This window comes from Streptomyces coryli (genome assembly GCF_011044975.1).
Lineage (GTDB): Bacteria > Actinomycetota > Actinomycetes > Streptomycetales > Streptomycetaceae > Streptomyces > Streptomyces coryli.
The window spans coordinates 56,912-112,469 of sequence record NZ_JAAKZV010000002.1; the positions used below are offsets into that span (position 1 = coordinate 56,912).

At 69.4% G+C, this 55,558-nt stretch carries 55 protein-coding genes and 1 pseudogene (2 of these 56 cut by a window edge); 26 read left to right on the forward strand and 30 right to left on the reverse strand.

The window, feature by feature from the left end; translation table 11 throughout:
- Together G5C51_RS01035 and G5C51_RS01040 are read right to left on the reverse strand one after the other, a co-directional pair.
- Positions 1-19, reverse strand: the 5' portion of a protein-coding gene (locus tag G5C51_RS01035) for a universal stress protein (RefSeq protein ID WP_165229932.1). 815 nt of this gene lie to the left of the window's left edge; 19 of the gene's 834 nt are visible here — the first part of the coding sequence; the start codon lies at positions 17-19; its stop codon lies off the left edge, out of view.
- A 15-nt stretch (positions 20-34) separates the two neighbouring features.
- Entirely contained in the window at positions 35-2,596 is a 2,562-nt protein-coding gene (locus G5C51_RS01040) for a heavy metal translocating P-type ATPase (RefSeq protein WP_165229935.1), read from the reverse strand.
- Positions 2,597-2,825: 229 nt separating this feature from the next.
- Here G5C51_RS01040 and G5C51_RS01045 point away from each other — a divergent pair, with 229 nt between their 5' ends.
- Together G5C51_RS01045 and G5C51_RS01050 are read left to right on the forward strand one after the other, a co-directional pair.
- Positions 2,826-3,077 (forward strand): SHOCT domain-containing protein, encoded by a 252-nt coding sequence (locus tag G5C51_RS01045; protein ID WP_240929293.1) that lies wholly within the window; start codon positions 2,826-2,828, stop codon positions 3,075-3,077.
- A gap of 34 nt (positions 3,078-3,111) precedes the next feature.
- Positions 3,112-3,336 (forward strand): DUF2933 domain-containing protein, encoded by a 225-nt coding sequence (locus tag G5C51_RS01050; RefSeq protein ID WP_165229941.1) that lies wholly within the window; start codon positions 3,112-3,114, stop codon positions 3,334-3,336.
- A gap of 53 nt (positions 3,337-3,389) precedes the next feature.
- Here the strand turns inward: G5C51_RS01050 and G5C51_RS01055 are convergent, their stop codons facing one another.
- Complete coding sequence (locus G5C51_RS01055) at positions 3,390-4,340, reverse strand: glycine betaine ABC transporter substrate-binding protein (RefSeq protein ID WP_165229944.1); 951 nt, start codon at positions 4,338-4,340, stop codon at positions 3,390-3,392.
- 300 nt (positions 4,341-4,640) lie between these two features.
- On the opposite strand from G5C51_RS01055, the gene G5C51_RS01060 reads away from it, so the two are divergent.
- The 3 genes from G5C51_RS01060 to G5C51_RS01070 all read left to right on the forward strand — a co-directional run bounded on the left by G5C51_RS01060 (position 4,641) and on the right by G5C51_RS01070 (position 8,245).
- On the forward strand, positions 4,641-5,879 hold the full coding sequence (locus tag G5C51_RS01060) for a hypothetical protein (RefSeq protein WP_165229947.1): 1,239 nt from the start codon (positions 4,641-4,643) through the stop codon (positions 5,877-5,879).
- A gap of 38 nt (positions 5,880-5,917) precedes the next feature.
- Positions 5,918-6,970 (forward strand): transporter substrate-binding domain-containing protein, encoded by a 1,053-nt coding sequence (locus G5C51_RS42725; protein ID WP_165229950.1) that lies wholly within the window; start codon positions 5,918-5,920, stop codon positions 6,968-6,970.
- A 135-nt stretch (positions 6,971-7,105) separates the two neighbouring features.
- Complete coding sequence (locus G5C51_RS01070; protein WP_338117968.1) at positions 7,106-8,245, forward strand: family 43 glycosylhydrolase; 1,140 nt, start codon at positions 7,106-7,108, stop codon at positions 8,243-8,245.
- Between the two features lie 407 nt (positions 8,246-8,652).
- On the opposite strand, the gene G5C51_RS01075 is transcribed toward G5C51_RS01070, so the two are convergent.
- Positions 8,653-9,513: a sigma-70 family RNA polymerase sigma factor gene (locus G5C51_RS01075; RefSeq protein ID WP_165229953.1), complete on the reverse strand. Its 861-nt coding sequence runs from the start codon at positions 9,511-9,513 to the stop codon at positions 8,653-8,655.
- Positions 9,514-9,728: 215 nt separating this feature from the next.
- Here G5C51_RS01075 and G5C51_RS01080 point away from each other — a divergent pair, with 215 nt between their 5' ends.
- Positions 9,729-10,874, forward strand: coding sequence for an amidohydrolase family protein (locus tag G5C51_RS01080; protein WP_165229956.1), 1,146 nt, complete (start codon positions 9,729-9,731; stop codon positions 10,872-10,874).
- Between the two features lie 3 nt (positions 10,875-10,877).
- Here the strand turns inward: G5C51_RS01080 and G5C51_RS01085 are convergent, their stop codons facing one another.
- Both G5C51_RS01085 and G5C51_RS01090 read right to left on the reverse strand, forming a co-directional pair.
- Positions 10,878-11,372: a GNAT family N-acetyltransferase gene (locus tag G5C51_RS01085; RefSeq protein WP_165229959.1), complete on the reverse strand. Its 495-nt coding sequence runs from the start codon at positions 11,370-11,372 to the stop codon at positions 10,878-10,880.
- A gap of 22 nt (positions 11,373-11,394) precedes the next feature.
- Positions 11,395-12,327, reverse strand: a complete 933-nt coding sequence (locus tag G5C51_RS01090; protein WP_165229962.1) for an NAD-dependent epimerase/dehydratase family protein — start codon at positions 12,325-12,327, stop codon at positions 11,395-11,397.
- A 172-nt stretch (positions 12,328-12,499) separates the two neighbouring features.
- Between G5C51_RS01090 and G5C51_RS01095 the strand changes: the two genes are divergently transcribed.
- Positions 12,500-13,144 (forward strand): TetR/AcrR family transcriptional regulator, encoded by a 645-nt coding sequence (locus G5C51_RS01095; RefSeq protein WP_240929294.1) that lies wholly within the window; start codon positions 12,500-12,502, stop codon positions 13,142-13,144.
- A 30-nt stretch (positions 13,145-13,174) separates the two neighbouring features.
- Here G5C51_RS01095 and G5C51_RS01100 read toward each other — a convergent pair whose 3' ends face one another.
- Positions 13,175-13,945, reverse strand: a complete 771-nt coding sequence (locus G5C51_RS01100) for an SDR family NAD(P)-dependent oxidoreductase (RefSeq protein WP_165229965.1) — start codon at positions 13,943-13,945, stop codon at positions 13,175-13,177.
- Positions 13,946-13,992: 47 nt separating this feature from the next.
- Positions 13,993-14,544 carry a carboxymuconolactone decarboxylase family protein gene (locus G5C51_RS01105; protein ID WP_165229968.1) on the reverse strand — a complete coding sequence of 184 codons (552 nt, stop codon included), beginning with the start codon at positions 14,542-14,544 and terminating at the stop codon, positions 13,993-13,995.
- Positions 14,545-14,670: 126 nt separating this feature from the next.
- Between G5C51_RS01105 and G5C51_RS01110 the strand changes: the two genes are divergently transcribed.
- The 4 genes from G5C51_RS01110 to G5C51_RS01125 all read left to right on the forward strand — a co-directional run bounded on the left by G5C51_RS01110 (position 14,671) and on the right by G5C51_RS01125 (position 19,366).
- Positions 14,671-15,495 carry an MmyB family transcriptional regulator gene (locus tag G5C51_RS01110; protein WP_165229972.1) on the forward strand — a complete coding sequence of 275 codons (825 nt, stop codon included), beginning with the start codon at positions 14,671-14,673 and terminating at the stop codon, positions 15,493-15,495.
- A 330-nt stretch (positions 15,496-15,825) separates the two neighbouring features.
- Positions 15,826-18,372, forward strand: coding sequence for a S8 family serine peptidase (locus G5C51_RS01115; protein WP_165229975.1), 2,547 nt, complete (start codon positions 15,826-15,828; stop codon positions 18,370-18,372).
- Positions 18,373-18,548: 176 nt separating this feature from the next.
- Positions 18,549-18,842 carry a pyridoxamine 5'-phosphate oxidase family protein gene (locus G5C51_RS01120; protein WP_165229978.1) on the forward strand — a complete coding sequence of 98 codons (294 nt, stop codon included), beginning with the start codon at positions 18,549-18,551 and terminating at the stop codon, positions 18,840-18,842.
- Positions 18,843-19,033: 191 nt separating this feature from the next.
- Positions 19,034-19,366, forward strand: coding sequence for a zinc-ribbon domain-containing protein (locus G5C51_RS01125; RefSeq protein ID WP_165229981.1), 333 nt, complete (start codon positions 19,034-19,036; stop codon positions 19,364-19,366).
- A 10-nt stretch (positions 19,367-19,376) separates the two neighbouring features.
- Here G5C51_RS01125 and G5C51_RS01130 read toward each other — a convergent pair whose 3' ends face one another.
- Positions 19,377-21,278: a protein kinase domain-containing protein gene (locus tag G5C51_RS01130; RefSeq protein ID WP_165229985.1), complete on the reverse strand. Its 1,902-nt coding sequence runs from the start codon at positions 21,276-21,278 to the stop codon at positions 19,377-19,379.
- 885 nt (positions 21,279-22,163) lie between these two features.
- Between G5C51_RS01130 and G5C51_RS01135 the strand changes: the two genes are divergently transcribed.
- Positions 22,164-22,397: a DUF5133 domain-containing protein gene (locus tag G5C51_RS01135; protein ID WP_165229988.1), complete on the forward strand. Its 234-nt coding sequence runs from the start codon at positions 22,164-22,166 to the stop codon at positions 22,395-22,397.
- Positions 22,398-22,415: 18 nt separating this feature from the next.
- On the opposite strand, the gene proP is transcribed toward G5C51_RS01135, so the two are convergent.
- Entirely contained in the window at positions 22,416-23,894 is a 1,479-nt protein-coding gene (gene proP, locus G5C51_RS01140; protein WP_165229991.1) for a glycine betaine/L-proline transporter ProP, read from the reverse strand.
- 284 nt (positions 23,895-24,178) lie between these two features.
- Here proP and G5C51_RS01145 point away from each other — a divergent pair, with 284 nt between their 5' ends.
- A complete protein-coding gene (locus tag G5C51_RS01145) occupies positions 24,179-24,568 on the forward strand; it encodes a VOC family protein (RefSeq protein WP_165229994.1) in 390 nt (129 codons plus the stop codon).
- Positions 24,569-24,628: 60 nt separating this feature from the next.
- Here G5C51_RS01145 and G5C51_RS01150 read toward each other — a convergent pair whose 3' ends face one another.
- Entirely contained in the window at positions 24,629-25,282 is a 654-nt protein-coding gene (locus G5C51_RS01150; RefSeq protein WP_165229997.1) for a DUF11 domain-containing protein, read from the reverse strand.
- 733 nt (positions 25,283-26,015) lie between these two features.
- Here G5C51_RS01150 and G5C51_RS43630 point away from each other — a divergent pair.
- Both G5C51_RS43630 and G5C51_RS01155 read left to right on the forward strand, forming a co-directional pair.
- Positions 26,016-26,138: a hypothetical protein gene (locus G5C51_RS43630; RefSeq protein ID WP_276617572.1), complete on the forward strand. Its 123-nt coding sequence runs from the start codon at positions 26,016-26,018 to the stop codon at positions 26,136-26,138.
- Between the two features lie 145 nt (positions 26,139-26,283).
- Complete coding sequence (locus G5C51_RS01155) at positions 26,284-26,799, forward strand: hypothetical protein (protein ID WP_165229999.1); 516 nt, start codon at positions 26,284-26,286, stop codon at positions 26,797-26,799.
- Between the two features lie 190 nt (positions 26,800-26,989).
- Here G5C51_RS01155 and G5C51_RS01160 read toward each other — a convergent pair whose 3' ends face one another.
- From G5C51_RS01160 to G5C51_RS01200, 9 genes are all read right to left on the reverse strand, one after another.
- Positions 26,990-27,247: a hypothetical protein gene (locus G5C51_RS01160; protein WP_165230003.1), complete on the reverse strand. Its 258-nt coding sequence runs from the start codon at positions 27,245-27,247 to the stop codon at positions 26,990-26,992.
- Positions 27,248-27,390: 143 nt separating this feature from the next.
- Entirely contained in the window at positions 27,391-28,179 is a 789-nt protein-coding gene (locus tag G5C51_RS01165; protein WP_165230006.1) for an ABC transporter permease, read from the reverse strand.
- Positions 28,176-29,153 (reverse strand): ATP-binding cassette domain-containing protein, encoded by a 978-nt coding sequence (locus G5C51_RS01170; RefSeq protein WP_165230009.1) that lies wholly within the window; start codon positions 29,151-29,153, stop codon positions 28,176-28,178. Before G5C51_RS01170 ends, G5C51_RS01165 begins: the two co-directional genes overlap by 4 nt.
- Positions 29,154-29,467: 314 nt before the next feature.
- Entirely contained in the window at positions 29,468-30,079 is a 612-nt protein-coding gene (locus G5C51_RS01175) for a dihydrofolate reductase family protein (protein WP_165230012.1), read from the reverse strand.
- A gap of 107 nt (positions 30,080-30,186) precedes the next feature.
- A complete protein-coding gene (locus G5C51_RS01180; protein ID WP_165230015.1) occupies positions 30,187-30,978 on the reverse strand; it encodes an ABC transporter permease in 792 nt (263 codons plus the stop codon).
- Positions 30,975-31,970, reverse strand: coding sequence for an ATP-binding cassette domain-containing protein (locus tag G5C51_RS01185; protein ID WP_240929304.1), 996 nt, complete (start codon positions 31,968-31,970; stop codon positions 30,975-30,977). The genes G5C51_RS01180 and G5C51_RS01185 overlap by 4 nt, the downstream gene beginning before the upstream one ends.
- A gap of 165 nt (positions 31,971-32,135) precedes the next feature.
- Entirely contained in the window at positions 32,136-32,462 is a 327-nt protein-coding gene (locus G5C51_RS01190; RefSeq protein ID WP_165230021.1) for a DUF1048 domain-containing protein, read from the reverse strand.
- Between the two features lies 1 nt (position 32,463).
- Positions 32,464-32,820, reverse strand: coding sequence for a DUF1048 domain-containing protein (locus G5C51_RS01195; RefSeq protein ID WP_165230024.1), 357 nt, complete (start codon positions 32,818-32,820; stop codon positions 32,464-32,466).
- Complete coding sequence (locus tag G5C51_RS01200; protein ID WP_165230027.1) at positions 32,817-33,143, reverse strand: PadR family transcriptional regulator; 327 nt, start codon at positions 33,141-33,143, stop codon at positions 32,817-32,819. The genes G5C51_RS01195 and G5C51_RS01200 overlap by 4 nt, the downstream gene beginning before the upstream one ends.
- A 212-nt stretch (positions 33,144-33,355) precedes the next feature.
- On the opposite strand from G5C51_RS01200, the gene G5C51_RS01205 reads away from it, so the two are divergent.
- Positions 33,356-33,949, forward strand: a complete 594-nt coding sequence (locus G5C51_RS01205) for a TetR/AcrR family transcriptional regulator (protein ID WP_165230030.1) — start codon at positions 33,356-33,358, stop codon at positions 33,947-33,949.
- Between the two features lie 99 nt (positions 33,950-34,048).
- Here G5C51_RS01205 and G5C51_RS01210 read toward each other — a convergent pair.
- From G5C51_RS01210 to G5C51_RS01225, 4 genes and pseudogenes are all read right to left on the reverse strand, one after another.
- A pseudogene (locus G5C51_RS01210) lies at positions 34,049-34,630 on the reverse strand (cytidylate kinase family protein); the annotation flags it as partial.
- A gap of 122 nt (positions 34,631-34,752) precedes the next feature.
- Entirely contained in the window at positions 34,753-35,112 is a 360-nt protein-coding gene (locus tag G5C51_RS01215; protein WP_165230033.1) for a GNAT family N-acetyltransferase, read from the reverse strand.
- 469 nt (positions 35,113-35,581) lie between these two features.
- Complete coding sequence (locus G5C51_RS01220; RefSeq protein WP_165230035.1) at positions 35,582-37,816, reverse strand: FAD-dependent oxidoreductase; 2,235 nt, start codon at positions 37,814-37,816, stop codon at positions 35,582-35,584.
- A gap of 75 nt (positions 37,817-37,891) precedes the next feature.
- Positions 37,892-38,785 (reverse strand): helix-turn-helix domain-containing protein, encoded by an 894-nt coding sequence (locus tag G5C51_RS01225; protein WP_165230038.1) that lies wholly within the window; start codon positions 38,783-38,785, stop codon positions 37,892-37,894.
- Positions 38,786-38,867: 82 nt separating this feature from the next.
- On the opposite strand from G5C51_RS01225, the gene G5C51_RS01230 reads away from it, so the two are divergent.
- Entirely contained in the window at positions 38,868-39,761 is an 894-nt protein-coding gene (locus tag G5C51_RS01230; RefSeq protein WP_165230041.1) for a phytanoyl-CoA dioxygenase family protein, read from the forward strand.
- Here G5C51_RS01230 and G5C51_RS01235 read toward each other — a convergent pair.
- The 4 genes from G5C51_RS01235 to G5C51_RS01250 form a co-directional block, all read right to left on the reverse strand.
- Positions 39,754-40,593: a carbohydrate ABC transporter permease gene (locus tag G5C51_RS01235; RefSeq protein WP_165230044.1), complete on the reverse strand. Its 840-nt coding sequence runs from the start codon at positions 40,591-40,593 to the stop codon at positions 39,754-39,756. The two genes, G5C51_RS01230 and G5C51_RS01235, sit on opposite strands and share 8 nt — an antisense overlap.
- A gap of 20 nt (positions 40,594-40,613) precedes the next feature.
- Positions 40,614-41,588: a carbohydrate ABC transporter permease gene (locus tag G5C51_RS01240; RefSeq protein ID WP_165230047.1), complete on the reverse strand. Its 975-nt coding sequence runs from the start codon at positions 41,586-41,588 to the stop codon at positions 40,614-40,616.
- Positions 41,588-42,898, reverse strand: a complete 1,311-nt coding sequence (locus G5C51_RS01245) for an ABC transporter substrate-binding protein (RefSeq protein ID WP_165230050.1) — start codon at positions 42,896-42,898, stop codon at positions 41,588-41,590. The genes G5C51_RS01240 and G5C51_RS01245 overlap by 1 nt, the downstream gene beginning before the upstream one ends.
- 146 nt (positions 42,899-43,044) lie before the next feature.
- Positions 43,045-43,866, reverse strand: coding sequence for an AraC family transcriptional regulator (locus G5C51_RS01250; RefSeq protein WP_165230053.1), 822 nt, complete (start codon positions 43,864-43,866; stop codon positions 43,045-43,047).
- An 89-nt stretch (positions 43,867-43,955) separates the two neighbouring features.
- On the opposite strand from G5C51_RS01250, the gene G5C51_RS01255 reads away from it, so the two are divergent.
- Together G5C51_RS01255 and G5C51_RS01260 are read left to right on the forward strand one after the other, a co-directional pair.
- Positions 43,956-44,726, forward strand: a complete 771-nt coding sequence (locus tag G5C51_RS01255; protein ID WP_165230056.1) for a phytanoyl-CoA dioxygenase family protein — start codon at positions 43,956-43,958, stop codon at positions 44,724-44,726.
- A gap of 19 nt (positions 44,727-44,745) precedes the next feature.
- A complete protein-coding gene (locus tag G5C51_RS01260; RefSeq protein ID WP_165230059.1) occupies positions 44,746-45,672 on the forward strand; it encodes a helix-turn-helix domain-containing protein in 927 nt (308 codons plus the stop codon).
- On the opposite strand, the gene G5C51_RS01265 is transcribed toward G5C51_RS01260, so the two are convergent.
- Positions 45,660-47,309 carry an alkaline phosphatase D family protein gene (locus G5C51_RS01265; protein WP_165230062.1) on the reverse strand — a complete coding sequence of 550 codons (1,650 nt, stop codon included), beginning with the start codon at positions 47,307-47,309 and terminating at the stop codon, positions 45,660-45,662. The genes G5C51_RS01260 and G5C51_RS01265 overlap by 13 nt on opposite strands.
- 689 nt (positions 47,310-47,998) lie before the next feature.
- A complete protein-coding gene (locus tag G5C51_RS01270) occupies positions 47,999-49,036 on the reverse strand; it encodes a LacI family DNA-binding transcriptional regulator (RefSeq protein ID WP_165230064.1) in 1,038 nt (345 codons plus the stop codon).
- Between the two features lie 155 nt (positions 49,037-49,191).
- Here G5C51_RS01270 and G5C51_RS01275 point away from each other — a divergent pair, with 155 nt between their 5' ends.
- The 7 genes in view from G5C51_RS01275 to G5C51_RS01305 are tightly spaced (at most 46 nt apart) and all read left to right on the forward strand, a layout consistent with a single transcriptional unit that may run on beyond the window.
- Complete coding sequence (locus tag G5C51_RS01275; RefSeq protein WP_165230067.1) at positions 49,192-50,076, forward strand: BtpA family protein; 885 nt, start codon at positions 49,192-49,194, stop codon at positions 50,074-50,076.
- A complete protein-coding gene (locus tag G5C51_RS01280) occupies positions 50,073-51,011 on the forward strand; it encodes a PfkB family carbohydrate kinase (protein WP_165230070.1) in 939 nt (312 codons plus the stop codon). Before G5C51_RS01275 ends, G5C51_RS01280 begins: the two co-directional genes overlap by 4 nt.
- A 14-nt stretch (positions 51,012-51,025) precedes the next feature.
- Entirely contained in the window at positions 51,026-52,036 is a 1,011-nt protein-coding gene (locus tag G5C51_RS01285) for a substrate-binding domain-containing protein (RefSeq protein ID WP_165230073.1), read from the forward strand.
- Complete coding sequence (locus tag G5C51_RS01290; protein ID WP_165230076.1) at positions 52,036-52,803, forward strand: ATP-binding cassette domain-containing protein; 768 nt, start codon at positions 52,036-52,038, stop codon at positions 52,801-52,803. Before G5C51_RS01285 ends, G5C51_RS01290 begins: the two co-directional genes overlap by 1 nt.
- Before the next feature lies 1 nt (position 52,804).
- Positions 52,805-53,824, forward strand: coding sequence for an ABC transporter permease (locus tag G5C51_RS01295; protein WP_165230079.1), 1,020 nt, complete (start codon positions 52,805-52,807; stop codon positions 53,822-53,824).
- Positions 53,825-53,853: 29 nt separating this feature from the next.
- Positions 53,854-54,876 (forward strand): phosphotriesterase family protein, encoded by a 1,023-nt coding sequence (locus G5C51_RS01300; RefSeq protein WP_338117969.1) that lies wholly within the window; start codon positions 53,854-53,856, stop codon positions 54,874-54,876.
- 46 nt (positions 54,877-54,922) lie between these two features.
- Positions 54,923-55,558, forward strand: the 5' portion of a protein-coding gene (locus tag G5C51_RS01305) for a glutamine amidotransferase (RefSeq protein WP_165230085.1). Its footprint extends 111 nt past the window's final position; 636 of the gene's 747 nt are visible here — the first part of the coding sequence; its start codon is at positions 54,923-54,925; its stop codon lies off the right edge, out of view.

The window sequence follows — 55,558 nt, forward strand, 5'->3', positions numbered from 1 at the left end:
GCTTGTCCCGCACTGGCACCTCCAACATGGTGAGTCACGGCCTCCAGGATCGATCCTTCGGGCGGACCCGGGCAGGGCCGTTGGGCCCGCCTCCTGGCGCCGGCCGGCCCTCCGTCAGCCGGCTGACCTGGCGGCGGCGCAGCCGTGAGGCATTGGCGACGACCGACAGCGAGGACAGGGCCATGGCCGCCGCGGCAAGCATCGGACTGAGGCGCAGACCCCAGAGCGGGTAAAGAACTCCGGCCGCTACCGGGATACCTACGGCGTTGTAGACGAGGGCGAAGAACAGGTTCTGCTTGATGTTGCGCATGGTGGCGCGGGAGAGGCGGACGGCGGTGGCCACGCCGGTCAGCGAGCCGGAGATCAGGGTGATGTCCGCGGCCTCGATGGCCACGTCGGTGCCGGTGCCGATCGCCATGCCGACGTCGGCGGCGGCGAGTGCGGGCGCATCATTGATGCCGTCGCCGACCATGCCGACCCGGCGGCCTTCGTCCTGCAGGCGGCGGATCTCGTCTGCTTTGTGCTCGGGCAGCACCCCGGCGCGTACGTGCGCCACTCCGACCTGAGCGGCTATCGCGGTGGCGGTCCGCTCGCTGTCGCCGGTGAGGATGACCGTCTCGAGGCCAAGCCGGTGGAGGCCGGCGATGGCCTGGGCGGAGTCGGCCTTGACGGTGTCGGCCACGGCCAGGACGCCGGCAGGCCGGCCGGCGACCGCGGCCAGGATCGGGGTCTTGCCCTGTGCGGCCAGTCGGTCCGCGGTGGGGATGAGGTGGGTGGCGTCGACTCCGGCGTCGGCGAGGAGCCGGGCGGTGCCGACGAGCACCTCGCGGCCGTCGACGGTGGCTGCCACTCCTTTGCCGGTGACGGAGTCGAAGGCCGTGGCGGTGGGAACAACCAGGCCGCGTTCGCGGGCCGCGTCGGTGACGGCGTTGGCGAGGGGGTGCTCGCTGTCGGCCTCGGCGGCCGAGACGAGGGCCAGCAGCCCGTCGCCGGTGCCGTCTTCGGCTCGTACGTCGGTCAGGACAGGCTTGCCGGCGGTGACCGTGCCGGTCTTGTCGAGGACGATCGTGTCCAGCTTGTGCGCGGTCTCCAGAGCCTCGGCGGAGCGGATGAGGATGCCGGCCCGGGCACCTTTGCCCGTGCCGACCATGACCGACAGCGGGGTGGCCAGTCCGAGCGCGCAGGGGCAGGCGATGATCAGCACAGCGACTGCCGAGACCAGCGCCAGGGTCAGGGCGGGCGCAGGCCCGGCGGCGTACCAGAGGGTGAACGTGGCGATGGCGACCCCGATGACCACCGGGACGAAGTAGCCCGAGATGGCGTCGGCGAGGCGTTGGATCGGGGCCTTGGAGGCCTGCGCCTGCCGTACCAGCCGGATGATCTGCGCGAGCATGGTGTCGGCGCCGACCTTGGCCGCGCGTACGTGCAGTGAGCCGGTGGTGTTCACGGTGGCACCGATGACGGTGTCGCCGGCGCGCTTGGTCACCGGCATCGGCTCTCCGGTGACCATCGATTCGTCGACCGCGGAGGAGCCGGAGAGCACCTCGGCGTCCACCGGGACCTTCTCGCCCGGCCGTACGACAACCTCGTCATCCACCACCACCTCGGCCACCGGGATTTCGGCCTCGGCACCGTCACGCAGCACCCGCGCGGTACGTGGCTGCAGGCCCAGCAGGGCGCGGATGGCCTCACCGGTGCCGGCCTTGGCACGGGCCTCCAGCAGCCGGCCGAGCACGATCAGGGTGAGGATGACGCCGACTGCCTCGAAATACACCTCGCGCACGTCATCCGGCAGCAGGCCGGGTGCGAGCGTCACCAGCAGGCTGTAGCCGTATGCGGCCGATGTACCCAGAGTGATCAGGGAGTTCATATCGGCACCGCGGTGGCGCAGGGTCAGCCAGCCGGTGCGGTGGATCGGCCACCCGGTGTAGAGCATCACCGGGGTGATCAGGACCAGTTGCAGCCAGTGGCTCAGCATCCAGCCCGGCACCCAGCGGGCACCGAACAACTCGTGCGCCATGACGGCGACCAGCACCGGCAAGGTGAGCACGGCACCGACCGCCACCCGGCGACCCAGGTCGGCGAGTTCGGCGCGGCGCTCGGCGGCATCCGCCGACTCTGCCTCGGCGGCGGGGACGTCAGCCTCACCGCCCGCGGCTCGTTCGACTCCGGCCGAGCCTGACGGCGTCGTCGTCGACGGTGGGCTGCCTGCGCTGTCCTCGGCCCGATCGACGACGAGGGTGCCACGGATCATGTTCATCCCACACGCGAACCCGAACGACCCGGCCTGCTCCGGCCGCAAGCGCACGGTGGTGCTCTGGAAGGCCGGCAGATCGGCGCCGATATGCAGATCAGGGAAGACGACCCGATTCGTGCATGCACCGGACTCCTGCCGATTGAAGACCAACTCGACCGGGACACCCTGCCGCACCCGGATCACATCCGGGCTGTAGCCACCGCGTACGGCCACCTCCACCCGCTGCACACCGCCCTCCAGGCGGGCGCCGAAGGCGCGGCGCGGACCGAGAAAGTACCACCCGATGGCGGCGATCAGCAGGGCGGACAGTGCCGTCACCACGATCTCGGAGATGTTCATGGGAGACCTCCCCTTGCTCGATTGGGTGCACCTCCCACGATCCGCTTGTATACCCCCTCCGGGTATGGTCCGTTCGGATCCGGAGTGCTGCCCTCATCGGCCCAAGGCATGGGGATGGCCCGGGGCCAGACTGAAAGCGTGGTGGCGGCAAGCCGGATGCCCGGCACCCGCGCCGGGACGCTCCGCCGCCATGAGGAGAGTGACCGCCATGTATTGGCACGACCACGATATGAGCGGATGGGGCTGGTTCGCGATGTCGACCGGCACGATCCTGTTCTGGGCACTGCTCATCACCTGCGGCGTCCTGCTCTACCGCGCCCTGAACCGGGCCGACGGCCCCGGGCCCTCCACCACCCTGCCGTCCCGCCACACCGCGGAACAGCTGCTCGCCGAACGCTTCGCCCGTGGAGAGGTCGACGAGGACGAATACCACCGCCGTCTGGCGGTGCTTCGCGGCGGCCCGCAACTGAACAAGACCTGATAGCCCGGCACCACGCAGGCAAGTGAGGCTTGCTATGAACTCACGACAGCACAACTACGGCCTGTACGCCCTCGTGCCGGCCATCGCCGTACTCGGCGCCCTCGTTCTGGGCGTGCCGGCCGGCGCGCTGGTGATCCTGGTGATCGCGCTCGTCTGCCCGCTGATGATGCTGTTCATGATGAGTGGCATGCACGGCGACGCGCCGACGGTCCGGCGCGACAAGCACGGGCGGCCGCCGAGCGATACCCGTCGAGGCTGAGGCCCAGCGAGAGCTCGAGCCGACCTTGCAGACAGCTGGACAGGTAGCTCGATTCAGATAGGGAGCCACTGTTTGACAAGGGGCTCGTTGTCCCCGATCCAGTTCTCCACCGCGCCGGATTTGTGGTCCGCGCCGCCGGCGTCCTGGATCGCGGCTTCCAGGCCCTGCAGCTGATCCGGCGTTACGCGGAAGTTCCGCAGCCACTCCAGGGCTTCGTTGTCGCGGCGGCCGTGGAACTTCCGGGAGACGATCGTGTGCAGCTTGTCGGGGTCGCCGAAAGCATCGGCGGGGTCGTCGAGGTAGCGGATGTCGTACTTGGAGAACGCCCAGTGGGGGCGCCACATGCTCACCAGGACAGGGCGCTTCGCGGCGTAGGCGGTGTCCAGGGCCTCCAGCATGGTGCCGGTGTCCTTGGCCTTCTGGCGGTATCTGCCGGTCAGGCCGTACTCCGGGATCACCGACTTGTTGACGGTCCTGGTCAGACCCGCGGTCGGCTCGATGCCGACGATCGTCCCGTCGAAGTAGTGGGCGTACTCCGGCAGATCGACCAGTGACTCGACCTCATCCACGTAGTCGGGCACGGCCAGGCCCAGATCGCCGGGCTCGTACCAGGGGCCGAGATCCACCACCGAGCCGCCGTACTGCGCCCATTGCTCGGTATGGACGCTCGGCAGCCAGGCGTCCATGAAGACGTCGAACTGGCCCTCGGCCACCCCGCGGAAGAGGTCGGGAACGGCGTCCTTCTGTACGGCCTTGACCCGATACCCCTTGGACTCCAGCAGCTGCTTCCACAGCTCGGTGACCGCGATGTCCTCGTCCCAGGCTACGTAGCCGATGGTGATGGTCCCCTGGCCCTTCTTGGCTGCAGCCTTCGCCAGACCCGGCTCCCCGCCAGTGCCGGTACCGCAGCCAGCCAGGCCGACGGGCGCCAACGCCCCCGCGGCCAGGACTCCCAGGAACCCGCGCCGCTCCAACCCATGTGCTCTGTCTCCCCCGGTGGACATTCCGTCAGCCTAGTTGCCTTAGGGAACAAAGCACTAGGGTTCCCAACAGCGGTACGGGGCAGGGCGTTTGACGGGAGCTGCTGTCGGGCGACAAGGGGGAGGACCGGTGTGGTGACACCGACGGGAACGGGGGGCGCGTCCGGACCGGGCGCATCCGTGCACGTGTCCGCACCGAGGGGGGTGGCCGCGCAGGCTGTCCCGGCACAGCGGCGCGGGAGGGCGCGAGCAGCGGCCTCCGTGGTGCTGGGAATTGTCGGGACGGGTTCCCCACCGGCCCGGTTACGGCTGGCGGGGCTGATCATGACACTGGTGACGGTGCTCTTCGGAGTACTGCTGGCCACGGCGGTGTACGAGCGCCAGACGGCGGCCCGGAATGTGGCGGAGCAGTCCGCGCCGCTCAGCGCGGACGCGGCGGAGATCTACCGCTCGCTGGCGGACGCGGACGCCACGGCGGCGGCGGGCTTCCTGCGGGGCAGCAAGGAGTCCCACGCCGACCGCGTCGCCTATGAGGCGAATATCCGCACCGCCTCCCGGCTGCTCGCCAAGGCGGCGGCCCGTACCGGGGATTCCTTCGCCGCGCAGCGGCAGATCACCATCCTGAACAACGAACTCCCCGGCTACACCGGCCTGGTGGAAGCGGCACGCTCCGCCAACCGCGAGAACAAGCCGGTCGGCAATTCCTATCTGCGATACGCCTCGGAGCAGATGCGCTCCACCATGCTCCCGGCGGCCGAGGACATGTACCACGCGGAGACCCGCCGGATGGCCGCGATCCGCGCCGACGCCACCGAGCCTCCCTGGGCGGCCTACGGCGCCGGGCTGCTCGTCCTGGCGGTGATCGGCTTCTACTCCTACCGGCTCTACGTGGCCACCAACCGGATACTCAACCTGGGCCTGGTGGCGGCGGCCGGGGCGGTGCTGGCCTCCTTGGTCTGGCTGACGGCAGGCCATGCCACGGCCCGCTCCTCGCTGGCGGACTCCGACGCCCACGGCTCGGCCTCGGTGCAGCTGCTGACCCAGTCCCGGATCGCCGGCCTGAAGGCCCGCGGTAACGAGAACATGGCCCTGGTGGCACGCGGGGAGGGCGCCGCCTATTCCCAGGAGTTCGACTACTGGGCGGGCGCGATGGACGACAAGGACAAGGGCCAGCGGCTGATGCAGCGCTCCGAGGGACAGGCCGAGGACGAGGCCGGGCGGAAGCTGGTGGCGGACGCCTGGGCGGAGCTGAAGGACTGGAAGCAGCTGCACAACCAGGCCCGGAAGCAGGACGACCGCGGCGACTACGACGCCGCCCTGGCCCACACCATCGGCGGGAAGGCCGACGGCGAGACCGTCACGGACACCACCGAGCGCAGCTTCGCCGCCATGGACCGCAAGCTGGCCGCGGCGGTGGAGCACGAGCAGGAGCAGTTCCAGGAGCAGGCCGAGAGCGGGCGCGGCGCACTCACCGGACTGCCCGTCGGCGGCGCGGTGCTGTGCCTGCTGGGCGCGGCGGGCGCGGTCCTGGGCATCGGCAAGCGGCTGTCGGAGTACCGGTGACCGCCGGGGGCCGCGGCAGGACGAGGGAGGGGACGGCAGTGGGGAACGCAGGCGCAGAGTCCGGCGGTTCGGTACGGGACGCCGCATCGCCGCGCGTCCGGCGCCGCGTGGCCGGGGGCTGGGCCGCGGTCTGGCTGGCCGCCGCCGCGCTGGTGGCGGTGCCCACGATCAGCGGCGCCGTATCGCAGCAGGCGTCGACGGCGGGAGCGCGGTCCGCGGAGCAGGCACCGGCGGGGCCGCCGGAACAGGCCCCGCGGCAGCAACCGTCCGCCGGGGGAGAGTGCGACACCAAGGTGAGCCCGGACCCGAAGAGCGGCAGCCGTAACGGAGCCGCCGTCAAGAAGATCAAGGACCGCGGCAAACTGATCGCCGGGGTGGCGCAGAACAGCTACCTGTGGAGCCACCGCAACGCCAAGGGCGATCTGGAGGGCTTCGACATCGACCTGGTCGAGCAGCTGGCCGACGCCCTGCTCGGCGACCGCGGAGCGGTCGAGTTCCGCACGGTCCCGGTCGATCGCCGCCAACAGGCCCTGGAGGAAGGCGAGGTGGATGTGCTGGTGCAGGCCATGCCGATCACCTGCCGGGCCCTCAAGGGCACCCCGGAGGAACCGGCCGTGGACTTCTCCAGCCCCTACTTCGAGACCGGCCAGCGCGTGCTGGTCCCCGAGAACTCCGGCATCACCGGCTTCAACCGCACCCTGAAGGGCAAGACGGTGTGCACCGCCTACGGCTCCACCGGCTACGAGCTGCTGAGCGGCGACGGCCAGGAGAAGTACGGCGCCTGGATGCGAGGCCGGTCCAACGCCCAGGACTGCCTGATGCTGCTTCAGCTCTCCCGCGTGGACGCGGTCCTGACCGACAGCGGTCTCGCCGCGGGCCTGGCCGCCCAGGAGGACGGCTCCCGGCTGGTCGGCCCGCAGATCGGCAAGGACTCTTACGGCGTCGCGGTCAAGCACGGCGCGGACGACCTGCTGCGGGTGGTCAACGCCACCCTGGAGAAGGCCGGCGAGAGCGCCTGGCAGCAGAGCTACGACGAGTGGCTGAAGACCTGGCTGGGCCCGGCCGAGCCCCCGGCTCCGCAGTACGGCTGAGGCCGTGACGGGCGGGGCTCATGCTCCGTCTCCGTCATTGCCATGACCTTGACAACATTCTAGGGTGTGCGGGAATACATCGTTGTAATGATGATCCGTGGCGCCGAATGCCGCGGACATTCTCGAGGAGGACCCGTGGGCCCACGACCACGACGTATAAGACGCCGAACCTCCCTGGGGCGCCGCGCCGCGCTCGCCGCCGCAGTCGCAGTCGCGGTGATCGGCTCGCTCGTGACCAGCGGTGCCGCCGCGCCGGCGGTCGAGACGGCATCGACGCCGTCGGCCGACGACGGCGTCACGCCGATGCACTCCTCGACCTTCCCCCTGGCGGACCCCGACACCGTCCATACGGGGACCGGCGGCTTCGCCACCTACGGCACCACCGTCGCCGCCGGCCGCGGTGCGCGCTGCGCCGGCGCGCCGACAGGAAAGCTCTACGTCCCGGTCCTGAAGCACGGCTCGGGCAACTCCGTCGGCTTCACCAACTGCGCCTCCGGCGACGCGATGCCCGGCGGCCCCGGCAGCTGGGCCGAGCCGGGCGGCGCCATCTGGGCACCCGGCGTCACCCGCCTCGGCGACCGCTACTTCATGTTCTACACCGCGTCCCGCGCGGGCTCCGGGCAGAAGTGCATCGGCCGGGCGATCTCGTCCTCCGCGTACGGCCCGTTCCGTAGCGCAGGCGGCTGGGCCTGCCCGCCCGCCGGCCGGTGGGCCCTCGACGCCAACCCCTTCATCAGCGGCGGAAACCTGTACGTCACCTACCGGGACGACGCCATCGCGAGCGGCGCCGAGACCGGCATCTCGACCGTCCGCACCGACAGCGAGGGCCGGGCCATCTGGGACACCCGCCGCAGCGTGTTCCTGAGCACCGACATCACCTGGGACACCAGGGGAACCAGCGGCGGCACGCACGTCGTCGAGAACCCGTCGATGTGGCGACGGGCCAACGGCACCTGGTACCTGATGTGGTCCGGCAACAACTGGGACAGCGCCCGCTACTCCACCGGCATCGCCGAATGCGGCAGTACGCCGCTCCCGTCATCCCGCTGCCGCCCCCTCCGCGGCACCGACCGCCCGTACTTCGGCTACACCGGCTCCGGCGGCCTCGGCCCGTACCGAGGACTCCCGGGCAACCACACCGGTCCGGGCGGCATGGACGTCTTCACCGTCCCCGACGGCTCCCACCGGGTGGTCTGGCACTGGTGGGACAGCGGCCCCCGCTACCCGATGAACGGCGCACTGCTCCTCAACGCGGACGGCTACTACGTCCAGTAGCCGTACGATGGCCGCCGGGCTCAGAGGTCCTTGTCCACCATGGGCCGGAGCTCGGCGGCCAGGGCGCGCTCGCTCACGGCCTGCGCAATCTCCGGGCATCCCAGGGCGATCTCGGGCGGGCAGGAGATCTCGGAGCCACGGAGACCGAAGATTTTCAGGACCTTGCCGGTACGGGCTGCAAGGACCCGAAAGCCTTAGGTGGCCGGCACTACGGCGCGGAGGCGGCCCACGACTCCGGAAGCCTCGGCGGGTTGGGCCGCAGCACCTCCGCACGGCCATCATTCAGCTGGAGGCCGAGCACCTTATGCGGCCGGCGACGACGGCTTTACGGAAGGTGTCGTCCTCGCAGAATGCGCGGCGTCCACCATTGTTGCAATCCACCTTCTTGCCACCAGCGATCGATGGCCTCAGCCGGCCCGTGGCAGCTTGTCCGGGTTGGTGATCGAGTAGATCTCGCTCACCTGGCCGCCGTCCGGCGTGAGGTCGAGGACGAAGACCGCGAGTGGCGAGTCGTCGAGGAACAGGACGGCCGCGGAGTCGCCGCCCGCGCGGCGGTGACGGATGTCCAGTCGCCCCGGCAGATGGCCGTGGATCGCGGCGAACAGCTTCGCGATCCGCTCGCGACCGTGCACCGGATGCGGACTCCACGCCGGGCCTTTGCCGCCGCCGTCCGTCCACAGGGTCACGTCCGGCGCAAGGATCCGTAGCAGCGCCTCGAGATCCCCGCCGACCGCGGCGTCCAGGAACCGCTGCGTCACCTCCCTGCACACCTTCGGGTCGGCCCGGTAGCGCGGCCGCCTGGCGTGCACGTGCTCGCGCGCCCGATGGGCCAGCTGGCGGATCGCGGCCGGGCGGCGGTCGAGGATCTCGGCGATCTCGGTGTGCGCGTAGCCGAACACCTCGTGCAGGACGAAGACCGCCCGTTCCAGCGGTGTCAGCGTCTCCAGCACCACCAGCATCGCCATCGAATACGACTCGGTGCGAACGGCCGGGTCGCTGTTCTCCTCGACGAGCAGCTCCGGCAACCACTGCCCGGCATAGGTCTCCTTGCGCCGGTTGATCGCGGCGCGGCGGGCGAGCGCCTGGTTGGCCGCGATCCGTACGAGATAGGCGCGCGGACTCTCGACCGGACCGCCCGGTCTCGACTCCCACGACAACCACGTCTCCTGCAGCACCTCTTCGGTGTCGGCGACGCTGCCCAGCATGCTGTAGATCACCGAGAACAGCAGCTCCCGGTGGTCGAGGAAGGTCTCCGTGGAATCGCTCATCACACCTGAGAGCGCACGAGGCCGCCCGAGTGTGACATCCCGGCGCGGAACTGTGATGCACGTCACCCGATGTCACACCCGCGGGCCCAACTCCCCTCTTGGTTCGCGTCATCAACGATCGCGAGAGCGACCGAGAACCCCGGAGAGAGGGGAACGGAATGATTTCCCGGCGTGACTTCAGCTTGGCCGCGGCAGGTGCACTTGGTGCGGCGGCGATGGGACCGACCGCCACGGCCGACGGCCGACGGCACCACCAGAAGGGCCGCGGACGCACGGTGATCCGCAACGTCCGCCTGTTCGACGGCGAGCGGACCACGCCACGCGCCAGCGTACTGATCGACGGCGACCGCATCGCCGGGCTGCACGCCGGGCTGCACGGCGGGCTGCACGGCGGCCACGCCGAGGTCGTGGTGGACGGATCGGGGAAGACCCTGCTGCCCGGCCTCATCGACGGGCACACGCACGTCGATGAGGGGAGCCTCGCGCAGGCGCTGCGCTTCGGCGTCACCACCGAACTCGACATGTTCTGCCTGCCGGAGACCCTGACCGCACAACGAAAGCTGGCCGCCGAGCGGGACGACGTCGCCGACCTCCGCAGCGCGGGCGTCCTCGCCACCGCCCCCGGCGGGCACCCCAGTCACCTGGTGCCCGGGGTCGAGTTCGACACCGTGGCCCACCCCGGCGAGGCCGCGGGGTTCGTCGCCGACCGGGTGGCCGCGGGCTCCGACTACCTGAAGATCGTCATCGACGGCGGCGTCCAGGCCGGGACGCCCATGCCCAAGCTCTCGCCCGACACGGTCGCCGCACTGGTCCACGCGGGCAAGGCCGCCGGGCTGCGCACCATCGCGCACGCGATCACCCTGCAGGACATCGAAGTCGCCCTGGACGCGGGGATCGACGGCCTGGCACACGTCTTCTGCGACACCGGCCCGCAGGCCGAGCGCATGGCCAGGAGGATCGCCGCCCAGGGCGTTTTTGTGGCTAGCACGCTGGCCTACTTCGAGGCGGTCGACCTCGGCGCCGAGAACGCCGTCCGGGCGGCGAGGACCCTGCGCCGCGCCGGCGCATGTGTGCTCGCCGGCACGGACGCCACCCCGGCCACCCCCGCGCACGGCTCCGCCATGCACCGCGAACTCGTGCTGCTGACCGACGCCGGTTTCGGCAACGAGGAAGCCCTCGCCGCGGCCACCAGCGCCCCGGCCCGCCGCTTCGGCCTGACCGACCGCGGCCGTATCGCCCCCGGCCTGCGCGCCGACCTGCTCCTCGTACACGGCGACCCCACTACGGACATCACCGCGACCAGCTCGATCGCCGGCGTCTGGCGCGGTGGCGTGCGGAGGGCGCCTGGACAGCACATGTGACGGCTACTCACCGAGCTCCTTGGCGAACCAGTGGTCTGCTCTGCCGTGGCCCTCGTACGGCGGTATCTCGGCAAATCCATACCTGCCGTAGAGGGAACGAGCCTCGGTGAGCTGTGAGTTGGTCTCGCATACCAATCTGGTGGCTCCGAGGTCGCGCGCCGCGGCCTCGGCCGCTGCCAGCAGGCCGCGGCCGAGCCCCGCACCGCGTCCTGCGGGGGGTACGAACATCCGCTTGAGCTCCGCCGTTCCCGGCGTCGCGGCCAGCAGCCGCGCCCCAACACAGCCCAGGAATTCGCCTTCCGTCCCGCGGGCGACGAGGAACACGCCGCCCGGCGGGGCGAGATCATCGTGCGGGTCCCGGGCGATGGCCCACCGCAGCTCGGCCTCCGTGGCCGGCCGGCCCATCACCCGGAGGGCCATCTCGGAGAAGTACTGCCACATGAGGCCGTCCATCTCCCGGCCGGCAACGGCTTCCGCCTGAATAATCCACCTCGGCATGCACGCCATTGTCAACGCCCGCCTAGCGCGCAGCTTTCGCGCGCAGAGCGTCGATGGTCTCGCGCAGCGCCTCGTCGGACGGTGTCGGGTCGATCCCGAAGGCGGCCGTGGCGGCGGAGGAGTCGAGTACGAATGGCTGCCGCAGCTGGTACTGAACCTCCAGCATCTCCCGCGCGGCCGGGTTGAAGGCACCGGCGATCCTGAGCGCGAAGCCGGGCATGGCCGCCACCTTGGCGCCTGGGGCACCCGCCAGTTCGGCGGCCCGGGCGGCGAGCGCGCGGATGGACAGGGGAGGGGCCGTGGGTACGTGCCAGGGCCGGCCCCACGCGCTTTCGTCGGCGGCGACGGCGACCAGCGTGCGGGCTACGTCGCCGACGTAGGTCCAGCTGTGCGCCGCGTCCAGGTCGGCGGGCACGGAAGCGCGTCGGCCGGCGAGCACCTTGGGCAGCACCATCACGGTGAACGGCGTGCTGGTGTCCGCGCCCAGGTAGTCGGACCCGCGGACCTCGGCCGTGCGGATGCGCTTGGCCTCGTGCGCGGCCAGCGCGTCGGCCCACAGCTTGGCCCTGACCTCGCCCTTGACGGAGTTGGGGCGCATGGGCAGTTGCTCGGTCATCGGGCCATCGACCTGACCGTAGCCGTACAGATTGCCGGTGGTGACCAGCACCGTGCCGGTGGCCTCGGCGGCACGTATCAGCGCCGCGCCGAGTGGCGGCCAATCGGTGGACCAGCGGTGATAGGCCGGGCCTCCGCAGCTGTAGAGCGCGACGGCGCCTTCGGCGTGCCGGGCGAGAACGTCCGGGTCGGTGGCGTCTGCCGCGACGCGGTCGATGCCTGGCAGTTCCGGACCGCCGCCGCTGCGCGTGAGCAGGCGGACCTGCTCGCCTCTGCCGGCGAGTAACTGTGCGGTGGCCGAGCCGACCGGGCCGGCTCCGACGATGATGTGAAGGGACATGAGTGACACTCTCCTCATCCAGGGCGAGAACACTGTTCTCGTGCAACACACCGTACAGAGCGCGCAGTTACGGCGTCAAGAACACTGTTCTCTTATTAGTCGGGTGTTCTCGAACCTGTGCCACACTGCTGCTATGTCTGCATCATCGCTGCGTGCCCAGGTCCGCTCGGAGATGATCCGCGAGATCAAGGAAGTCGCCAGGCGGCACCTCGCCGCGCACGGGCCGAACCTGTCTCTGCGGGCCGTCGCCAGAGACATGGACATCGTCGCTTCGGCTCTGTACCGGTACTTCCCGAGCCGTGATGCCCTGCTCACGGCATTGATCACGGACGCGTACGAGGCACTGGGCGCGGCGGCGACCGAAGCCGAGTCGGCCGTGCCACGCGAGGACCTGCGCGGCCGGTGGCTGGCGACCTGCCGTGCCACGCGCACATGGGCGCTCGCGCATCCCGCCGAATACGGGCTGCTGTACGGCAATCCGGTTCCCGGTTACGCCGCGCCGCGCGCGACCACGGGGCCGGCCACGGCGGTGGTGCTGCTGCTCGTCGGGATCGTGACCGACGGCGGAGAGCGCTTGGAACCGACGCAGACGCCGCTCCCCGAGCCCGTCCGGTCGGACCTGCGCCGCCTGATCGACCAGTACGCAGGCGACTTGCCGGCGGAACGACTCGACCGCGTCTTCGCCGGCTGGACCCAGCTGTTCGGCCTGATCAGCTTCGAGGTCTTCGGCCGCCTGAACGACACGATCGAGGCACGCCTCGAGTACTTCAACCACCACATGGCCCTGATGGCCGACCTGGCCGGCATTCCTCGCTGACCAGGTCACCCACACGTAGGCACTGTCGGACTATGGCCGTTCGCGGAACAGCGAGTTTGTGGCGAGGATCCCGCCATCGACCCGCAGCGTCGTCCCGGTAATCCACGACGCGTCCTGCGAGGCGAGGAAGGCCACTGCCGCGGCGATGTCCTCGGGTTCACCGACACGGCCCAGCGGATAGTGGGGGGCCATGTCGGCAAGTTGTTCTTCTCGGCCGGTCCAGGCAGAAGTACGCACGGTGCCGGGGGCGATGAGGTTGACGCGGACGCCGCGCGGGGCGGCGTGGTCGGCGAGGGTGCGGGTGAGTGAGGCGAGGCCTGCCTTGGCGGCGCTGTACGCGTGGTTGCCGAAGGAGATCTCACCATTGACCGAGCCGATGTTCACGATGGCTCCGCGGCCCGAGGCGGCGAGATGAGGCATGGCCGCGCGGGCGCATCGGAAGGCGCCGCTGAGGGTGACATCGAGATCGCGCTCCCAGTTCTCGTCGGGCTCCTCCTCGAAGTGCGGCGTATCGGCACTGCACGAGGCGGCACTGTTGACCAGGACGTCGAAGCGCGTGAAGCGCTCCACGGTCTGCGCCACCGCGGCTTCCACCGAGGCGCGGGAAGCCACATCCCCTTCCCACCCCCAGACTTCGGCCCCGGCATCCCGCAGCGCGGCCGCCGTCTTCTCAGCCTCGGCCCCATCCACATCAACGAGCAGAACCCGCCCACCCTCGCGGGCCAGCCGCCCGGCAGTAGCCGCACCAATACCCCGGGCGCCTCCGGTGACCAGCACCCCGCACCCCTCGAAGCGTCTCATCCGGCCGAACCTACCCCGGGGTGAACGGCTCTGGTCAATTTGCAGCATTAGCGCCCGGCCCAGGCCCGGGGCTGAAGGAAGGGATCGAGGTCGACCCGGCCGACGAGGTTGTCGACGATGCCGACCAGTGAGGCGAACACGCACTCGGTGACGACCTCCAGGATCTGCTCAGCAGTGAGTCCGGCCGCCGTCGCCCGATCGACGATGGTGTCGGCGACCTTGCCCCGCTCGGTGACGACCGCCTGAGCAAGCAGGTAGACGGCCGCGTAGTGCGGGTCGGACGGCGTGTGGCCCGACCGCATCCGCTCGATCTCGGCGTCGGCCACGCCGAGTCGGCTGAGCACGGTGGAGTGGAACGCGACACCGTAGGCGTTGTCGGCCGCGACCCCGGTGGCCAGGCCGGCGACCTCCCGGTAGGCAGGTTCCAGCCCGCCGGCGCCGACCGCCCGGCGCAGTGCGTCGAACGCGGTGAGCAGGGTGGGCGACGCGGCGACCGCGGCGGCGAGGTTGGGAACGAAGCCGAGATCGGCGGCGATGCCTTCCATGAGGGCCTTGGAGCCCTCGGGAGCCGATTCTGCGGTGTGAATCTGGAGCTTCATAGCGGATTCCTCCAGGCGACGACCGGCAGGACTGCCGGCACCGACAAGCATCCGGCCGCCCGCACAGCGAAACGATTCCCTGCCAGGGAAGGGCCCGGCCCGAGCCCTCGGACATACAGTGCCGACATGACGCAGCACGCGGCGGTGGTGGATGCGCCGAGCGGGTTCGGCGGCCTGCTGCGCTGGTGGCGGGCGACGCGGCGGATGAGCCAGCTCGACCTGGCGTCCGAGGCCATGACCACCCCTCGCTATGTCAGCTTCGTCGAGACCGGGCGGGCCCAGCCCAGCCGCCAGATGGTGATACGGCTGGCCCGGGCCCTCGACGTCCCGCTACGGGACCGGAACGGCCTCCTGCTCGCCGCGGGCTACGCCCCGCTCTATGCCCGAGCCCCGCTCGACGACCCCGAACTCGCCCGGGTCGAGGCCGCGCTGAGCTCGATGCTCGCCCAGCACGAGCCGTTCCCCGCGGTGGTGATGGACCGCCGCTGGGACGTCCTCCGGGCGAACCAAGGCGCGCAGCGCCTCTTCGGCCGGCTGCTGGCACCCGACCCGATGCCGACACCGGCCAACGTTCTGCAGCTGATGATCGGGCCGGGCCCGGTACGCGATCACGTCGCCAACTGGACTTCGGTCGTCCCGGCCCTGCTGGAGCGAGCCCGCCGCGAAGCGGTGGGAGGCATCCTCGACACCGAAACCGCCGCACTGGTCGACCGACTGCGAACCCGCCCCGAGGTGGCGGCGCTCATGGCGGCTCCCGAAGCCCCGACCCCGTCCGCCCCCACCGCCCCGGTGCTGGACGTCCGCTTCGCATGGGCGGGCACCCTGCTCAGCTTCTTCTCGGTCATCTCCACCCTCGGCACCCCAACAGACGTCACCGCCCAGGAACTCCGGGTCGAAGCCTTCTTCCCCGCCGACGAACCGACCCGCCGGCAATGGCACCGAAGCAGCTAGGGCGGGGCCGGCTCCAGTGACGTGCATCGATCTGGACGGTCGCTCAAACCGCCTCTGGTGGACGGACGTTGCCCCCTTGACGAGGCACTTCTCCCGCAGTCTAATTTGGCGATCATAGACGGAGGCCACGCGTGGGAGAGTTCCAGTTCGCCGTTCTGACGGGGCGAACCCGTGCAGCTGATCCGAATGGAGCCGTCGACATCCGCCGCCTGGCAGAGGCGGCGGAACGGCACCTCGTTTTGTCATGACCAGCGCGAGTAGAGCATGGGACCGGGACGCAACAGGCAGCCCCGGTCTGTCAGATATCGACCCATCGGGAAGGAACCGGAGATGAACATGAGACCGACGAGTCGGCGGCAGTTCGTGCAGCGACTGGGCGGCACCTTTGCTGCGGGGGCAGGCATTGCGCTTTTTCCGGCCGCGTTCGCCTCGGCATCATCCAAGACCGGCCCGACATCGGCCTCTGACTATACGGGCAGTGGGCCGGCGTCCCCGCAAGGCTGCCCGCAGTGTTCGTATCCGGGAGACCCCGGCTTTGTCGCCACGAGACCAGGGGAATTCGATGCCGCTAGAGCCAGTTGGGAAACACCGGAATACGGCTACTACACCGGCCATAACCCTGCTAATCCTGGCACAGCCGTCGATTCCCCATGGCAGCTCGCCGCAGTAAACGCGTCCACCGCCTACGCCCTGGGTTACTGCGGGCGCGGTGTCAAGCTGGGCATGATGGATTCGGGCTACAGGGTCACACACGAAGGATTTCAGACCGGTCGGATCGCCCCGGTGAGAGCGGAGGGTGTCTACGGCACGTCCGGCTTCGGCTATCGCAATGCGGCAACACCGGCGAACCCGTTTACTGCGGGCCAGCGGTTCACGGTGGCCGGTGATCAGGCGAGAGAAAGCGACTACGGGCACGGTACCGGCATGCTCGGTGTTACCTCCGGCATACGTGACGGTAAAGAACAGCACGGCATCGCCTTCGGCTCGAAGATGTACGTTGCCCAGACCGGCGGTTCCGACACCCAGTCCCACGGTCCTTTCCACGACTACGTGTTCTGGCACACAGCCAATAAGGCCCTGGTCGACGCAGGCGCCCAGGTCATCAACAGCAGTTGGGGCTCGTACGTCCAGACCATCGACAGAACCCGCTTTGACGGCCTGGGGAACGACCTTGGCGTCAACGGCAACATCGCCAACGCCTACCAACTGCGAGGCAAAGACAGCGCCAGCCCCACAGCAATGGCGACCATTATCCCCAACGAGTACCTGAAGGACCTGGAGTACCAGTACTTCTTCTTCAAGAAGAGCTATTCAGAAGGCGGCATTCAGTATAATCCGAAATACCCAGGGCGATCCTTTATGGAGGCCATCTGGGACGCCATAAAGGAAAGCGGTACCGTCAACGTAAGGTCTTCCGGCAACAACGACTGGAGTAATCCCTACTACCGCCCGGCCTACCCCTTCTTCAATCCCTTGGCGGAGAAGCAGTGGATAGCCGTCGGCGGGGTGCAGCCGCCCACCGATGCCAACCCGGAATACACCAAGCAGTTCGGGTACAACGAGGCGGGCCTCGCCAAATGGTGGACCGTGTCCACCCCTTCAAACAGCGTTCGGACCACGAACAGCGGTGGTGACACCAACTATTCGAACTCAAACGGCACGTCACCGGCAACGCCCGTGGCGACAGCGGTGATGGGGGTCCTGCTCTCCCGCTATCCGAACATGGACGCCAAGCAGGTGCGCGAGCTGATGCTCACCACGGCGAACAACAAGATGTCCGACGGCGATAGATTCCTCGGCACCGGGCAAACCTCCCCCTCCGGGGAATCCATCGCCTGGACCGCTCCCGACGGTCTTCCGGACGCACGCTGGGGGTGGGGGATACCCGATCTGGCCAAGGGCATGTACGGCCCCGGCCAGTTCCTGAGCCCCATGACGTACAACATGGACAAGACGCCCCTGGACGTCTGGTCGAACGACATCAGCCAGATAGCGATCAAGGAAAGGGAAAGAGAAGACCTGGAGTGGCTGGCGGGCTACAAGAAGCAAGGCACCGCCTACGCCGGTGAATTCAGCCCCAACGTGCTGAACCGGGACGGCACACTCAGCGAACAGGCCTTCATGCTTCAAGGCATCTTGGCTGACCCGCACATCCAAGAAATCACCGACGGTCACCCCGAGTTGTACGACAAGATAGCCCACGAGGACGCCGTCAAGTGGCGCAAGGAATGGATGGACGCGCGCGCTGCCTACATCCAGAACAACATCGACAACAACCTCTACACGGCTTCTCTGACCAAGCAAGGCCGCGGCACGCTGATCATGACGGGCGACAACACGTACAAGGGCGGCACGACGGTTGAAGGCGGCAAGCTTTCCATCACCGGCTCCCACGCAAGCTCGATCGACGTCAAGGGCGGCACGCTCGGCGGCACCGGTTCCGTGGCAGGCGGCATCGACGTCGACCGCGGTGTGCTGCAGCCCGGCCTGTCGTCCCGGGAAGCGGCGTCCGCGGTGTCCATCACCCTCACGGAGGTCGCGCCCGGCAACGTCCTAAAGGCCGGCGGCGACGTGACCATCGGCAGAGCGGGTCGCCTTGCCATCACCATCTCCGGCGACCACGACTACACGAGCCTACGGGCCGCAGGCGACCTGGTGCTGCACGGCGAACTCGCCCTGAACGTCCGCGCGTCCCTCACTCCGGGCACCGTACTGACGATCATGAGCGGCGACTCGATCCGAGGCAACTTCCATTCCCTGCCGGAACGGCGGACCCTGAAAGCGGGCCACCACATCTTCAGGGTGTCCTACCGGAACGGTGACGTAACGCTGACCGTCGTGCGAAGGCTGCCCGGAGCAGGCTCCGACGGCGTTTAAGCGGCTTTCCAGGGCGTCGTCGACCACCGACCCCAAAACGACGTCAGCGGCTCTGCCCGTTTGGGTAGAGCCGCTGGTCATCGTGTCGGAACGGCGGGATGTGAACCCACGACCCGGTGGCCCCCAGCCGGCCGGACCAGTCGGCTTGGCGGCACATCAGAGGTGCGGTCTGCGCCATGGACACTGGTGACCTCGAGGTCGCGGGGCGAGCAATCATCGACGGCAACCGCTTCATGACGCTGGGGACCGCGAACTCGGAGGGCGAGCCCTGGGTGTCGCCCGTCTTCTATGTGGCCGATGGGTACTCGACGTTCTACTGGATCTCCTCGCCCGAGGCGACGCAGGTCCGGAACATCGGGGTGCGGCCCCAGATCGGCATCGTGGTGTTCAACTCGCAGCAGGAGCCGGGCTCCGGCGAGGCGGTGTACATGGCCGCCACAGCATGCGAGCTGACCGGAGCCGAACCGTAATCGGGATTGAGATCACCTTCTGACACCGACACTGCCGACCGCCTACTGAGCCGCACGGTGCGCGGGTGACGCGGCGCTGATCGGTAACACTTCATCCGGGACCGGTAACGTTGCCCCCGGGCCTCTGGCCAGCCGCCGGCGATACCTGTTCGCTTGGGCCGGCAGTCATTACCGAAGGAACGGACAGAACAATGCTCATCTTTGGCACCCGAACCTCCGTGGCCCAGCTCGCCATGATCAACTTCCTGTGCGGAATGTGCGGGAACCCGGCGGCACACAGCCTGCTCAAGCGGGTCACGAAGTTCACGCTGTTCTTCATCCCACTGGTCCCCATCTCGACGAAGCACTTCACGCAATGCACGTTCTGCGGGGCGTCGAGCCAGATAACCAAAGAGCAGGCCGAGCAGTACCAACTGCAGGGTGCACAGCAGCCCGCGCCCCAGCAGAGCACCGGAAACCCGTTCGCTCAGCACCCCGCGCCTCAGCAGCAGCAGCCCGGCGACCGGAACCCCTACGGATCCTGAGCCTCACCCGTCAGGACGGCACCGATTCGCATTTGGTCGGCGCCCAGGCGGAAGCGCCGTAGCGGTTGACCGCGCGCACCGTCACGCAGACCCTGTCGGTCGGCTCCGGGCCCTTGATCGTGTAACTGGTGCTCCCCGTGGAGTATCTCGTGTCGACCTTCTTGCCGGAGGCGGCGCCGTCGTTCGTGTAGTGGATGTCGTAGCTGGTCGCTCCTGAGACCGCCGACCAGCGCACAGTGAGCGACACGGGGCACACACCGACACATCCGCTGACGGCTGTGTACTTGTAGGTGAAGCCCGATACCGCGGACGGCGGTGAGCCACCCGGCTCGTCACCGGAGCCCGACGACGAGCCCTCGCTGTCGGAGCCGGAGGAATCGGAGCCGCCGTCGCCACCCGCGCCCGGTGTACTGCTGGCGTCCGCACCACCTGTCGCCCCGGCACCGCGGCTTGCGCTCTCCGTGGCGTCCGGCTCACCTGCCCCGCCCTTGCCCTGCTCGCGGTCCGTATCCTTGCCGCGCTTGTCTTCGGCCTCCTTCGAGGCTGAAGCGTCGCCCTGCCCCGTCGGGCCGGCGCTGTCAGCACCGGCCCCCTCCCCGCCGGCCGTCTCCGTGGCGTGGTTCGAGCCGTCGCTCCCGAAGGACTGGAGCAGGGCGACGCTGCCACCACCGGCCGCCAGGACCGCGACGATGGCCAGCGCGACGAGGCCACGGCGCCGACGCCTACGGGGCGCGTGCTGCCCGGCGGACTCCCCACCGGCGAGGGCCGAGCCGGACGCAACAGACGAGATGGACGGGTCGGACGGATTGGACGGGCCGGACGAGGCCGACAGGTGGCCGGCCGCTCCGGCCAACTCCTCCTGCCGCCGCAGTCCCACCGTCGCCAAGTCCACCGGACTCGCCCGCAGCCCGATGGTCCCCGGGTCGGCAGGCGCTTCCCGCAGCGGCACCGCCTCGGCGTCGAGCAGCCGCGCCGACTGCCGCGCGAGGTGCGAGACGACGCCGGCGGGCAGCCAGTCGCCGCCGGATGTGCGGTACGGCATTCCACCAAAGCCGACCAGCAGCTCGCCGACATCCGGCCGCTCCTCGACGTCCTTGGCCAGACAGCGGGCGATGAGTTCCCGCAGCGCCGCGTCCTCGATGCCGGTCAGATCGGGCTCGTCCTCAACGATCTGGAACATCACCGCGTGCTGATTGCTCGCCTCCTGCCCGAACGGCAGCCGCGCGGTCGCCGCATACGTCAGCACGCCACCGAGGGTGAACACGTCGCTCCTGGCCCCGGCGCGCTGTCCGCGCACCTGCTCGGGCGACATGAACCCGGGAGAGCCGACGGCCATCCCCGTACTGGTCAGGAAGGATTCGGCCGACGTCTCCAGGGCGCGCGCGACCCCGAAGTCGATGACCTTCGCACCGTCCACGGTGAGCATCACGTTGGACGGCTTCAGGTCGCGGTGCACGATCCCGGCGCCGTGAATGTCTCCCAGCGCCCTCAACAGGCCCTCGGCGAGGGCGTGTACGGAAGCGGTCGGCAGCGGACCGTGCCGGCGTACGACCTGATCGAGCGAGAGGCCGGGGACGTATCCCGTGGCGACCCACGGCGGTTCGTCATCGGGGCCCGCGTCGAGCACGGGTGTCGTATACCGCTCCGGCACTCTTCGCGCCGCTTCGATCTCCCGCCGGAAGCGCTCCTTGAAGTGCCCGTCGGCGACGTGCTCTTCGTGTACGACCTTCACGGCCACGGTCCGGCCGCTGTCCGACCGGGCGAGGAAGACCCGTCCCATGCCGCCGGACCCGAGCCGCCCCAGCAGCAGATACGGCCCGATGCGCGCCGGATCGGACACCGCGAGCGGCTTGATACCCCCGACTTCGACGTCGCCCCGCTCGCCGGGTCCGTCCCCGCTCGTGCCCGTCATACTGGTCCGACTCCCCGGTTTCTTCCCCGATCAACGGCGTAGCAGGGTTGAGGATAGACGCTGCCGTGAAACGCCGCGAAGGCGAGGGCGAGACGACGAGCCTGTGGTCACCCGGGTCGGAGCCGACGCCCCACGGACCCGACCGACCCGTACGCCTTCGACCTCCGGTTCTCCGCCGGCACCCCTGGTAAACCTCTTCGCTGCAGGGCACCCCGCTTCAGAAGGAAGACACTTGCCGACTGGAGTGATGGATGCAGCCGTCCGCCCGAAACCCGCACGTTCCCACTCCTGCCGGCGCTGTCCTCGCACCCTGTGGTGCCGCCGGGGGTCCACGCACCTCAGTACGACACCGCGCTGCTGTCTCAGGCGCTGGGCCGCGAGGAGATGGTTTCCCGGTCGGAGGTACTGGACCTGGGTGCCGGATGTGGCGCGCTGGCCCTGCAGGCGGCGCGCCTGGGCGCGGGGACACCGTTACGACCTCGTCGTCAGCAATCCGCCCTACGTCCCCGGCCCTGGCGCCTCGCTGCCCAGGCATGGTGCGGCACGTGCCTGGAATGCCGGCCATGACGGGGGCTTCCACATCGACCGGATCTGTGACGCGGCGCCCGGCGCGCTTCGGCCGGGTGGGGTCCTGCTCATGGTGCACTCGGCGCTCTGTGGCGTCGATGCCACGCTGCGGCGGCCCAGTCGTTCTGCCTTGCCGGGGCGAAGCACCCGGCGGCATGCCCATCGTGTTTGCGCCGCAGCGATGCGGGACACACGCGGGACTACGTGCTTGGGCGAACAGGCACACCGCGGGAAAGCTTGTCGCGCTCACTCGGATGCGCGTGACGCCGCAGCTTCCCGCCTACGGTCTGCACCGATTGCGTAGGGGAGGAACAACCCATGCTGATGGCTCACCCCGCCGTCCTGACCGGCCTGCTCGACGAGTACGAGGCACTCACCACGTTGCACGCTGGAGACGGCAGCCCAGAGACCCAGCGGCGGCTCGAAGACGTCCGTTACACGCTGTGCATCGCCACCGGAACCTGCGACATCGACGCCGCGCTCATCGCCGCCCAATACCGCCTTCCGGGCTCGCGCCCCGCCGACGATTCCGTCCTGCCCGCCACCAGCTGATCGACCCGTGTTCGGGTCCTACGCCCGAGCTGCGACGAGTTCGGCGGCCTCCTGGGGGGTCTCCACGGAGGGCGGGGAGCCCTCCAGCGGCTGCTGCGCGGTCTCCTTCATGAAGGCGATGGTGACCAGGCCGATCAGTGCGGCGCCCATCGCGTAATACGCCGGCAGCATGTCGGTCCCGGTGGCGCTGATCAGTGCGGTGACGATGAGCGGTGTCGTACCGCCGAAGAGCGAGGCGGAGAGGTTGTAGCCGACCGCCAGGCCGCCGTAGCGCACCTGCGTGGGGAAGATCGCGGGCAGCGCGGAGGACATCGTGCCGAGCAGGCACACCAGCGAAAGGCCGAGCATCAGCATGCCGCCCAGGACGGCGGCCACGCTGCCTTGCTTCACCAGCAGGAACGCCGGGGCGGACAGCGCCAGGAAGCCGAGCATGCCCGCGGTGAGCAGCGGCTTGCGGCCGAAGCGGTCGGAGAGCCGGCCGACCTGGCTGATCACCAGCATCAGCACCACCATGGTGGCGATCAGCAGCAGCAGGCCGTGGCTTTCCGAATAGTGCATCTCGTCGGAGAGGTAGGTCGGCATGTACGACAGCAGCATGTAGTTGGCGACGTTGTACGCGCCGACGAGGCAGATGCACACGATCAGCCGGGAGAGGTGCTTCGAGAAGATCCGCTTCAGATCGCCCTTCGCGCTGCTCTCCACAGCGGAGGCGCCTTCAGAGGCCTTGTAGGTCGTGGAGTCCGCGAGCTTCTGGAAAGCCGGGCTCTCGTCCAGGCGCAGTCGCAGGTACAGGCCGACGAGGCCGAGGGGCCCGGCGACCAGGAACGGTACCCGCCAGCCCCAGTCCTGCATGGTGTCGCTGCCCAGCGTCGCCGTCAGTGCGGTGACCAGGCCCGCTGCGCCGACATACCCGGCCAGGGTGCCGAACTCGAGAAAGCTGCCGAAGAAGCCGCGGCGCTTGTCGGGGGCGTACTCGGCGATGAAGGTGGACGCGCCACCGTACTCGCCGCCGGTGGAGAAGCCCTGGATGAGGCGGAACAGGATCAGCAGGACGGGCGCCCAGAAGCCGATGGTGGCGTACGAGGGGACCAGGCCGATGGCGAAGGTGCCGATCGCCATCATGATCATGGTGACGGCCAGCACCTTCTTGCGGCCGACCTTGTCGCCCATGGGCCCGAAGACCATGCCGCCGAGCGGGCGCACCAGGAAGGCCACGGCGAAGGTCGCGAACGACGACAGCAGCTGCGCCGTGTCACTCCCGGACGGGAAGAAGACGTGACCGATCGTGACGGCGAGATAGCTGTAAATTCCGAAGTCGAACCATTCCATGGCATTACCGAGAGAGGCGGCCTTGACCGCCCGCTTCACCGCCGCCTCGTCGGTGATCGTGATGTCAGCAGGCCGCAGCGGAGGATTCTTACGCCGCTCGGCCGCACGCACCAGCGTCGGGTGCCGCGTATGGGCCTGCGACTCGGTCTCGGCGTCTACGGGGGCCATGGAATTACTCCACTCTCTCAATGCTGCGGGTCCGTCCACTGCATCCACTGCCTGGTGAGTAACCCCAACGCCTTCACGCCATTACCCGCACCTGTGTGGCTTTCGTAACATTTGTGAGGCCTGCGAGCCGCACCACGTCGATGCCCGCAAGTGTTTCGGGCTGGAGAACGTCTGCGACGAATTCGCCAAACCCTGACAGGAATGCCGACTCCTCGCAGGTGTCGAGGAACGGCCGGGAGAGAGATGGCCGGACTTGCAGCAGCGAAACGGGGCAGCAGCACCGCATGAAGCCGCAACCGCGTTTCACGCTGGCCGCGACCACTCTTGATGCACCGGACGCCCACGAGTTGGCGCAGTTCTATCAGGGCTTGCTCGGATGGCCGATACGGAAGGAGGAGCCCGGCTGGGTGGAGATCGCTCCACCCGATGGCAGTCCCGGGCTGTCGTTCCAGACAGAGCCACTCTTCACCCGCCCGCGGTGGCCTTCCACACAGTCCGAGCAGCAGATGATGATGCATCTGGACATCGAGGTGAACGATCTGTCATCAGCTGTCGAGCAGGCTCTTGCCCTGGGCGCGACGGCGACAGACTTCCAGCCCCAGGCTGGTGTACGCGTCCTGTACGACCCGGCGGGCCACCCGTTCTGCCTCTTCGTACGCACCCAGCCGTTGTAGGGACTCGATGCCTTTGCCGGCTGTCGGCCGCTCAGTCCAGTGGTTCGTCGCTGTGCGGTGTCAGCAGGTCAGGATGAGGCCGGTGAGGACGGTGCAGATCTTGCGGGAGGTGTTGTTGGCTTCGCTGGTGTCCCAGCGTTCGTAGCGGTACCGCTCGGCGGTGAGGACGACATTGCCGACGCTGGTGAGGGCGTACTGGACGGTGAACGTCGCGGTACCAGCGCCACTGGTCAGGTCCGTGCGGCAGGCCACCCAGCGGGCGCGCTTGCCGAGCGGAGTGCTCGTCTGTTCGTGGAAGGTGCAGCCCTTGCCGGAGACGAACGCGACGTTGGCCGGCAGCGCCACGGAGTGCTCCGCCCACGGGGTGGCGGCGCCGCCGTTGTGCCGCCCGGTCACGGTGTAGGTGATCCGGCCGCCCACGGCGATGCCCCGGGGCGCGCTCAGCGTGACGGCAATGTCCGCCTCCGGCGTATCCAGCGGCCGCCGGGAGCTCTCCCAGGGCCAGACACACTCGCCCTCGAACGGCGCTCCCCGCGGGTCTTCCTCGTAGATCAGCGGCGGGTTGGCGGCGGCGCATTGCTTCTCCTGGGGCGGACGCGCAGGCGCAGTAGTGGTGCCGAGTCGGCAGTGGATGAACAGGCCGCCGTAGGGGACCTCAAAGGTGGCATTGCCGCCCGGAATCCGGGCGCACATCTCGTGCGGGGGCTCGGTCACATCCGCCGCCGGCCGGGCCGCGGGTGCCCTGGCGGCCGGTTCCGCTGCCGCGGCCCCCGGCGCAAGTAGTACCCGCCATCAGCATCCCGACCGCCGCCACCACCATCGTTATCCGCCGAGTTGACCGCATCAGCCTCTGCCCCCCCTCTGCTCGGCCCGTAGCTCGCGTGCTGCAAAGCTCCGGATCGCTCGGGCCCTTAAGCCAAGTGGTCTGTGCCGCAGGTCGACAAGCGATTGCTCGTGTCCATGCACGCCATCCGGCCAAGCCCACCACCGCGCCGTCACATCCCGCATCCCGCAGAGTCCAGGTCACCGCCGATCCACCACGGTCCGAGACCGGAGCGAGATGACCGGACCCGTGTCCCTCACACAGGTGAACGCCCCGATTCAAACCCGCCAGGGCGCTGGCGCTTACAACGCTCACTTGCGCCAACTGGCGTGCTCAGTCACAGCCGCTCTTGTCCTGGCCCCGGCCGGCCCATGGCGCGTTGCTGGCCTCGCGAGCAGGCTCCGGCCTGTAGCGGCTGCATCCGCGGCCGGAGCATGCGATCACCTGAGCCTCAGGGGCGCGCTGTTCATCTCTTGCCGGAGACGGGGGCCTCGTCCTCGAATTCGAGCCGAACCACATCCTCAGGTTTGAGGCGAAGGTGGCTTCCGGGGGCAACTGCACCTTCCGCCACGCCGACTCCAACCGGTATCTGAGCCTTGACGGGGCTGCGGAGGCGTTCGCACGGTGACCGTGGATTCCAGCAAGCTGCTGACGATGGGATACGACCCAAAGCTGAGCCCGCCCAAGCTCGTCCTCTCGCCCGGTTTCGATGAGGCCGACGGCTGGACCTTCGAAGACGCCAAGTAGCCGCGCCACAGGAGGCTGGCCCGCCGCCACCAAGGGTATTTGAGCACCGGAAAGGCACGGGTACTGCTCGCGAGCGACGGCCGCATCAGGCGGCCGGTCATTCTGGCCAGCCCGGGAGGATTCGGTCCGACGGACTGGGCCGCGTTTGAAGCCGGCCTCGATCACACCGATTACTCGCTGCTCGCTGCTCGCTGCGCTGCGGGAGCGGGGTAATGATGTGATCCTGCTCGGCTACCGGCATGGCGATGCCCCCCTCACCGAGCTGGCGCAAACGGTTCGGGAGTGCATCCGGCGGGCCCTGGTGGAGCAGCTCGACGCCGGCGATGTGTTGGCTGCAGGCGGTGTGGGCAGGGGCGCCCTGGCAACCCGTTACGCCCTCGCCAAGATGGAGCGCGAGTCAACGGAACACCGAAGTGCGTATCTCTTCTCGTACAACGAAACGGCGCCCACCCCGGAGGAAACCAACGCGCTGAGCGAGGTCGGCGATTGGCCGGTGTTACCGAGGAAGCTGGGAATGGTCAGCGGCGAATTCAAGAGCGAACTGAGTCTCGACGCGGAAAAGGGCCCGTTCGACTCCGCCAAGGCCGGCGCCCCGAATCCGGGCGGCCCACTGATCACCAACGAGCTCGGCTCCTGGCTGGTGGGCTACCTGACCCGCTAGGGCCCGACGGCCGTCTCGCTCCCGCGACGATGAGGGGGCACCGAGCGATCCAGCCGATTTCGCGCACCTCGGCGGCGCCCGCGTGCATAACGCCCCCTTGTGATCCAGAGGGCAGCGACGGTATCGAGCAGATGCGGCAGTCCGCGACCCCCTGTAGCCGTGGCGTGGTGATGCGATCAGGTGGGAACGGCTATGCGCGGCGTTCCTTCTCGCCCGCGCTGGCCTTCTCGAACGCTTCGAGCTTCTTGAACGGCAGCTGCTTGATCGCGGCGTCGTTGTTCAGGTAATCGTCCCGGCGATCGGTGCAAATGCGGGTGCGCATCGTGTCGGTCATTCCTGCCGGTTGGGTGCCCAACAGGTCCTCGCTGCCATTGCCGGCGTCCTGCGCAATCCTGGCCAAGGCCTCGTCGTGCGGGCTGCTGTCGTCCTTGAAGTTCCAGGCGCTCATCCGCGATCGCGGGCATCGATCTCGCCGGTGGCGCGGGAGGCGGTTCGGGAATGCCGACGGGGCGGCGTACTCCGACGCGGTGTCGGGGTTCGCCGCCCTGGGGCGGGATGAGTTGCGGGAGGTGGCCCGCGGGCTCATCTCGGTTACTTCGGGTCGCGGTTGAACAGCGACTTCGACCAGCGGTAGCCGAGTGCGGACAGCGCGATCACCCAGGCGAGCGTGATCCAGCCGTTGTTCCCGATCTCGGTGCCCAGCAGCAGACCGCGGAGGGTCTCGATCGCCGGGCTGAAGGGCTGGTACTCGGCGATCGGCTGGAACCAGCCCGGCATCGCGTCGACCGGCACGAAGGCGCTGGAGATCATCGGCAGCAGCACCAGCGGCATCGCGCTGTTACCGGCCGCCTCGGCGTTCGGGCTGCTCAGCCCCATCCCGACCGCGATCCAGGTGAGGGCGGTGGTGAAGAGGACGAGGAGCCCGAAGGCGGCCAGCCACTCGGCGGGACTGGCGTCGGTGGAGCGGAAGCCGATGGCCACGCCGATGGCGCCGACGAGGGCGATGCTCATGATGGACTGCAGGACGCTGCCGACGACGTGGCCGATGAGCACCGAGCCGCGGTGGATGGACATGGTGCGGAAGCGGGCGATGATGCCCTCGGTCATGTCGTTGCAGATGGAGACCGCGGTGCCGACGACGGTGGAGCCGATGGTCATGAGCAGGATGCCGGGGACGACGTAGGCGATGTAGTCGGAGCGGTCGGCTCCACCGCCGAGGCCGGTGCTGAACGCCTCGCCGAAGACGTAGACGAACAGCAGGAGCAGCATGATCGGGGTGAACAGCAGGTTCAGCGTCAGCGACGGGTAGCGGCGGGCGTGGAGCAGGTTGCGCCGCAGCATGGTGTGGGAGTCGCGGACGGCGAGAGAGATCGAGCTCATCGGACGTTCTCCTGGCGCTGGTTGGGGACGTCGGTGCTGCCGGTGAGGGCGAAGAAGACGTCGTCGAGGTCGGGGGTGTGGACGGTCAGCTCGTCGGCCTCGATGCCGGCGGAGTCCAGCCAGTCGAGGATGGAGCGCAGCTCGCGCTGGCTGCCGTCCGAGGGGATCTGCAAGGTGAGGGAGTCGTCGTCGCGGGTCGCCTCGCGCACCGTGGAGGTGGCGGACTGGTACGCGACCGGGTCGGTGAAGCGCAGCCGCACATGCCCGCCGGGGATGAGGCGCTTGAGCTCGTCGGCGGTGCCTTCGGCGGCGATCTTTCCGTCGTTGAGTACGGCGATGCGGTCGGCGAGTTCGTCGGCTTCCTCGAGGTACTGGGTGGTGAGGAAGACGGTGGTGCCGTCGGAGACCAGTTCGCGGATGATGCCCCACATGTTGTGGCGGGCGCGGGGGTCGAGGCCGGTGGTGGGCTCGTCGAGGAAGATGATGCCCGGGTTGCCGACCAGGGTCATGGCGATGTCGAGGCGGCGCTTCATGCCGCCGGAGTAGGTCTGCGCGGGCTTCGTGGCGGCGTCGGTGAGGTCGAAGCGCTCGAGGAGCTCGGCTGCGGTGCGCTTGCCTTCGGCCTTGGAGAGGTGATGCAGATCGGCCATGAGGAGCATGTTCTCTTCGCCGGTGATGAGGCCGTCGACGGCGGAGAATTGGCCGGTGACGCCGATCGCGGCCCGTACCGCCTGGGGGTGGGTGGCGATGTCGTGGCCGCCGATGCGGATGGTGCCGGAGCCGGCGTCGGCGGAGATGAGGGTGGAGAGGATCTTCACTGCGGTGGTCTTGCCGGCGCCGTTGGGGCCGAGGAGCGAGAAGATCGTGCCGGTCGGGACGGTGATGTCGATCCCGTCGAGGACCTTCTTGTCTCCGTAGGCCTTGTGCAGCCCGGCGGCTGCGATGGCGTGCTCGGTGGGGGGCGTTGTCGTCATGCCGCAGAGCTTGCAGGCGGCCCCATACAACGCGCTTTCAGCGCGGTTTCAGCACCGCGGAGAACTGATCACGAAAGCAGGAACGGGAATGGGCTACCGCTTCGAGTAGTAGCCGCTAGGTGGCAGGCTGTTGCCATGCATCGTGTACTGGTGGTCGACGATGATCCGACAGGTGACTCGACGTCACGCCCCGCCTTTCCTGTCGGTGCGCATCAAAAGGACGGCGACCGCGGAGGTCGCCGTCCTTGGTTACTCAAGAAGCCGACGGTTCGTTGGGAGGTCCGCAATCAAGCGAGCGAAGGCCCAGTGGTTGCTCAGCCGGCGTCGCGCTTGCGGTAGCGGATATGGGTGGTCAGCGGTGAGTGGAGCACCTCGACGGGCTCGAAATCGAAGGTCTCGACGCCGTCGAAGATGCGCTCGCCGCTGCCGAGCAGGACGGGTGCGATATCGAGGGTGAGTTCATCGATCACGCCGGCGTTGAGTGCCTGTCGAACCGTCGAAGCGCCACCGGCGATGTCCACACCCTTGCCGTCGGCGGCTTCGAGCGCCTGCGCGTAAGCGGCGTCGAAGCCTTCGGTGACGAAGTGGAAGGTGGTCCCTCCCTCCATCTTGATCGGTTCGTGGGCGTAGCGAGTGAGCACGAAGACCGGGGCGTGGTACGGGGGCTCGGGGCCCCACCATCCGTCCCACGGCTCGTCCCACTCGCCTCGGATCGGCCCGAACATGTTCCGGCCCATGACGTAGGCGCCACGCGGTCGCATCAGCCAGCTGTTGGCCGTCTTGTTGGCTTCGGTCGCGCGCGGATCGCCGATATGCCAGCCGTGCAGTTCTTTGCCGCGCTTACCCAGCGGATCGTCTCTGCTCTGCTCGGGTCCGGCGACGAAGCCGTCCAGCGAGATCGACATGTGGCAGGTGGTGTCGGACATCAGCTTCTCTCCGAAAGTAGAGGTTGCGGGTTGTCGTGAGGTCATCGGACCGTTCGGCACACGTACAGACTGATCGGGGTGACCGAACTCATCGCGACATCGCGAAGCTACTTCGGGTCGCGGTTGAACAGCGCCATCGACCAGCGGTAGCCGAGCACGGACAGGCCGACGCACCAGGCGAGGGCGATCCAGCCGTGGTTGCCGATCTCGGTGCCCAGGAGGAGTCCGCGCAGGGTCTCAATAGCCGGGGTGAAGGGCTGGTACTCGGCGATCGGCTGGAACCAGCCCGGCATCGTCTCAGCCGGGATGAAGGCGCTGGAGATGAGCGGCAGCAGGATCAGCGGCATGGCCATGTTGCCGGCCGCCTCGGGGTTCGGACTGGCCGCACCCATGCCGACCGCGATCCAGGTGAGCGCCAGGGCGAACAGCGCGATCAACCCGAACGCCGCGAGCCACTCCAGCGCCGTGGCGTCTGTCGACCGGAAGCCCATCGCCACGCCGACGGCGCCGACGAGGACCACGCTCATCACGCATTGCAGCACGCCGCCGACGACGTGGCCGACGAGCAGCGAGCCCCGGTAGATCGCCATGGTGCGAAAGCGCGCCATGACGCCTTCGGTCATATCGGTGCAGACCGACACGGCGGCGCCGATCACCGTGCTGCCGACGGTCATCAGCAGCAGGCCCGGGACGATGTAAGCGATGTATTCCGAGCGGTCCGCGCCGCTGCCACCGATGCCGGCGCTCATCACGTCGCCGAAGATGTAGACGAAGAGCAGCAGCATCATGATCGGCGTGAGCAGCAGGTTCAGCGTCCCGGACGGGTAGCGCCACGCGTGCAGGAGATTGCGCCGCAGCATCGTGTTGGAGTCGCGCACGGCGAGAGAGAGGGAGCTCATCGGACCGTCTCCTTGGGCTGGTTGGGGACGTCGGCCGGGCCGGTGAGGGCGAAGAACACGTCGTCGAGATCGGGGGTGTGGACGGTCAGTTCATCCGCTTCGATGCCGGCGGAGTCGAGCCGGTCGAGGATGGAGCGGAGCTCGCGCTGGCTGCCGTCGCTGGGGAGTTGGAGAGTCAGCGCCTCGTCGTCGCGGGTGACCTCGCGCAGGGTGTCGGCGGCCGACTGGTACGAGGCTGGGTCCGTGAAGCGGAGGCGGATATGACCGCCGGGGATGAGCCGCTTGAGCTCCTCGGCGGTGCCTTCGGCGGCAATCCTGCCGTCGTTGAGGACGGCGATACGGTCGGCGAGCTCGTCGGCCTCCTCCAGGTACTGCGTGGTGAGGAAGACGGTCACGCCGTCGGAGACGAGGCCGCGGATGATGCCCCACATGTTGTGGCGGGACCGCGGGTCGAGACCGGTGGTCGGCTCGTCGAGGAAGATGATGCGCGGGTCGCCGACCAGCGTCATCGCGATGTCGAGGCGGCGCTTCATGCCGCCGGAGTAGGTGGCGGCGGGCTTCTTCGCTGCGTGGGTGAGATCGAAGCGCTCCAGGAGCTCGGCGGCGACCCGCCTTCCCTCGCTCTTGGACAGGTGGTGCAGGTCCGCCATGAGCAGCATGTTCTCCTCGCCGGTGATCAGGCCGTCGACGGCGGAGAACTGCCCGGTGACGCCGATCGCGGCCCGTACCCCGTCGGGGGCGGTGGCGACATCGTGACCCGCGACCTGTGCCTGCCCGCCGTCGGCGGTGATGAGGGTGGAAAGGATCTTCACGGCGGTGGTCTTGCCGGCACCGTTCGGGCCGAGCAGCGCGAACACAGACCCCGCCGGGATGTGCAGATCGATGCCGTCGAGGACGAGCTTTTCGCCGTACGACTTGCGCAGCCCTACGGCGGATACGGCGGATACGGCGGTCGGCGACGGGCGATGGTCGCCCTGCCTGGACGTGCGCATGACAGAAGAAGGCATGGCGGCTTCCTTTCGGAGGCTGAAGAAGCAGAGGGGTGGAGGCTGTTCGGACCTCGGAGTGAGGGACGGTCCGTGATGACGCGTCAGTCGCGTGGTCCAGGGAATGGGTGTCAAGCGGCCCGCCGCGGAGCCTGTGAGGCGACCGGGGTGTTACTTCTCGGCCGTGCCGGACTCCTTGCCGATGGACTCCTGATAGGCGTCCGCGTAGGTGCGCGAGTCCTTGATCAGGTCGTCGCAGAATGCGGCGACGTCCGTGCCGGTGACCTCCAAGACCCCCTTGCCCGCGGCGACGCCCTCCTCGAAGAAGTCGACGATCCCGGGGAGCAGGGGCCCGTCGGGCAGGTCGACCGGCCCGACCTTGAACAGATACTTCTGCATTTCCTTGTAAACGATCTGGTAGTCCGGCGGGAGCGCCTTGACTCGAGCCATGTGCGCCCGCCACTGCTTCTTGCCCTCGATGATGTCTTGGATGCTCACGTCAGCCCTCCAGCCGGCTCAGTTTCTTTGCGACATTCCTGTTCAACTGTTCGCGCCACCGGTCGCGATAGGTTCGAGCCCCTTCTCCGCCGGCCAGCGCCGCGCAAAAGCCCGGGATGTCGTCGCCGAGCACATCCTGGGCGCTCTGCCCTTCCGCCGCTGTTTCCTCGAGCAGCCCCAGGGCGCCGTCAAGGATCGGCATCAGGTTGCGGCCGGTGAAGTCCCCATGGGGCAGGAGGAGAACCTTGATCTGTTCCCACGCCGCCCGGTGGTCGTCCGGCAGGGCTGCCGCCCGATCCTCGAACGCCTTGTATTCCCTGGTGAGATCGCTGCCTGTGACCTTCTCCCAGAAATTCATCTCCCGCCCTCCTTGAGCTTGTCGATACGTGATGAGACGTACTGCCATTTCGTCCAGAACTTCGCGAGCTCCTCGCGCCCGGCGTCGTTGAGCGCGTAGAACTTGCGCGGCGGACCGACCCCGGATGGCCGCTTCGTCATCCGGACGAGCCCGTTGCGCTCCAGCCGCAGCAAGATGGTGTACACCGTCCCCTCATTGACCTCGGTGAAGCCGAGCTCGTTCAGCTGACGGGTGATGGCGTACCCGTAGGTCTCCTCGCGGCCGATGACCTCGAGCACACACCCCTCGAGCGTGCCTTTCAGCATCTCCGTAAGGCCGTCCATCGCGAGTCCTCCCTCTCAGTACTGCGTGATACCGAGTACCACTATACGGTGTCACCGAGTAGCGGCGCTACCTTACGGCGGCGATCTGAGCTGCGGGTGGCCCGTCAGATCGAGAGGTACGGCACGTGCCGTGCCGTTCTGCGGGTCAGGACGATGCCCGAATCGAGCGGGCATGTCAATACGGCACGTGCCGTACCGATAGGCTGGGGTGCATGACGAGCACGCCGCGCCGCAGAGGCGCCGATCGCACCGAGGCCATCATGCGGACCACGGTGGAGTTGGGTCAGGAGATCGGCTACGCCAAGCTGAGCATTGAGGCGATCGCGAACCGTGCCGGCGTCGGCAAGCACACCATCTATCGCCGCTGGTCGTCCAAGGGGGCTCTCCTCCTGGACTCCCTGCTGTCACTGGACGATCCCGATCTGGACTTCTCGTACACCGACGACGTTCTCGCCGATCTGCGCGAGCAGGCGTATGCGGCCGTCGAGCTGCTGGCGAGGCCTCCCGTGGGCCCGTTGGTCCAGGCGCTGATCGCCGAGGCCCAGCATGACCCCCGGGTCGCCGCCGAGTTCAAGGAGCGGTTCATCACCCCGATGGCCGGCAAGCTCGTCAAGCGACTGAAAGCGGCCCAGGAAGAGGGCCATCTGTCACCTGACTTCGATCTCGACCTGGCGATGGCGATCTGCTCCGGCCCGCTGTACTTCCAGTTCCTGATCACCCAGGAGCCGATCACCCGCGAGTACGTCAACGACGTCTTCGGCGCCCTCTTCGCCGGGATGAGCCCACGACCGGCCGCAACCCGCTGAGGCTGTATCCGAGCCCCGGCTGCGTGAGCAATCGTCAAATCCTGTGTATCGACGAGTGTGGTCGGTTGGGCGGGCTGTGGCGAAGTAGAGCCGCTGGGAGGGGATATAGCGGTTGCGCCAGGACCGTTCGATTTCGGCGGTGTCGGTGGTGGATCCGGCCAGCGTGGTGGCTCGGTTCTGGGCGCGATCTACCGTCTGCTCGAAGGGGACGGAAACGAAGATGCGCAGGTCCCACCGGTCGATCAGTTCTGGACGCAGGAGGAAGACGCCGTCGAAGAGCAGCACGGCGTCTGCGGCGGCCGTCATGGCAGGCGGGGACGATGGGGTGTCGGTGTCACTGTCGTAGACCGCGGTTTGGAACCTTCGGTCTCCGCCTGGGCCCAGCGGATCGAGCAGAACCCCGCACAGCGCGGCGCGGTCATGGGCATCGAAATAACAGCCTTCGGCCGAGTACCGGCCGCGTCGGTAGCGCTGTGCACGAGGAAAGAGGAAGTCGTCGATGGTCGCGCGGATTACCCCGCGGCCCTGCGCGCGCAGGACGACCGCGAGCTCGTCGGCCAGCGTGGTCTTGCCGGAGGCGGGCGGCCCGTCGATGGCGACCCGCAGCGGGTGCGCGATCGTGACGGAGCTGATCGTCTCGGCCAGCCGACTGATGAGCTCGCCGCGGGTGCCTTGTTCCATTGCTGCCTCTCTGGCGGTGTCTTGGTTCAGCACCGCCTGACCATCCAGTCGCAGGTTCGAGTCCTGGGCAGGGCAGGGCCTGCTGACGGACTGAGCAGGCTGGACCCGGGCCGATTGTCCGGTCACTTCGGCGCCAGGAACACCACGATGTCGGTCTCGTTGCCGGGCAGGGACTCAGGCTCCTCCCAGGCCATGCGGCGGTAGAACGCGAGGGTGTCCTGTGCCTCGCCCCAGGCCAGCAACCAGGCTCGCCCGTCCGGTGCCGCGTCGGCGAGAGCGGACAGCAGACGCCGTCCCAGGCCGGCCCCACGGGCGTGCCGCCGTACCCCCAACTCGTCGATCTCGAAGGCGCCGACCAGCAACTCGCTCACCCGGTCGGCGCCGAGACGGCGAGTCACCTTGGCGTAAGCGCGGTCGGTGCGGAACGGCGCAAGGGTGGTCCACCCGGTGGCGAACCCGTCGATCGCGCCATGGTCCGACAAGGCGAGGACGGCACGGAATCCGCTGCTGCCAGGGAGGGGCGGTGAAGATCTCTGCGTACGCCTCCGCCAGTTCGTCGGCCACGGCGATGATGTCCTGGTTGAAGTACCGCACGGATGGTGAATCTATCTGTGGACGCGGGGCGACGAGAGGCATTTGGGCGTTGGGTCTGAGACTCAGTGGACGTATTGATCGCTGCGCGAGCCGCCAGGTGAGCATGTCCATGCGTAGGGGTGCGGGACATGGGGCGAGCGTCCCAGTCCGTCAGGTGGCCGGGCCAGGTGGGGCTGAGCGGTTTCGACCGGCGGCTGCCGACGGCGTATGTGATGGCGGCACACCACGCGCATGCCGACGTCGAGCATGGTGGGGGGCAACCGGAACGGCTCGCCCCGCGTCCGTGGGGAGCACAGCGCCCAAAGCAGCCTTCTGCAGGTCGACGAAGCTCGGCGGTATCCCGCGAGCGCGCCGGTGTCAGCCGTAGACGCGTAGTGAGAAGACGTGTGCGCGTGGGCTGCCGTGGGTCGAGTCGATGATGAGGCGCAGGCGGTCGGTTCGTACGTCGGGCGGGAGGTTCACGATCCGGCGTCGGCGGCGGTTGTTCGTGCGCCATGCCAGTGCCTGCCAGTCGCCCTGGTCGTCTGCTGCTTCTATCCGGAAGTCGCGGACGAGTGCGGGTGGATGGTCGTACGGCGTGCGGTGGTGGTGGAGGTTGATCAGGTCTTCCTGGACGTCGTCGTCGAAGATCAGCTCCACTCGCGTGGGTGTCACCGGCTTCGGCCAGTGCAGCTGTAGCCACTGTGGCTCGTCGCCGAGTTCCGCCGAGGCCCATAGTTGGGGGCCGCCGTATGGGCGGGCGTAGCCGCCGACTGCCCGTTCCGGTGCGTAGGCCCGGGTGTTCGGTGCCAGTCGGAAGCACCATCCCTGGCGGTTCTGGTCCGGGCGCCATTCCACCACTGGCTGGTCGTATTCGCGCTCCGTCGGCTGTGGTGTGCGGCGGAAGGCCAGTACCCCGGGTTCCGGCGGCGTCGCGGCGGCGTGCAGGGATACTCCGGCGGCCCGGCGCAGGATCACGAAGGCGTTCTGCGGCTCCGGTGGGCGCCAGGGCAGCTGCAGGCGGATCCATTGCTTTGTGCCTGGGGCAAGTTGTACGCGGGTGGTCGCGACCAGTTCCGCCGGGAGGTAGTTCTGCGGCTTTCCGGTGGCGTAGCACTGCGCGGTCAGCTCGGTGGCCGTGTCGGCGTCCAGCAGCACGTCGAGGGTCGTCAGCTCCGGGTCCACGGGGACGAGCAGCGCCCGGTCCTCATCCAGGGGCAGCCGGTCCGTGCCCGATGCATCGGCCGCGAGCTCGGTCAGTGTCCCCGAGGCGGTGATGTCCGCCTGCCGGGCCAAGTCGGCCGGGTCGTCGTTGCGGACGCCGAGAAGGGCGGCGTCCTGGCGCAGCATGGTCTGCTGCAGCTCGGTGACGTGGTCGCGGGCCAGCTCGCGCGGGGACACTCCGTGCCGCAGCGCCAGTGCCGCGGCGCTGCCCGCCGCCTCGCCGGTGACTGCGCAGGTGGCCATCACGCGGGTGGAGCCGAAGGCGACGTGGCTGGCGCTGATGTCGCGGCCGGCCAGCCACAGGTTGCCGACGTTCGTCGAGTACAGGCAGCGCAGGGGGATGTGGTAGTTGCCGTCCGGGTGCCAGTGCTTGGAGCCGGACTCCGTCGCGTAGACGCCGCCCGGTGGGTGCAGGTCGATGGACCAGCCGCCGAAGGCGACGCGGTCGGGGAAGGGGGTCTGGTCGAGGATGTCGGACTGGGTGAGGGTGTAGTCGCCGGTGAAGCGCCGGTATTCGCGTTTGCCGGGTACGGCGCCGACCCACTCCAGCGTCATCGTCTGAGCGTCGAAGGCGCCGGAGTTCTTGATGTAGTCCCAGATGCCGTAGATGACGGCCCACAGTTCGTCGCGGATGCGCTCGTTGTCGTGCACGGTGTCGAGTTCGCCGCCGAACTCGATCCACCAGTACGCGCAGCCGTTGTCCCCGGATTTGATGATGCGCCGCTCGGGGATGGAGGTCGCCTCGATGTCCTTGGCGAAGGACGGTGGGACGAAGCGTTCCGGGCGGCCGGTGTCCCGGGTGTAGAAGAGCAGCGTGGAGCCGAGGGTGATGGCGTCGGCGGTCTCCGGCGCCCAGGGCTCGCCGTATTCGGCGCGGGCCTCGCGGCCGATGCGGTAGGCCGCGCCGGCGAGGAAGCCGATCAGGCCGTCGCCGGTGCAGTCGGCGAAGGCCGTGGAGGTGAAGCGGATGCGTCGCTCGGAGCCCATCATCCAGCCGGTGACGGCTTCGATGCGGCGGTCCTCCTCGGGTCCTGAGGCGTCGACCTCGCGTACGTCGGTGTTGAGGAAGAGCTGGATTCCGGGTTCGGCCAGGACGGCGTCCAGGACCACCAGGTCCCAGTAGTACGGGTTGCCCTCCGGGTTGCGGTATTGGTTCTCCACGAACAGCTCGCCCATGATGCCCGTCTCCCGGGCGTAGCGCTGGGTGCCGTGGCCGGTGGCGCCGCACACCCAGACCCGGACCTCGCTGGAGGAATTGCCGCCGAGGACGGGGCGGTTGGTGACCAGGGCGACGCTGCGGCCCAGCCGGGCCGCGGCGATGGCGGCGCATACTCCGGCGAGGCCGCCGCCGACGACGGTGAGGTCGGTCCGTACGGTCTCTTCGCGCATGCATCCACGCTCGCAGCCGCCGCCTTTGCGCGGCCATGGTCGTCAGCGGCGACTTCATGCACTCAACCGTGGCGCTCAGCCGTCCTGCCTGCCGTCCTGCCTGGTGTGCCGGTACGCCCCCGGGCTGCGGCCGCACACCCGGCGGAAGGCGGCGTAGCAGCTGCTGAGCGAGCCGAATCCGGCGTCTGCCGCGATGGCCGCGATGGTGCGGTCCGTGGTCAGCAGCAGCCGCTGTGCTTCGGCCACCCGGCATTGGGTGAGGTATTCCAGGACGGTGGTGCCGGTGGCCGCGCGGAACACCGCCATCGCGTGGTGGGGGTGCAGGTGGACCGAGGCGGCGGCGTCCGCCACCCGGACCGGCTCATGGCAGTGGGTGGCGAGGTAGGCCGCCATGCGGGCGGCGGCAGGGCCGGCACGGGCACCGTCGGCGTCAGCATCGGAAGCGCCGGCGTCGGAAGCCCCGGTGCCAGCGGCTGCGTCGGCGGTGTCGGTGGCGGCCGGCAGGCCTTCGTATGCCAGCCGGCGCACGCAGGCCTCGATCTCCAGCAGCGCGATCGCCCGCGGCTCGGGGTGGCCCGCGGCCAGGTCGTCCTCCCACCGCGCGAGTTGCCCGCCCGGGATCGAGGGCGCCGGCGCGATCAGCGGACGGCCGCCGAGCAGCCGGGCGCGGGCGGCGGCGGGCAGCCGCCAGCGCAGGCAGGTGCCGAGCGGCAGCGTCAGCCAGTGCAGGGAGGTCCCCGGCGAGGCCGCCGTCAGCTGGTGCGGCGTGATCCCCCAGAAGGCCGCCATGCCGCCGTCGGGCACGGTGACGTGGGTGCCGCCGAAGAGGTACGTGAGGAAGCCGCCGGCGGCGAAGTTGAGCTCGATGTCGTCGTGCCGGTGCGCGCGGGCCATCAGCTTCGGGGCGCCGTGCCAGCAGCGCAGCCCGTGCCGGCCGGCGGCGAGCACGCCGCGCTCAACGGGCGGCATGCGCACCGGCACCCGAGGATCCGCGAAGCAGTGGCGACGATGACGGATGCCGCACCCGGGCCCGGCTTCGTAGCGTCGAAGCATGACCCCCGTGCAGCCAGGACACCTCACCGATGAGCAGATCGCGGCCTTCGACCGCGACGGCTACCTCGTCCTCCGCGACCGCATCCCGCCCTCCCTGCTCGCCCGCCTGCAGGCCGCCGCCGACGGCTGGATCGCCGCCGGCCGCGGCCGGGACGGCGAGCCCGACTACGAGTTCGCCGACCGGCCCGCAGGGCGGGCGCTCTTCCGCGTCGACTACCTCCATGCCAAGGGCGACCCGGCCTCCCTCGAACTGCTCGGTTCCCCGGCGCTGCTGGGCATTGCCGAGAGCCTGGCCGGACCCGACTTCGTGCCGACGTACGAGTCGCTGGTCTTCAAGGACCGCGGCGACGGCGCCCCGATCGCCTGGCACCAGGACGCCGTGCACCCGCGCGCGCACCGCATCTTCAACTGCGGCGTCTACCTCGACCCCTCCCGCGCCGGCGCCGGCGCCCTGCGCGTGCTGCCCGGCTCCCAGCGCGGGCCCGCTGACATCTGCGCGCTCACCGACGCGCACGGCTGGGAGCCGTCCGGCGTCGTCGAGGTGGAGCTGGCGCCCGGGGATGTGCTGCTGCACGATGTGATGCTCGTCCACGGCTCCCCTCCGGTGCGCGGCAACGCGCTGCGCCGCACGCTCTACTTCGAGTTCCGGCCGGCTGAGCAGATCCTCGCCGAAGGCCCGTGGGATCTGGACTGGGTCCGCCGCCGGATGCGGCTGCTGCCACCCGCGCTGGCCCGGCACCACCGGGCGCACCCGGACGTGACCCCGTTCGCCTGGCGGGCGGGCGACCAACTACGGCCGGCCGGCGAGGCCGTGGCCGAGGCCGAGCATCTGCGGGTGGCCCACGAGGTGCACACCCCGGGCACGCACTGCAGCGCCGGCGGCGTCACTTGAGGCCGGCCCTGGTGAGCGCCTGGATGAAGCGCTTCTGCAGCAGCAGGAAGAGCAGGATGACCGGGACCAGGGACGACACCGAACCGGCCATCGCCAGGCCGGCGGAGAGCCCGCCGCTCTCGTCCGCGAAGTTCGTCAGGCCGATGGGGATGGTGTAGTTGGAGTCGGTGGTCAGCAGCACCAGCGGGCTCTCGTAGTCGTTCCAGGACCACACGAAGGCCAGGATGCCCAGCGCCGCCAGCACCGGCCGGGCGAGCGGCAGATAGACGTTCCAGTAGATCCGCCACTCGCTCGCCCCGTCGATCCGGGCCGCCTCGCGGAGCTCCGGGGGCAGGCCGGTGAAGTACTGGCGCATCAGGAAGGTCCCGATGACCGTGAACATCCCCGGCAGGATCAGCGCCAGCAGGGTGTCGTAGATGCCCAGCTGCTGGAAGTACATGAACCGCGGCACCAGCAGCAGCTGGAACGGGATCAGCGCGGTCGCCAGATAGAGCAGGAAGACTTTGTCGCGGCCGCGGAAGCTCAGCCGCGCGAACGCATAGCCGGCCATGGACGCGGTGAGCAGCTCGCCGAACACCCGGGCGGCCGCGACGACCACGGAGTTGAGGAAGTAGCGGGCGATGGAGTGCTCGCCGGTCCACACCTCGGCGTAGTTCGACCACTGGAAGGTGTCCGGGATCCACTGGATCGGCAGGTCGAAGACGTCGATGTTCCGTTTGAGCGAGGTGGAGATCATCCACGCGAACGGCGCCAGGAACAGCAGCGCCAGGGACCAGAGCAGCACCGCCCAGCCGAACCGGCGCAGCGCGGAGGTCGTCGTCAGCGAGGTCATGGGATACGGCCCTCTTTCCTTCAGTCGTCGTAGAGAGCGCGGCCCTTTTGAAAGCGCCAGAACGAGAGGGTGAGCACGAGCACGCACACAAAGGTCAGCAGCCCGGCGGCCGAGGCGTAGCCGAACCGGTAGTACTCGAAGCCGCTCTGGTAGATGAACGCCGGCAGCACCCTCGTCGAGTCGCCGGGGCCGCCCTGCGTGATCAGCACGACCAGGCCGAAGCTCTGCGAGACGCTGATGACCAGGGTGACGAAGACGAAGGTGGTTGTCGGCACCAGCGCCGGCCAGGTGATGGTGGTGAACCGCCGCCACGGCCCGGCCCCGTCGATGGCCGCCGCCTCGTACAGGTCGGTGGGCAGGTCCTGCAGCGCGGCCAGGTAGATCACCGCGGCGTAGCCCACCCCGCCCCACACCGCCATGATCATGAAGGCGGGCAGGGCCCAGTCCGAGGAGGCGAACCAGGCCGGCGGGTCGTCGATCCCCACCGACCGCAGCACCTCGTTGACCATGCCGGAGGAGGGGTTGAGCAGGAGCAGCCAGGTCATGCCGATGGCGACCTGGTTGACGATGTAGGGGAGGAAGAAGATGGTGCGCAGCGCCGCCCGGCCGGGCACCGGCCGGTTGAGGGCGATGGCGAGGCCGAGGCCGAACAGCACGCTGAGCGGGACGCTGACGCCGGTGTAGATGCCGGTGAGCTTGAAGCTGTGCCAGAAGCGGTCGTCGCTCAGCAGCTCGGTGAAGTTGGCCAGGCCGGTGAACCGCACGCCGCCGAGCCCGGAGACCACGTCCCAGTCGGTGAAGGCGATCAGTACCGCCGCCACCACCGGGATCAGCGTGAAGAGCAGCATTCCGACCAGGTTCGGGGCGATGAACCACCAGCCGGCCGTGCCGTCGGTGTGGCGGGCGCGCCGGGGACGGCCCGGTCGGCCGGCGCGGGGCGCGGGTGCATCCCGCCGCCGCGCCGCGGCCGTGGCGGGCGCCGGTGCCGCAGCCATCAGCTGTCCTTCGCGATGGCCTGGTCGGCGCGCTTCTTCAGGGTGGTCACCCAGTCGTCCACCGACGTCTCGCCGAGCAGCATCTTGGCGCGGCTCTCCATGAACGCCTTGTACACGCCCGCGTAGCCGGTCGCGACGGTGTCGACGGGTATCCGGGTGTCCTTGTCCAGCAGCACCCGGCGCACCGACTCGACGTCGTAGACCTTCTCCCGGTCCTTGCCGAGCAGTTCCTTCATGATCGTCTCGTCGTCGATGCCGTCGAGCAGGTACGGCACCCGGCCGCCCTTGATCATCGGAACGGAGCCGTCCGGGATCATCCAGAAGCGCGCCAGGTCCCAGGCGGCTTCCTTGTGACGGGTCTTGGGGTTGATGCAGATGTCGTTGCCGATGAATCCCGGATTCCAGTACTTCTCGCCAGGCACCCGCGGCATCGGCAGGGCGGAGACCTTGAAGTCGCGGGGGAACTCCTTGGTGTCGCTGATGTAGCGGGTGTTGAAGGTGCTGGCGATCCACAGGCCGACCTTGCCCTGCAGAAATGGGGTGTGCTGGTAGACGTCCAGCTTCTGCGCCACCACCTCCTCGTACGGGAAGGCGATCTTCTTGTCCAGCGCGTCCCGCCAGGCCCGGCCGTACTCCCGGTAGGCCGGGTCGGCGAAGCGGGACTTCCGGCCGCCTCTGGCGTAGTAGTTGTCGGCGCCCAGGGTGATCCGCGGGGTGTCCGGGTAGAAGAGCATCCCGTAGCGGTTCTTGCCGGCGATCGCCTCCGCCGCCTTGGTGAAGTCGTCGATGGTCCACTTCTCCGGGATGGTGACCCCGGCCTCGGCCAGCAGATCCTGGTTGACGAAGACGAGGTGCGGGTCGCGCGCGCACACCAGGCTGTGCAGCTTCCCGTCGAACCACACCGCCTCCGAGCGCTCCGGGTCGGCCAGCGAGGTGAAGGCCTGGTCCTTCTGCACCCGGTCGGTGAGGTCCGCGGCGAGGCCCGACTTCACCCGCTGGGCGAGGTATTGCAGCCCGTACGAGAAGTACACGTCGATCGGGGCGCCGCCCTGCAGCGCGGTGTCCAGCTTGACGTTGCCCTGCGGGTCGTTGACGTAGCGGTGGTACTTCACCTTCAGCTTCGGGTGCTTCTTCTCGAAGGCCGCGATGACGTCGTTGGGGCCGTTCTCCGGCGGTACGCCGCCCCACATGTTCAGGGTCGTGCCGCCGCCCGGGGTCTTGGGTCCGCAGGCGGACAGCGCGGTGCCCGCGGCGGTGGCGGCTAGGCCGGTCAGCACGCCGCGTCGGCTCGGCCAGGTGTGGGAGTGCATAAGATCAACCCTTCTGTGGCGATCCGTCCCCCGCCGTCCCGCGGGCTTGGGTCACAATCGCACCGTGACCGGGAGCGGAACATGCCCGAGGTCGGGTTTTCTTTGCACTCAACCGTCCATCAGCGGCGGGAAGCGGCCCGATGGGTTTACTGGCGGGCCCGGTAGCGGCGCGGCGACATCCCCATCACGGCCTTGAACTGCCGGCTGAAGAGGAAGACGTCCGGATACCCGAACTCCGCCGCCACCTCCGCGATCGAGTCCGGCACCTCGTCCAGCCGCAGCGCCGCCTGATGGATCCGGCGGCGCACCAGCCACACCTTGGGAGGCACCCCGAAGGTCTGCCGGAAGCGCCGGGTGAAGTACTCCGGCGAAAGACCCACCACCCGGGCCAGCTCCTCGGGCCGCACCCGCCGGGTGATCCGCCGGTCCGCGTACTGCTCCAGCAGCCGGCGCTGCGCGATGTCCATCCGCCGGCCGCTGCCGCGCTGTTCGCCCGCCAGCCGGAAGATTCCCGTGAAGAGGACCAGCAGCAGGGCGGGCAGCCGCTGGTCGCGGTACGGGGCGCTGGCGGCGAGCTCGGCGATCAGCATGTCGAAGGTGGCCCGCAGCTCCCAGGCGTCCGGCAGTACGAGCACGGCATCCGGATCGCCCGGGCCGGTCGCGGCCTCATCCTGCAGCCGGTTGAGCCGGAACCGGTACACGGTGATCGGCTGCCGCGGGTCCGCGGCCCGCAGGTCGAAGGGCACCCCGGGGCGCAGCCACATCAGGGAGCCGGGATCGAGCCGGATCCGCTCCTCGCCCGCCGTGCCCTCGCAGGATCCGGTGACCACGAGATAGACCAAGTGCTCCGGCAGTCCGCGGGGAAAGACCACCGACCACGGACGCACCACGGGCTCGTATGCGAACAAGCCGAAGTCGGCTCCCTGCGCCAGCCGTTCGAGCCAGGCCGCCTGCTGCTGCCGATCCATGCCACCCCTGCCGCAGCACCGATTGGGTGCAAAGGTTAGCCGGGCGTGGCCATGGCTCACAACGGTGCCGACTGGGACGGTTGCTGTCCATGGAGACCAACGCCCCGGAGACCGGCGCCCCGGCGCTCACCCGCGATGAAGTGGGCCGCTTCCACCGGTCCGGCTACCTCGGTCCGTACGCCGCCTGCACGCCCGCCGAGATGGCGGAGCTGCGCGAGCGCATCGATCTGGAGGTGCTGCCCGCCCCTGGCCCCAACCCCGGCAATCCGCTGCAGGCGCGCCATCTCGACCGCCACCTGGTCCACGACCTGGCGACCCGCCCCGCAGTGCTCGGCAGGCTGCGCGGCCTCCTCGGAGACGACATCGTGCTGTGGACCACGTACTTCTTCAACAAGGAGCCGGGCGCGCTGGAGCTGCCCTGGCACCAGGACGTCAACTTCTGGCCCATCGAGCCGCCGCTGAACGTGTCCATCTGGATGGCCGTCGACCACGTCACCACCGAGAACTCCTGCGTCCAGCTCATCCCCGGCTCGCACCGCACGGTCATCCCGCACCTGCCGTCCCGCCCCGGCATGTCCTTCGCCGAGGAGGCGGACCCGGCGCTGGTGGAGGCGGACAAGGCCGTGGACATGGAGCTGGCGCCCGGCGAGTTCTTCATCTTCAACGAGCGCATGCTGCACCGCTCGGCGCCGAACCACTCCACCCGCCGCCGCCTGGGCTTCTCGGCCCGCTACACGCTGCCCCAGGTCAGCATCCTGGACCAGGACTCCGCGCCGCTGTTCCCCGGGCACGCCTGTGTGCTGGTCAGCGGCAGCGACGCGATGGGCCTGAACCGCATGACCGAGCCCCCGGCCCGCTGAGCCGTTGGCGTCGCCGACGATGGCTGACCCTTTCGCTGCGGAACAGCGTTGGCTGGAGGGCCTGTTACGGGCCGTCCACGACCCGCTCGGCGGGGCGGGCGGCCCGTGCACGTACGGCCGCCTCGCCCCGGCCGGGCCGCTGTGGCGCCCGGCCGGGGAGTCGGCGCACCTGCTGTGCCTGGTCGTGGCGGGTTCCCTGACCGGGGAGGTGGCCGGCCTGCCGGTGCTGCTCAGCCCCGGCCGGGCGCTGTGGGTGCCGCCGGGCACCGACTGCACGCTGCGCGCCGCGACGTCGGCGGGGGCCACGGCGCCCGCGGCCTACCGGATCGGCTTCTGTGCTGCAACTGTTGAAGCCTTGGCCGCCGCGGACTGCCCGCGCCAGGCGCACCCGTTCCTGCTCGCCGAGAACGCCTGGGAGCTGCGCCCGCTGCTCGACGCGCTGGTCCGCGACCTGGACACCCGGGCGCCGCTGGCGCTGCTGCGTTCCCGGTCGCTGCTGGTCGCCGCGCTGGCGACGCTGCTGCGCGGCGCGGACCGGGAGCCCGCGGCGGCCGGGACCGTACCCGGCCGGCCGGCGCCGCTGACGGCCCGGCAGCGCGCGGCACTCGAGGCGTACGCCGACGCCCACCCGGCCGCACGGCCGTCGGTGCGCGAGCTCGCGGTGGCGGCCGGACTGTCCGAGGCCGAGTTCCGGCGGCGGTTCAGGGCGGCGTACCGGCTCTCGGCGCGCAGCTGGCTGCTGCGCCGCCGGATCCACGCGGCGGCGCGGATGCTGGACGAGGCGGACCGGACCAGCGTCGGCGCGGTCGCGGGGCGGTTCGGGTACACGGACGTCTTCCTCTTCAGCCGCCAGTTCAAGGCGGTGCTGGGCATGTCGCCGCGGGCGTGGCGGGAGCGGGCGCGGCGCGCCCCCGCCCCCGCCCCCGCCGGCCGTCAGGCCGAGTGAATGTGCGGGTCACCGTTCTCGACGGCGAACTTCTTCAGCGTGTAGACCGGGTCGTCGGGACTGGTCACCTTGTCCACGCCCTTGTAGTAGACCTTCATACGGTCGGCGGTCAGGTCGGTGATCACGTAACCGCAGTGCAGATCGGCCCACTTCATCTGCGGGTTGACCCGTCTGCGGACCTGCCGGGCCTCGTTCGCCGCCGGGTTGAAGTCCTGGGCGCTGGTGATGGACAGGCTGGTGAATTCGACGCCGAGCGGGGCGGACTCCGGCACGTCCAGGTCCGACGGCAGCTCGGAGACGTAGCCGCAGTGCACATCGCCGGTGAGGACGACGAAGTTCTTCAGGTCCCCGCCGGTGCGGGCGGCCCGTACGGCGTCGAAGAGGCGCTGCTGGGAGGCCCGGTAGCCGTCCCAGTTGTGCGCGGAATAGGTGGGCGCCGCGGTCGTGGAGCTGGCGGTGTTGGTGAGGGCCATCAGGACGCCCTGCGGGACGATGTTCCAGCGGGCCGGGGTGGCGGTGAGCCCGTCGCGGAGCCACCGCTCCTGCGCGTCCCCGAGGATGCTGCGGGCCGGGTCGCGGCGGGCGGGGGAGTCCGGGATGGTGTTCGGGGTGAGTGCGGCCGACCGGTACTGCCGGGCGTCGGCCATGTCGAACTGCGCGAGGCCGCCCCAGCGCAGCCGCCGGTACAGCCGGGCGTCGGGTCCGCTGGGCCGCTGCGGCAGCCGCAGCGGCATGTGCTCCCAGAAGGCCCGGTACGCGGCGGCCTGGCGCAGCAACTGCGCCTCGGTAGTGGCCTGGTAGTCGTCCCACACCTCGTGGTCGTCCCACATCACCGCCCAGGGCACGTGCCGGTGCGCGGCGATCACCTCGGGCTGGCTGTTGTAGAGCGCGTAGCGCAGCCGGTACTGGTCGAGGGTGGTGGTCTCGACGGCCAGCTCCGCCGGAAGCCCTGCGGGTATCTGCCGTCCCGGGTTGATCTGTTGGACCGGGTACTCGTAGAGGTAGTCGCCGAGGAAGAAGACCATGTCCAGTTCGTGCGCACCGATATCGGCCATCGTCTGGAAGTAGCCGGCCCGGTAGTTCATGCAGGAGGCGAAGGCGTAACGCATCGCCGGCATCGTCCCGGCGGCCGGCGCCGTGCGGGTACGGGCCGGTTCGCTGAGGTGCCCGCCGGCGGAGAACCGGTACCAGTAGGCGGTACCCGGCCGCAGCCCCCGGACGTCGGCGTGCACGGAGTACGCGTACTCCGCCACCGCCTCCTCGCTCCCGGACGCGACCACGCGCCGGAAGCCCTCGTCGGTCGCCACCTGCCACTTCACCTCGACCGCGAGCCCGGGGACCATCCCGGCCAGCGGGGCGAGCGGCTCCGGCGCGAGGCGGGTCCACAGCACCACGGAGTCGGTGGTGGGATCCCCGGAGGCGACCCCCATCCGGAAGGGATAGTCGAAGGCGGCGCGGCCACGGTCAGCGGCAAAGGCCGCAGTGGCCGGCAGCTGCAGCGCGAACGCCAGCCCGGCGGCGCCACCGCCCATCGCGAGCAGGAAGCGTCTTCGGTCGTGGGCGGCGAGGGAGGACAGCGACCGCCGGAATCGGGCGTCGCGTGCGGCATGACCCGGCTCTGTACGCGAGATCGGCATCGCGCCAACGTAGAGCGGCAGCGGCCGGGGGTACATGGACCGAATCCACGAGACATGACCTTTGCACGACGCAAGCGCGACTGCGATGACGAGCAGAAGCCGACTCCTCCGCCCCAGTGAGCGATTCGGCGGGCCGCCCTAGCGCTTGCGGGCCACGCCTCCGTACACCGAGACCTGCGCGTCCGTCACCGTCTGAGCCGTGCCGACCGCGACCGGGTCCGGCCGCGGGCGCGGGAGGGACGAGACGCCCGGGGCGATGAGGTCGAGGCCAGGGGTCCACGAGCGGCGTGCTCGACCTCGGAGCGATCGACCGGAGAACGACAGAAGGGCCCTCACAGGTGTTGACCTGCGAAGACCCTTCGGAATGTCGGGACGGCGGGATTTGAACCCACGACCCCTTGACCTCCAGCTCAGGTGCCCCTGAGCGGCGTGCTCCGGTCCTTCCTCGAGGTCGGCAACCAGCGTACTCAGCCGAGTAAAGGAGTCGAGTGAACCCGGAGGGACCCCGGGTTCACACCTCGCCGAAGGTGAAGATCCCGTCCAGCCGGTCCGCTACCAGTGCGGTGGCGACCGGTGCCTCCCGGCCGCCCCGGGTGTCGATCCGCACCAGCCGCCGCGCGAGGTCCGTCGCACCGCGCCAGGCGTCCGCGCGTTCATCGGGGTGCTCCCGGGGGTGTGGTGAGTCGTCGTCATATGCGGTGCTGGGGCGCTGGTGCGGCCCGGGTGCTGTCGCGCACCACCAGGGTCGGCACGAGTGCGATATGCGCGTGCGGACCGCGCTCGGCATCCTTGGCCAGGCTCGCCGCGGCCAGCAGCCGCACCGCCTCCGCGGCGATCCGGTCGCGGGGCTGATGGACTGTGGTCAGGGCCGGTTCGGCCAGCCGGGAGAACTCGATGTCGTCGTATCCGGTCACCTGCACCTGCCGGGGCACCGAGAAACCGTGGGCCCGGCAGGCGCGGGTGGCCCCGAGCGCGATGAGGTCATCGGCGCATACGAGCGCGTCCGGAAGGCCGCCCTCCGCGATCAGCCGGGCCACGGCCTCCTCGCCCCACTCGACGCTGTAGTCCCCGAGTAGCACCTCGTGCGGTTTCACCTCGATGTTCAGCTCCTCGGCACGCCGCCGGAACCCGGCGAACCGCTGCTCAGTGGAGGAGTGGGTCATCAGCGAGCCGATGTAGGCCGCGGACCGCGCCCCGCCGTCGTGGAGGTGGTCCATGACCTGCCGCATCGCCGCGACGTCGTCGACGCCGACCCAGTCGGTGGTGGTGCCGTCGACGAATCGGTCGAGCTGGACGAGCGGCAGCTGCTCCGCGGTCTGCTGTACGGCGGGCCGGCTGTCGACGCCATGGCTCGGGCTGACGATGATGCCGTCGACGTTGCGCGCGGCGAGCGAGGCCAGCCGGCGCGCCTCGATCCGCGGGTCGGAGCGCGCGTCGCACAGGAACAGCTCCTTGCCCTCCTTCCCCAGGGCGTGTTCCACGCTCTCTACCAGGGAGGTGAAGAACGGGTTGGTGATGCTGGGCACGACCATCCCCACGGTGTCGGTGCGGCTGTTGCGCAGCGACCTGGCGATGACATTGACCTGATAGCCCAGGTCGTCGGCGGCGCGGCGGACCTTGCGTTCGACCGCGGCCGAGAACTGGCCCCGCCCGGAGAGCACCCGCGACACGGTGGCGGTGGAGACACCGGCCCGCTCGGCGACCTGAGCGATCGTGACCCGCTGCAATCGATTGCCTTCCTGCCCGGAAACATGGCGGTCACCTGGCTCAAATACCGATGTGACCTGACGTGTTTCATCAGCATAGAGCCTTGACACGGCTGCTGACCCTTGCCTACGGTCCTCCGCAGTTCAACTGTAATCGATTGCGTAAAGGTGGCCCGATGACGACGTCCGGGAGTACAAGCGGCCTTGGGGTCTTCCCGCCCCGACCGAACGCGATCAAGGAGCTGTTCGGAACTCCGCAGGTCGTCATCGGTGTGGTGCACCTGCCGCCGCTGCCCGGCAGCCCGCACTACAAGGGCGTCCCGCTGGACGAGATCTGCGCCTTCGCGGTCGAGGAGGCGCGGGCCTATCTGGAGGGCGGCTGCCACGGGCTGATCGTGGAGAACCACTGGGACATCCCGTTCCTCAAACCGGGCGAACACGGTTATGAGACCTCGGCGGCGATGGCCGTGGTGACCGACCGGGTGCGGCACGCCGTGCTGGCGGGAGCCGGCGGCGGGCTCGGGGTCAGCGTGCTGTCCAACGCCGCCGAGTGCTCCACGGCCTCCGCCTGGTGCGGCGGCGCCGGATTCGTACGGGTCAACCAGTGGGCCAATGCCTATGTCGCCAACGAGGGCATCATCGAGGGCCAGTCGGCACACGCCACCCGCTACCGCAGCCGGATCGGTGCCGGCCCGGTCAAGGTCTTCGCCGATGTGCACGTCAAGCACGGTTCGCACGCCATCGTCGCCGACCGCACGCTGGCCGAACAGACCGAGGACGCCGAGTTCTTCGGTGCCGATGTGCTGATCGCTACCGGCTCGCGGACCGGTGACGCCGCATCGCTGGAGGAGGTCGAGGGCATATCCGCCCACACCACTCTGCCGGTGGTGATCGGCTCCGGTATCACCGCGGACAACATCGGCGGTCTGCTGCCGGCTTGCGACGGGGTGATCGTCGCGTCCTCGGTGAAGGACAACGGCCGCTGGTGGGGCCGGGTCGACCGGGCCAAGGTCCGCGAGCTGACCACCGCGGCGGCCAAGGCCGGAGTGGTGCTCCCGTGATCGTCTTCTGCGGGTACGCCAACATCGACCTGACCGTCGGTGTGCCGGCGCTTCCCGCTCCCGGTGGCCGCGTGCAGGCGACCGCCGTCCGCCGGGGCCACGGTGGGATGGCCGCCAACGCCTCGGTGGCCGCAGCCCGCGCGGGGGCCGACGCGTGGTTCGCCGGTGTGGTCGGACCGGAGCCGCAGAGCACGGCGTTCCTCGCCGCGCTCGCCGCCGACGGGGTCCGTACCGACTGGACCGCTCGCACCGGCACCCTCACCACCGCCGTCGTGCTGCTCACCCCGGACGGCGAACGGGCCGTCATCAGCCAGGACGACGAGCTGGACGCCGGGCACATCAGCCGTACGGTACGGGCCGCGCGCGCGGCCGGGGCCAACTGGCTCTACCTCGACGGCTACCGCTTTCCCGAGGCCGCCGACGTACTGGCCGAGGCAGCCGCCGACGCCCCGCCCGGGAGGCCGGGACCGGGCCTGGTGGTGGACCTCGACGGCTGCGACCGGGCGGAGGCGATGCGCACCGCGCTCTCCGCGGCCGATCACGCCGTCGTCGGCCGGCCACTGGCCGTCGCGCTGCTGGGCGGAGATCCGGACCTGGTCCGGGTCGCCGCCGACCTGGACGTCCATCTGATCGTGACCGACGGTTCGCGCGGCTGGACCCTGCTGACCCCGGCCGGTGAACGCCACCACGGTCCGGCGATCGAGGTGGACACGGTCGACGCCACGGGGGCCGGAGACTGCTTCACCGGCGCATACTGCGCCGAACTCGACCGGGGCCGGACCCCGTTGGAGGCGGCGCGCTTCGCCGCCGTCGCCGCCGGACTGTCCTGTACCCGGCGTGGTGCCCGTGACGGGCTGCCCGGTCGCCGGGACATCGACTCCTGGCTCTCGGACCACCCCACTCCCGAAACCCCGGAGCCGACCCGCACCAGGTAAGACAAGGAGAGCAGATGCGCCAGAAAGTGACGGCCGTGGTCGCGCTGAGCCTGCTGCTGACGACCGTCGGCTGCGACACCCAGGCCCGCCGCGAGATGGCGGCCGAGAAGAAGAGCGCCGAGCAGGGCCCGCCGCCGCCTGCGGAGGTCGCCCGCTCCTGTACCGTCCGCGGCCACGCTCCGAAGATCGGTATCGTGCCCATCAACCTCCAGGCGCTGTTCTTCAACCAGATCAACACCGGCGCCCGGACCGTGGCCCGCAAGGCCGGGGTGAAGACCCAGATCGTCAACGGCAACGACGACTCCGCCACGCAGGCCAACGCCATCGACGACCTGGTGGCCAACCACTACGACGCCATCATCGTGGACGCGGTCGACACCGAGGGCATCAGGCCCGCCATCCGCCGGGCCAAGGCGGCGGGCGTGCCGGTCGTCGCCGTGGACGCCACCGTCGACGACCCCGCGGTTTCGGTGCAGGTCGGCGTCGGCAACGCGGAGGGCGGCCGGCGGATCGGCGAGGCCCTGCTGAAGACGGCCGGCAACCGCGGTGGGATCGGCATCGTCGGCGCGCTCAGCAGCACCATCCAGAACGAGCGGCAGAAAGGTTTCACCGACGCCGTCACCGCCAAGGGCATGAAGATCCAGAACGTGGTCGACGGCCGCAACATCCAGGAGAACGCCCAGACCGCCGCCGAGAACCTGCTCACCCGCGACCCCGACCTGAAGTACGCCTACGCCACCGGTGAACCCGCCCTGATCGGCCTGTCCGCCGCCGTGGTCGGCCAGAACCGCACCAAGAACGTCAAGGTCGTCGGATGGGACCTGTCCAGCCAGGCCGTCGACGGACTGCGGGCCGGCTGGATCACCGGCGTGCTGCAGCAGAACACCTTCCGGTTCGGCTACGAGGCCATGAACTCCGCGATCGACCTGGCCTGCGGCCGCACCGCCCGCAAGAACGTGCCCGTTCCCACCCAGCTGGTGACCCCGGACAACGTCAAGAACTACCTCTACTACCTGGAGAAGTGATGGGCGAGAGCGCGCTGGTCTCCCTGCGAGGAATCACCAAATCATTCGGCGCCGTCCGCTCGCTGCGCGGCGTCGACCTGACCCTGGCCCCAGGCGAGGTGCTCGGCCTGGTCGGCGACAACGGCGCCGGGAAGTCGACCCTGATGAAGGTCCTGGCCGGAGCGGTCCAGCACGACAGCGGGCAGATCTCCATCGACGGCCGTGACGTCCGCTTCACCAGCCCCGCCGACGCCCGGCGCGAGCGGGTCGGCATCGTCTACCAGGACCTCGCCCTGTGCGACACCCTCGATGTGGCCAGCAACCTGTTCCTCGGCCGTGAACCACGCAAAGGCCCCTTCATCGACCGCGCGACGATGCATGCCCAAGCGGCCGAAACCCTCTCTGAACTGCACGTCCGGGTGAAATCCACCTACCAGGAGATCGGCGAGCTGTCCGGAGGACAGCGGCAGGCCGTGGCGATCGCCCGTGCGGTGTCGTTCCGCCCGCGCGTACTGATCCTGGACGAACCCACCGCCGCCCTCGCCGTCGCCGAGGTCCGGCAGGTGCTCAAGATGATCCGCGACGTCGCCGCCCAGGGCGTCGGCGTCATCCTGATCACCCACCGGCTGCAGGACCTGTTCGAGGTCTGCGACCGGATCACCGTGATGTACGAGGGCCGCAGCGTCGAGGACGCCTCGATCTCCGATCTCGACATCGAACGGCTCGTCGCCATGATCACCCGATCCGGCGCCACGAACGGCGGGCCCGGCACCCAGGAGGTGGCCTGAGATGAGCGCCGACACCGCGATACGCACCACCGCCGTACTGGGCCGGCCGCCGGGCCGCTGGCAGCGCGCCAACAAGGCCACCCTGGCCATGCTCGGCGTGGCGGTCGCGCTCTTCCTCGGCTTCGGCATCGCCGCCCCCAACTTCCTGACCTTCACCAATCTGGCCAACCTGGCCACCCAGGTGGCGATCACCCTGATCGTGGCGGTTGCCATGACCTTCGTGATCAGTACCGGGCAGATCGATCTGTCCGTGGGCTCGATCCTCGCGTTCACCGCCACCTGCACCGCCGAGATGCTGCAATCCGGCTGGGACTCCTCCGTGGTGATCGTCGTGGCGCTGCTCGCCGGGCTCTTCTGGGGCGCCGTCAACGGATGGCTGTCGGCGTATCAGAAGATCCCCCCGTTCATCGTCACCCTCGCCACCATGTCGGTCGTCCGCGGTCTGGCACAGCTGTGGACCAAGGGGTTCTCCGTCCCCGTCGACGCCCGGCTCTTCGTCGCCAAGCTCGGCGACGCCTCCTTCCTCGGGCTGTCCGCACTGGCCTGGATCGCCCTGGCCACGGTCGCCGTCGGAGCGGTCCTGCTGTCGAAACTGCCGTTCGGCACCCACGTCAACGGCATCGGCTCCCAGGAGGAGTCGGTACGACGGGCGGGGGTGAACACCGCCCGGATCAAGATGATCACCTTGATGCTGACCGGCGTGGCCGCCGGTCTCGCCGGGCTGCTCACCGCGGCCAGGCTCGGCTCCGGCTCCGCCAACTCCGGACAGGGCTTCGAACTCACCGTGATCGCCGCGGTCGTGCTCGGTGGCACCAATCTGTTCGGCGGCCGGGGCACCGTGCTCGGCACCGTCATCGGCGCCCTCATCACCGGAGTCATCGCCAACGGCCTCAACCTGCTGGGTGTGAGCCCGTTCCTCACCCCCATCGTCACCGGACTCGTGCTGCTCGCCGCGATCTGGTTCAACCTGCGCGGCCGGGCGATGGCCGACCTGTTCGCCCATTGGACGGGCCGCTCATGAGCGGCCCTTCCCCCCGCACCGTGACCACGGTGACCGGGCCCGTTCCCACCACCGGGCTCGGCCTCACCCTCACCCATGAGCATCTGGGCAACGACGTCCGCAAAGCCGTCACCACTCCGCCCGACCCCCGGCTCGGTCATCTGCGCGACGCCCGCACCACACCCGAACTGGCCTGGCTGCTGCGCGACTGGCCCTATGCCTGCCTCGACCACTGTGTGCTCGACGACGCCGAAGCGATGCTGGCCGATCTGCGCGCGTTCGCCGCCGCCGGGGGCGGCACGATCGTCGACGTCACCCCGGCCGGACCGGGCCGCGACCCGGCGGCGCTGCGCGCGTTCTCCGAGGACACCGGCGTACGGGTGGTTATGGGCAGCGGCTGGTACCTGGAGCCGTATCATCCCCGGCCGCTGTCACCGGCGGACGAGCGCCCGCTTGCCGTCGCACTGCTGGCCGAGTTCGCCGAGGGAGCCGAGTCCACCGGGATCCGGCCGGGCGTCATCGGCGAGATCGGCGTCTCCCCGCGGTTCACCGAGGGCGAGCACACCGCGCTGCGCGCCGCCGCGCGCGCCCAGCGCGACACCGGTGTCCCTCTGTACGTCCATCTGCCCGGCTGGCAGCGCCGCGCCCATGAGGTCCTCGACCTGGTACTGGGCGAGTACGGGGTGGCGCCGGCCGCCGTGGTGCTGTGCCATATGGACCCCTCGCACGCCGACCCGGACTATCAGCGGTCGGTGGCCGACCGCGGCGTCTGGCTCGAATTCGACATGGTCGGCATGCCGTTCCGCTACCCCGGCGAGGGGCAGTCCCCGGCACCCCACGAAACCGCGCGCGCCATCGCCGGGCTCATCGCCCGCGGACACGGCGACCGGCTGCTGCTCAGCCACGATGTGTTCCTCAAGAGCATGCTCACCGCCTACGGCGGCAACGGCTTCCGCTACGTACCCGAGCTGTTTCTCCCACGCCTCGTCGAAGAGGGCGTGGCCCGGCAGCCCGCCATGGAGCTGCTGCACACCAATCCGGCCCGGCTGTTCGAGCACGCCGCCGCGCCCTGACCACGCCCCACCTTTCCACTTACTTCCCGTTACGAAGGAGCACCCTGTGAGCCGCGTCCTGATCGCCGGTGAGAGCTGGATCTCCCAGTCCACACACATCAAGGGGGTCGACTCGTTCACCACCAGCGCCTATGTGACCGGAGTCGAGCCGTTGCGCCGCGCGCTGGAGGGCCGCGGGCACGAGGTCACGCACCTGCCCGCGCATCTGGTACCCGGGCAGTTCCCGGGCGACGCCGAGGCGCTCGCCCGCTACGACGTCGTCGTCCTCTCCGACATCGGGGCGAACTCCCTCCAGCTCTCTCCCGAGGTGTTCGAGCGGGGCACACCGGGGGCCGACCGGATCGAGGCACTGCGCGGATGGGTCGGCGACGGCGGCGGGCTGCTGATGGTCGGCGGCTATCTCTCCTTCACCGGTTTCGAGGGCAAGGCCGCCTACCGCAACACTGCGCTGCACGAGGTGCTGCCGGTCGAGCTGCTGCCCGAGGACGACCGCGTCGAACTCCCGGCGGGCGGCCGCCCGTCGGCTGTCGACGCAGGCCATCCCGCCCTCGGCGGGGTGACCGGCGAATGGCCACCGCTGCTCGGCTACAACCGCGTCCGGCCACGTCCGGGCACCGAGGTCCTGGCCACCTTGGCCGGCGACCCCCTGGTGGCGGTGGCCGTGTACGGCGCGGGGCGGTCG

Coding starts and splice junctions, on each gene's coding strand:
- G5C51_RS01045 (WP_240929293.1), top strand. CDS start 2,826: ATGAGCGGATGGGGCTGGTTCGCGATGTCGACCGGCACGATCCTGTTC.
- G5C51_RS01100 (WP_165229965.1), bottom strand. CDS start 13,945: ATGAGACGCTTCGAGGGGTGCGGGGTGCTGGTCACCGGAGGCGCCCGG.
- G5C51_RS01205 (WP_165230030.1), top strand. CDS start 33,356: ATGACGAGCACGCCGCGCCGCAGAGGCGCCGATCGCACCGAGGCCATC.
- G5C51_RS01255 (WP_165230056.1), top strand. CDS start 43,956: ATGGAGACCAACGCCCCGGAGACCGGCGCCCCGGCGCTCACCCGCGAT.
- G5C51_RS01115 (WP_165229975.1), top strand. CDS start 15,826: ATGAACATGAGACCGACGAGTCGGCGGCAGTTCGTGCAGCGACTGGGC.
- G5C51_RS01135 (WP_165229988.1), top strand. CDS start 22,164: ATGCTGATGGCTCACCCCGCCGTCCTGACCGGCCTGCTCGACGAGTAC.
- G5C51_RS01230 (WP_165230041.1), top strand. CDS start 38,868: ATGACCCCCGTGCAGCCAGGACACCTCACCGATGAGCAGATCGCGGCC.
- G5C51_RS01125 (WP_165229981.1), top strand. CDS start 19,034: ATGCTCATCTTTGGCACCCGAACCTCCGTGGCCCAGCTCGCCATGATC.
- G5C51_RS01290 (WP_165230076.1), top strand. CDS start 52,036: ATGGGCGAGAGCGCGCTGGTCTCCCTGCGAGGAATCACCAAATCATTC.
- G5C51_RS01080 (WP_165229956.1), top strand. CDS start 9,729: ATGGGACCGACCGCCACGGCCGACGGCCGACGGCACCACCAGAAGGGC.
- G5C51_RS01235 (WP_165230044.1), bottom strand. CDS start 40,593: ATGACCTCGCTGACGACGACCTCCGCGCTGCGCCGGTTCGGCTGGGCG.
- G5C51_RS01265 (WP_165230062.1), bottom strand. CDS start 47,309: ATGCCGATCTCGCGTACAGAGCCGGGTCATGCCGCACGCGACGCCCGA.
- G5C51_RS01095 (WP_240929294.1), top strand. CDS start 12,500: ATGATCCGCGAGATCAAGGAAGTCGCCAGGCGGCACCTCGCCGCGCAC.
- G5C51_RS01225 (WP_165230038.1), bottom strand. CDS start 38,785: ATGCCGCCCGTTGAGCGCGGCGTGCTCGCCGCCGGCCGGCACGGGCTG.
- G5C51_RS01110 (WP_165229972.1), top strand. CDS start 14,671: ATGACGCAGCACGCGGCGGTGGTGGATGCGCCGAGCGGGTTCGGCGGC.
- G5C51_RS01120 (WP_165229978.1), top strand. CDS start 18,549: ATGGACACTGGTGACCTCGAGGTCGCGGGGCGAGCAATCATCGACGGC.
- G5C51_RS01240 (WP_165230047.1), bottom strand. CDS start 41,588: ATGGCTGCGGCACCGGCGCCCGCCACGGCCGCGGCGCGGCGGCGGGAT.
- G5C51_RS01075 (WP_165229953.1), bottom strand. CDS start 9,513: ATGAGCGATTCCACGGAGACCTTCCTCGACCACCGGGAGCTGCTGTTC.
- G5C51_RS01130 (WP_165229985.1), bottom strand. CDS start 21,278: ATGACGGGCACGAGCGGGGACGGACCCGGCGAGCGGGGCGACGTCGAA.
- G5C51_RS01250 (WP_165230053.1), bottom strand. CDS start 43,866: ATGGATCGGCAGCAGCAGGCGGCCTGGCTCGAACGGCTGGCGCAGGGA.
- G5C51_RS01275 (WP_165230067.1), top strand. CDS start 49,192: ATGACGACGTCCGGGAGTACAAGCGGCCTTGGGGTCTTCCCGCCCCGA.
- G5C51_RS01040 (WP_165229935.1), bottom strand. CDS start 2,596: ATGAACATCTCCGAGATCGTGGTGACGGCACTGTCCGCCCTGCTGATC.
- G5C51_RS01145 (WP_165229994.1), top strand. CDS start 24,179: ATGAAGCCGCAACCGCGTTTCACGCTGGCCGCGACCACTCTTGATGCA.
- G5C51_RS01090 (WP_165229962.1), bottom strand. CDS start 12,327: ATGTCCCTTCACATCATCGTCGGAGCCGGCCCGGTCGGCTCGGCCACC.
- G5C51_RS01220 (WP_165230035.1), bottom strand. CDS start 37,816: ATGCGCGAAGAGACCGTACGGACCGACCTCACCGTCGTCGGCGGCGGC.
- G5C51_RS01085 (WP_165229959.1), bottom strand. CDS start 11,372: ATGCCGAGGTGGATTATTCAGGCGGAAGCCGTTGCCGGCCGGGAGATG.
- G5C51_RS01180 (WP_165230015.1), bottom strand. CDS start 30,978: ATGAGCTCCCTCTCTCTCGCCGTGCGCGACTCCAACACGATGCTGCGG.
- G5C51_RS01260 (WP_165230059.1), top strand. CDS start 44,746: ATGGCTGACCCTTTCGCTGCGGAACAGCGTTGGCTGGAGGGCCTGTTA.
- G5C51_RS01160 (WP_165230003.1), bottom strand. CDS start 27,247: ATGAGCGCCTGGAACTTCAAGGACGACAGCAGCCCGCACGACGAGGCC.
- G5C51_RS01285 (WP_165230073.1), top strand. CDS start 51,026: ATGCGCCAGAAAGTGACGGCCGTGGTCGCGCTGAGCCTGCTGCTGACG.
- G5C51_RS01060 (WP_165229947.1), top strand. CDS start 4,641: ATGACACTGGTGACGGTGCTCTTCGGAGTACTGCTGGCCACGGCGGTG.
- G5C51_RS01170 (WP_165230009.1), bottom strand. CDS start 29,153: ATGACGACAACGCCCCCCACCGAGCACGCCATCGCAGCCGCCGGGCTG.
- G5C51_RS01165 (WP_165230006.1), bottom strand. CDS start 28,179: ATGAGCTCGATCTCTCTCGCCGTCCGCGACTCCCACACCATGCTGCGG.
- G5C51_RS01185 (WP_240929304.1), bottom strand. CDS start 31,970: ATGCGCACGTCCAGGCAGGGCGACCATCGCCCGTCGCCGACCGCCGTA.
- G5C51_RS01195 (WP_165230024.1), bottom strand. CDS start 32,820: ATGAATTTCTGGGAGAAGGTCACAGGCAGCGATCTCACCAGGGAATAC.
- G5C51_RS01245 (WP_165230050.1), bottom strand. CDS start 42,898: ATGCACTCCCACACCTGGCCGAGCCGACGCGGCGTGCTGACCGGCCTA.
- G5C51_RS01055 (WP_165229944.1), bottom strand. CDS start 4,340: ATGTCCACCGGGGGAGACAGAGCACATGGGTTGGAGCGGCGCGGGTTC.
- G5C51_RS01200 (WP_165230027.1), bottom strand. CDS start 33,143: ATGGACGGCCTTACGGAGATGCTGAAAGGCACGCTCGAGGGGTGTGTG.
- G5C51_RS01295 (WP_165230079.1), top strand. CDS start 52,805: ATGAGCGCCGACACCGCGATACGCACCACCGCCGTACTGGGCCGGCCG.
- proP (WP_165229991.1), bottom strand. CDS start 23,894: ATGGCCCCCGTAGACGCCGAGACCGAGTCGCAGGCCCATACGCGGCAC.
- G5C51_RS01175 (WP_165230012.1), bottom strand. CDS start 30,079: ATGTCCGACACCACCTGCCACATGTCGATCTCGCTGGACGGCTTCGTC.
- G5C51_RS01050 (WP_165229941.1), top strand. CDS start 3,112: ATGAACTCACGACAGCACAACTACGGCCTGTACGCCCTCGTGCCGGCC.
- G5C51_RS01105 (WP_165229968.1), bottom strand. CDS start 14,544: ATGAAGCTCCAGATTCACACCGCAGAATCGGCTCCCGAGGGCTCCAAG.